Annotated in this window: 38 protein-coding genes, 3 tRNA genes and 1 pseudogene (1 of these 42 running past the window's edge); 27 read left to right on the top strand and 15 right to left on the bottom strand. The window is 64.5% G+C overall.

Annotated features, from left to right (window positions below; genetic code table 11):
• The 5 genes from RSO41_RS16940 to RSO41_RS16920 form a co-directional block, all read left to right on the top strand.
• Positions 1-7,222, top strand: partial view of a DUF5801 repeats-in-toxin domain-containing protein gene (locus RSO41_RS16940; protein ID WP_315620409.1) — the 3' portion only. Its footprint begins 773 nt before the window's first position; the window shows 7,222 of its 7,995 coding nt (coding positions 774-7,995); its start codon lies off the left edge, out of view; the stop codon is at positions 7,220-7,222.
• Positions 7,223-7,323: 101 nt separating this feature from the next.
• Positions 7,324-8,382 carry a nitronate monooxygenase gene (locus RSO41_RS16935; RefSeq protein WP_315620408.1) on the top strand — a complete coding sequence of 353 codons (1,059 nt, stop codon included), beginning with the start codon at positions 7,324-7,326 and terminating at the stop codon, positions 8,380-8,382.
• A 99-nt stretch (positions 8,383-8,481) separates the two neighbouring features.
• Positions 8,482-8,760, top strand: a complete 279-nt coding sequence (locus RSO41_RS16930) for a type II toxin-antitoxin system RelE/ParE family toxin (RefSeq protein ID WP_315620407.1) — start codon at positions 8,482-8,484, stop codon at positions 8,758-8,760.
• Positions 8,761-8,768: 8 nt separating this feature from the next.
• Positions 8,769-9,050 (top strand): HigA family addiction module antitoxin, encoded by a 282-nt coding sequence (locus RSO41_RS16925; RefSeq protein WP_315620406.1) that lies wholly within the window; start codon positions 8,769-8,771, stop codon positions 9,048-9,050.
• 406 nt (positions 9,051-9,456) lie between these two features.
• Complete coding sequence (locus tag RSO41_RS16920) at positions 9,457-9,798, top strand: hypothetical protein (protein ID WP_315620405.1); 342 nt, start codon at positions 9,457-9,459, stop codon at positions 9,796-9,798.
• Between the two features lie 109 nt (positions 9,799-9,907).
• Here RSO41_RS16920 and RSO41_RS16915 read toward each other — a convergent pair.
• From RSO41_RS16915 to RSO41_RS16905, 3 genes are all read right to left on the bottom strand, one after another.
• Positions 9,908-9,983: transfer RNA gene (locus RSO41_RS16915), tRNA-Thr, on the bottom strand.
• Positions 9,984-10,062: 79 nt separating this feature from the next.
• Positions 10,063-11,376 carry a glycine cleavage T C-terminal barrel domain-containing protein gene (locus RSO41_RS16910; RefSeq protein WP_315620404.1) on the bottom strand — a complete coding sequence of 438 codons (1,314 nt, stop codon included), beginning with the start codon at positions 11,374-11,376 and terminating at the stop codon, positions 10,063-10,065.
• A 230-nt stretch (positions 11,377-11,606) separates the two neighbouring features.
• A complete protein-coding gene (locus RSO41_RS16905) occupies positions 11,607-12,443 on the bottom strand; it encodes an acyl-CoA thioesterase II (protein ID WP_315620403.1) in 837 nt (278 codons plus the stop codon).
• Between the two features lie 119 nt (positions 12,444-12,562).
• On the opposite strand from RSO41_RS16905, the gene tadA reads away from it, so the two are divergent.
• Positions 12,563-13,042, top strand: coding sequence for a tRNA adenosine(34) deaminase TadA (gene tadA, locus RSO41_RS16900; RefSeq protein ID WP_315620402.1), 480 nt, complete (start codon positions 12,563-12,565; stop codon positions 13,040-13,042).
• A 6-nt stretch (positions 13,043-13,048) separates the two neighbouring features.
• Here tadA and mltF read toward each other — a convergent pair whose 3' ends face one another.
• Positions 13,049-14,512, bottom strand: a complete 1,464-nt coding sequence (gene mltF / locus RSO41_RS16895; protein WP_315620400.1) for a membrane-bound lytic murein transglycosylase MltF — start codon at positions 14,510-14,512, stop codon at positions 13,049-13,051.
• 165 nt (positions 14,513-14,677) lie between these two features.
• Here mltF and purL point away from each other — a divergent pair, with 165 nt between their 5' ends.
• A complete protein-coding gene (purL, locus tag RSO41_RS16890) occupies positions 14,678-18,598 on the top strand; it encodes a phosphoribosylformylglycinamidine synthase (protein WP_315620399.1) in 3,921 nt (1,306 codons plus the stop codon).
• 129 nt (positions 18,599-18,727) lie between these two features.
• On the opposite strand, the gene RSO41_RS16885 is transcribed toward purL, so the two are convergent.
• Entirely contained in the window at positions 18,728-18,946 is a 219-nt protein-coding gene (locus tag RSO41_RS16885) for a hypothetical protein (RefSeq protein ID WP_315620398.1), read from the bottom strand.
• 104 nt (positions 18,947-19,050) lie between these two features.
• Here RSO41_RS16885 and RSO41_RS16880 point away from each other — a divergent pair.
• Positions 19,051-19,392 (top strand): annotated as a pseudogene (locus RSO41_RS16880) (AmiS/UreI family transporter); the annotation flags it as partial.
• A 66-nt stretch (positions 19,393-19,458) separates the two neighbouring features.
• Here the strand turns inward: RSO41_RS16880 and bcsC are convergent.
• From bcsC to bcsR, 6 genes are read right to left on the bottom strand one after another with little or no spacing between them, the layout of a single operon-like run.
• Positions 19,459-22,959, bottom strand: coding sequence for a cellulose synthase complex outer membrane protein BcsC (bcsC, locus tag RSO41_RS16875; RefSeq protein ID WP_315620397.1), 3,501 nt, complete (start codon positions 22,957-22,959; stop codon positions 19,459-19,461).
• Positions 22,956-24,065, bottom strand: a complete 1,110-nt coding sequence (bcsZ, locus tag RSO41_RS16870) for a cellulose synthase complex periplasmic endoglucanase BcsZ (RefSeq protein WP_315620396.1) — start codon at positions 24,063-24,065, stop codon at positions 22,956-22,958. The genes bcsC and bcsZ overlap by 4 nt, the downstream gene beginning before the upstream one ends.
• Positions 24,066-24,068: 3 nt before the next feature.
• The gene (bcsB, locus tag RSO41_RS16865) at positions 24,069-26,321 is read right to left on the bottom strand and encodes a cellulose biosynthesis cyclic di-GMP-binding regulatory protein BcsB (protein WP_315620394.1); all 2,253 of its coding nucleotides are present in this window, start codon (positions 26,319-26,321) and stop codon (positions 24,069-24,071) included.
• Between the two features lie 26 nt (positions 26,322-26,347).
• Positions 26,348-28,906: a UDP-forming cellulose synthase catalytic subunit gene (gene bcsA / locus RSO41_RS16860; protein WP_315620392.1), complete on the bottom strand. Its 2,559-nt coding sequence runs from the start codon at positions 28,904-28,906 to the stop codon at positions 26,348-26,350.
• Positions 28,903-29,637: a cellulose biosynthesis protein BcsQ gene (bcsQ, locus tag RSO41_RS16855; protein ID WP_315620391.1), complete on the bottom strand. Its 735-nt coding sequence runs from the start codon at positions 29,635-29,637 to the stop codon at positions 28,903-28,905. The genes bcsA and bcsQ overlap by 4 nt, the downstream gene beginning before the upstream one ends.
• Positions 29,634-29,837 carry a cellulose biosynthesis protein BcsR gene (bcsR, locus tag RSO41_RS16850; protein ID WP_315620390.1) on the bottom strand — a complete coding sequence of 68 codons (204 nt, stop codon included), beginning with the start codon at positions 29,835-29,837 and terminating at the stop codon, positions 29,634-29,636. Before bcsR ends, bcsQ begins: the two co-directional genes overlap by 4 nt.
• A 154-nt stretch (positions 29,838-29,991) precedes the next feature.
• Between bcsR and bcsE the strand changes: the two genes are divergently transcribed.
• The 14 genes from bcsE to rsd all read left to right on the top strand — a co-directional run bounded on the left by bcsE (position 29,992) and on the right by rsd (position 45,444).
• Positions 29,992-31,617, top strand: coding sequence for a cellulose biosynthesis protein BcsE (gene bcsE, locus RSO41_RS16845; protein WP_315620388.1), 1,626 nt, complete (start codon positions 29,992-29,994; stop codon positions 31,615-31,617).
• Positions 31,614-31,790 (top strand): hypothetical protein, encoded by a 177-nt coding sequence (locus RSO41_RS16840; protein WP_315620387.1) that lies wholly within the window; start codon positions 31,614-31,616, stop codon positions 31,788-31,790. Before bcsE ends, RSO41_RS16840 begins: the two co-directional genes overlap by 4 nt.
• Complete coding sequence (gene bcsG / locus RSO41_RS16835) at positions 31,777-33,429, top strand: cellulose biosynthesis protein BcsG (RefSeq protein ID WP_315620386.1); 1,653 nt, start codon at positions 31,777-31,779, stop codon at positions 33,427-33,429. Before RSO41_RS16840 ends, bcsG begins: the two co-directional genes overlap by 14 nt.
• 66 nt (positions 33,430-33,495) lie before the next feature.
• Entirely contained in the window at positions 33,496-35,301 is a 1,806-nt protein-coding gene (locus RSO41_RS16830) for a DEAD/DEAH box helicase (RefSeq protein ID WP_315620385.1), read from the top strand.
• 111 nt (positions 35,302-35,412) lie between these two features.
• On the top strand, positions 35,413-36,351 hold the full coding sequence (locus RSO41_RS16825; RefSeq protein WP_410000354.1) for a segregation and condensation protein A: 939 nt from the start codon (positions 35,413-35,415) through the stop codon (positions 36,349-36,351).
• The gene (scpB, locus tag RSO41_RS16820) at positions 36,348-37,253 is read left to right on the top strand and encodes an SMC-Scp complex subunit ScpB (protein WP_315620384.1); all 906 of its coding nucleotides are present in this window, start codon (positions 36,348-36,350) and stop codon (positions 37,251-37,253) included. Before RSO41_RS16825 ends, scpB begins: the two co-directional genes overlap by 4 nt.
• Positions 37,253-38,116, top strand: coding sequence for a 23S rRNA pseudouridine(2605) synthase RluB (gene rluB / locus RSO41_RS16815; RefSeq protein WP_315620383.1), 864 nt, complete (start codon positions 37,253-37,255; stop codon positions 38,114-38,116). The genes scpB and rluB overlap by 1 nt, the downstream gene beginning before the upstream one ends.
• Positions 38,117-38,184: 68 nt before the next feature.
• Positions 38,185-38,260: transfer RNA gene (locus tag RSO41_RS16810), tRNA-Lys, on the top strand.
• A gap of 32 nt (positions 38,261-38,292) precedes the next feature.
• Positions 38,293-38,368, top strand: a tRNA-Lys gene (locus RSO41_RS16805).
• Between the two features lie 298 nt (positions 38,369-38,666).
• Positions 38,667-39,695: a quinolinate synthase NadA gene (gene nadA / locus RSO41_RS16800; protein ID WP_315620382.1), complete on the top strand. Its 1,029-nt coding sequence runs from the start codon at positions 38,667-38,669 to the stop codon at positions 39,693-39,695.
• Between the two features lie 297 nt (positions 39,696-39,992).
• Complete coding sequence (locus RSO41_RS16795) at positions 39,993-42,347, top strand: Tex family protein (protein WP_315620381.1); 2,355 nt, start codon at positions 39,993-39,995, stop codon at positions 42,345-42,347.
• A gap of 345 nt (positions 42,348-42,692) precedes the next feature.
• Entirely contained in the window at positions 42,693-44,321 is a 1,629-nt protein-coding gene (gshA, locus tag RSO41_RS16790; RefSeq protein ID WP_315620380.1) for a glutamate--cysteine ligase, read from the top strand.
• Complete coding sequence (locus RSO41_RS16785) at positions 44,318-44,869, top strand: disulfide bond formation protein B (RefSeq protein WP_315620379.1); 552 nt, start codon at positions 44,318-44,320, stop codon at positions 44,867-44,869. The genes gshA and RSO41_RS16785 overlap by 4 nt, the downstream gene beginning before the upstream one ends.
• Before the next feature lie 62 nt (positions 44,870-44,931).
• Positions 44,932-45,444 carry a sigma D regulator gene (gene rsd / locus RSO41_RS16780; RefSeq protein WP_285918909.1) on the top strand — a complete coding sequence of 171 codons (513 nt, stop codon included), beginning with the start codon at positions 44,932-44,934 and terminating at the stop codon, positions 45,442-45,444.
• Positions 45,445-45,578: 134 nt separating this feature from the next.
• Here rsd and RSO41_RS16775 read toward each other — a convergent pair whose 3' ends face one another.
• On the bottom strand, positions 45,579-48,647 hold the full coding sequence (locus RSO41_RS16775) for an efflux RND transporter permease subunit (RefSeq protein ID WP_315620378.1): 3,069 nt from the start codon (positions 48,645-48,647) through the stop codon (positions 45,579-45,581).
• 2 nt (positions 48,648-48,649) lie between these two features.
• Complete coding sequence (locus RSO41_RS16770; RefSeq protein ID WP_315620377.1) at positions 48,650-49,756, bottom strand: efflux RND transporter periplasmic adaptor subunit; 1,107 nt, start codon at positions 49,754-49,756, stop codon at positions 48,650-48,652.
• 223 nt (positions 49,757-49,979) lie between these two features.
• Between RSO41_RS16770 and RSO41_RS16765 the strand changes: the two genes are divergently transcribed.
• Positions 49,980-50,954, top strand: a complete 975-nt coding sequence (locus RSO41_RS16765) for a malate dehydrogenase (protein ID WP_315620375.1) — start codon at positions 49,980-49,982, stop codon at positions 50,952-50,954.
• A gap of 151 nt (positions 50,955-51,105) precedes the next feature.
• Here the strand turns inward: RSO41_RS16765 and RSO41_RS16760 are convergent, their stop codons facing one another.
• Positions 51,106-51,762: an HAD family hydrolase gene (locus RSO41_RS16760; RefSeq protein ID WP_315620373.1), complete on the bottom strand. Its 657-nt coding sequence runs from the start codon at positions 51,760-51,762 to the stop codon at positions 51,106-51,108.
• Positions 51,763-51,908: 146 nt separating this feature from the next.
• Between RSO41_RS16760 and RSO41_RS16755 the strand changes: the two genes are divergently transcribed.
• Together RSO41_RS16755 and ptsP are read left to right on the top strand one after the other, a co-directional pair.
• Positions 51,909-52,403 carry an RNA pyrophosphohydrolase gene (locus RSO41_RS16755; protein WP_275288585.1) on the top strand — a complete coding sequence of 165 codons (495 nt, stop codon included), beginning with the start codon at positions 51,909-51,911 and terminating at the stop codon, positions 52,401-52,403.
• A gap of 80 nt (positions 52,404-52,483) precedes the next feature.
• Positions 52,484-54,745 (top strand): phosphoenolpyruvate--protein phosphotransferase, encoded by a 2,262-nt coding sequence (gene ptsP, locus RSO41_RS16750; RefSeq protein WP_315620410.1) that lies wholly within the window; start codon positions 52,484-52,486, stop codon positions 54,743-54,745.
• Between the two features lie 14 nt (positions 54,746-54,759).
• On the opposite strand, the gene RSO41_RS16745 is transcribed toward ptsP, so the two are convergent.
• Positions 54,760-55,524 (bottom strand): NRDE family protein, encoded by a 765-nt coding sequence (locus tag RSO41_RS16745; RefSeq protein WP_315620372.1) that lies wholly within the window; start codon positions 55,522-55,524, stop codon positions 54,760-54,762.
• A 107-nt stretch (positions 55,525-55,631) separates the two neighbouring features.
• Here RSO41_RS16745 and RSO41_RS16740 point away from each other — a divergent pair, with 107 nt between their 5' ends.
• Complete coding sequence (locus RSO41_RS16740) at positions 55,632-56,735, top strand: response regulator (RefSeq protein WP_315620371.1); 1,104 nt, start codon at positions 55,632-55,634, stop codon at positions 56,733-56,735.
• Positions 56,732-57,526 (top strand): sulfite exporter TauE/SafE family protein, encoded by a 795-nt coding sequence (locus RSO41_RS16735; RefSeq protein ID WP_315620370.1) that lies wholly within the window; start codon positions 56,732-56,734, stop codon positions 57,524-57,526. Before RSO41_RS16740 ends, RSO41_RS16735 begins: the two co-directional genes overlap by 4 nt.
• Positions 57,527-57,671 lie beyond the last annotated feature (145 nt).

Raw genomic sequence — 57,671 nt, 5'->3', positions numbered from 1 at the left:
GAACATCAAGATCGTCGATGACGTGCCGACCGCGACCGACGACACCAACGCTGTCACCGAAGGTGCGACCCTGAATGTCGATGCAGCATCCGGCGTGCTGGAGAACGATCAGTCCGGCGCCGATGACTGGGAGACGAGTGGTGCCGTTGTCGGCGTCGTGGCAGGGGATAACGGTGGAACCGCCGTCAGTGGAAACGTTGGAACGGTCATTGTCGGCGACTACGGTACGCTGACGCTCAACGCGGACGGCAGTTATACCTATGAAGCCGATCCGGATAGCACGAATGCCGATGTTCAGGACGTTTTCACCTACACCGTGCGCGATGGCGATGGTGATGAAAGCACCGCGACCCTGACCATCGATGTCGCCGATGTCACCGGTACCCCGACCGATACCATGGACAGCGTGGATGAGGCAGGTCTGGCGGAGGGCACCGACGAGTCCGCAGACAGCGAGATCATCAGCGGCGCCAGCCTCGACCTGCAGTCGGGCTGGACGGTTGAAGATCAACAAGACGGCTCGACGACCTGGGGTGACTGGACCGTCAAACCCGACGGCACCTTCGATTACACCCTGAACAATGAAGCGGTTCACTCCGGTACACCGCCGACCGACAGCTTCGAGTACACCGCGGTCGACGACAATGGCAATACGGTGACCAATACCGTGACCATCACTATCGTCGATGATGAGCCGGTGATCAGTGTCGATAATGGCCAGTTGCGCAGCGTCGAGGTGGATGAAACAGACCTGGATGCGGGTCCTGTATCGGCGAACGACCCTGACTTTATCAGTGGTGTCTTCGATATCGATCATGGTGCCGATGGCGAAGATAGCACCACCTACAGCCTGCAGGTCAGCGATGGCGCCGCAGCCGGCGTAACGGATACCGCCACCGGCGAAGCCGTTCATCTCTTTATGGACGGTGACGATATCGTCGGCCGAGTGGGCGATGATCCCGCTGGCGACATCGCCTTCCGTATCGCTATCGACGGTGATACCGGTGCCGTGACACTGACACAGTTGCTTGCACTGCAGCACCCCGAAGGAGGGACGGTCCATGATGACGCCATTACCCTGAACAATGGCGCCTTGCAACTGGTGGCGACCGCCGTCGATGGAGATAACGACAGCGTCGATAGCGATGCCGTCAGCGTCGGCGGTCAGTTCTCTTTCCGGGATGATGGTCCGGAAATCACTAGCACCCCGGCCGCGGCAAGCATCGAGGAATCCGCCCTGCCGAACGGTAGTAATCCTGACACTGAGGCCACCAGCGTCACGACCGATCTCGACGTCGATTTCGGCGAGGACGGTGCCGGTGAGCTGGTCTTTGCCGAGTCGCAGACCGCCTTGCGCACGACGCTGGACAATACCGGCAACGAGGATATCGATCTCGAGGTCGATGGCGACACCCTGACCGGCAGCCGTGATGGAACGGATGTGTTCAGGGTGACGCTGGATACAGCAGGCGAGTATACCTTCGAGCTTCTGGGCGCTCTGACACATCCTGTCGAGGATCAGGACCTGGCGTTCAACTTCGCTTACCAGGTCATCGACGGTGATGGTGATACTGCCGACGGCAATTTCGATGTCAATGTGGTGGACGATGCGCCCGAGAACATCGCGATCACCACGCCTGAAGACACCCCGGCCGATTCGTTCACGACCTCGGCGGATGCCACCCTGGACAACGTCACCATCAAGGACAGTGACGGCAATGATGTGCCCTTCACGGATAATGGTGATGGTACCCGCAGCTTCGATGTGGGCTTCGGCACCGCTACCGTCGACGAGCAGGGGCGAGTGACTTTCGATCCCGATCCCGACTACAGCAACGAGGGTCACGAGGACGTCTTCCTCGTCGAGGTGCAAGAGGAGTCCGGTGTCACGAATACCACCCAGGTGACGGTCGATGTCACCCCGGTTGCCGATGCACCGGATCTGCAAGGTGGTAACGTCCAGACCGATGAAGATACCTCGGTCGCGCTGAATCTGACGGCGCCGAGCCCGGTCGATACTACGGATCAGAATGGTTCCGGCACCGCCGGCGATAACCCGGAACTGCTGGGGCCGATTACCCTGGGTGGTATCCCCGAAGGTACCGAGTTGCTGGATGGTAGCGACAACGTGCTGTGGACGAGTGATGGCAGCAATGGCGGATCGCTGACCATTGTCTTGACCGATGGCCCCTATACCACCAGCGCCTTGAGCGATGCCGACCTGACCATGACGACGGCGGAGTACCAGGCGCTGCAAGTCAATCCGATCGCCCAGGGCCACGAGAACTTCACCATCGATGTCAGTGTGACCAGCTACGAGGTTGATGACAGCGGTGAGCCGCTGGATGGCGTGGACGGCGCGGAAAGTACCGCCCAGGTGGATGTCGGCGTGCAGGCGGTGACGGATCCGGTGACACTCGAGTACGACGATGGCTCGACGGATCGTACCGTCACGGTTGATGAAGGTGGCTTTTTCAATCTTAGTGATCAGTTGCAGGCGAGCTTTGAAGACCTCGATGGTAGCGAAGAAAGAGAACTCGTGCTGAATGGCTTGCCGGAAGGCACTGTCTTGACGGTCGACGGTGAGGATCAAAGTGTTGGTTCCGATGGCATTATCACCATTCCGGCACCCGGACTGAGTGAATCGGAGAGTGGCTTCCCGGATATAACAGTGACCATGCCGGAGGACTTCAGCGGGTATCGCCCTGGTATCCTCGTCGATCTGGTAGCCCAGGACCGGGATAGTGACCCGAGTGATCTGGATGGTGGTGAAGAACACGCTGCGGTCACGTTGAATATCGAGGCCACGCCAGTTGCCGACCGGCCGGCCGATATCAGCGCCGAGGGGCCGGAGGATACCGAGATCGCTTTCCTCGCGAATCTCGAAGTGGCAGATAAAGATAATACTTCCGGCCAGCAGGAAGATATCACCGCAATCGGCATCGATACCGTACCGGACGGCTGGGTGATCAAGGATGGAGACGGCAATGTGGTGCATACCGGTAACGGCACCGATGGCTTCACGATTCCCGCGGGCGATGTGGACGATGGCAGCTATACCGGCTACACCATCACGCCCCCGGCCCATAGCAGTGTCGATGAAAGCCTGTCGCTGCAGGTGGAAGTGACGGATACCGCCTCGACCGGTTCGGATATCCAGACTCATAACGTTACGGCGGACGTCACCGTCACCCCCGATGCCGAAGAGGTCGGCGGGGATAGCGACGGCGACACCACCGACGATCTGACCATGAATCCCGACCATACCTATGGCACGGGGGTGGAAGGTACCGAGGACGAGTGGTTCGCGCTCAACGCCGATGGTTTCAATCCGGCGGATGGCTGGGCCAATCAGGACGCCGATGGTTCCGAAGAGACCTTCGCGCTGCTGACGCCGGAGCTGGTGTTCAGCGAAGATGGCGGTGACGCCATCGGTTCCAGCTTCAAGTACATTGATGGGGACGGCAACGAGGTCGTATTGACCTACAACGGCTCGCCCATCGAGGTGCCGGTGGAGTATCTGGACACCCTGGAGTTCCGCGCGGCGCCGAACCAGAAAGGTGAATTCCAGATTCGCGTCGAGGCCAAGACGGTGGATACCGACCCGGATGATGGCAGCGAGAATACGGCCACCTCGGGTGAATCCATCCTTGATGGCATCCATATCGACGAGCCGGTGGCTGACCTTGCCTCGTTGAACGTCACCTCGCCGGCCGAGGGCAACGAGGATGAGGCGATCCCGCTGGATATCCGTCCCCAGAGCGGCGATCCCAATGAAAGCTTCCGGGTCACTATCAGCGATGTGCCGGATGGCGCAGTGCTGACCTACGATGGAGCGGAGCTCGATCCCGAGGTTGATGGCAACTATGTGATCGAGGACTTCGATAGTAGCGTGCCGCTGAAAGTGACGCCGCCGCAGGACAGCAACGATGACTTTACGCTGACCGCAGGCGTGGTCACCGTCGATGAGTACGGTGGCGTGACCGATACACTGGATACGCCGGTGACCAAGCCCATCGAGGTGCCTGTCAATGGTGTCGCCGATGAGCCTGATGTCACCATCGATACGCCGGTCTATGCCGAAGAGGACCTGGATGATGACAACAGCGATGCGAATAGTGGCGTCACGCTGAGCGAGATCATCACCGCCGAGTCGGGCGAGACGGGTGACGATGGCTCGGAGACGCTGACCTATCGTATTACCGGGCTCGACGATCAGTTCGATGTCGAGGGTGCGACCCTGATTCGCGGCGAGGGAGGCAGCCGCGAGTGGGTGGCTACCGATCCGAGCACGGTCACCATCACCACGCCGGAGAACTTCAGCGGCCAGGTGGACTTCTCGGTCACGCCCATCGTCACCGAGAACGACGGCGATACCCGGGAAGCTGCCGAGCAGAATGTGTCCTTCCAGGTCACGCCCTCGCCGGAGGCGGAATTCAGCATCCAGTCCAGCCTTTCCGAGGACCAGGTGGGGCAGCTCAACCTGAGCCTCGAGCCGCAGAATGGCGACAACAACGAGTCCCTGGCCTCGGTCTGGATTGATGTCACCAGCGTCACGGGTAATCAGTTCGAGCTCTACTACGGTAGCGATGGCAGTACGACGCTAGCCGAGGCCGCAGCAGATGGCGGTATCACCGGCGTGGTGGAAGAGGGTGGCTACTATAAGCTGACCGACGACGCCTGGACCAACATCTACGCCAAGGGTGATGAGCACGTCTCCGGTAATGCCGGCACCCTGGAGGTGCAATACGAGGTCACCGATACGCCCAACGACGGCTATAAGGGGAGTGTTGACGACACCACGGTGGTCAAGAACAAGACCCATGAGGTCGTCATCGATGCGGTGACCGATGTGCCCACGGTGACCATCACTGGTATCGAAAATGTCGGTGGTAGCGACGCCGATATCGATGACCCCGCGAAGGACGTGACCGCCGACGGTAACGATCATGTCGAAGTGACCGTCGATATCACGCAGGATGATACCGACGGCAGCGAATCCCTCAAGTACCTGCTGATCGACAATGTTCCCGCCGGGGTCAGCGTCGTGGATGGCGAGTTCGTCGGGCAGGTCGCCGGCGGCACGGGCAGCCAGTGGCGTGTCGATATCGATCCCGATGTCACCTTCAATAGCAATACCCTGACCGAGACCGTCGAATTCACCATGGGCGATGGTACCCAGGTGGATGCCATCGAGAATCATGAGATCACCATCACCGGGGTCACCCAGGACGAAGCGCCTGGCGTGGAGGAGAGCGGCAGCGATAGCTGGACGCTGACCGGCGAGGGCGACTTCGGCGATGGCGAGGACCCCAACGAGATCAACACGTGGGAAGATGCCGGTTTCACCATGACCGAGGATGCTGGCACGAAGCTGTCCGATCTGGTGACGGCCGATATCGAGGACGATGGCTCGGATAGCGGTCGCAGCGCGGTGACCATTTCCAACCTGCCGCCGGGGGCCGTGGTCGACGGTATGCAACAGACCACCATCGACGGCGAGGTGGTGTGGTATGCCAGCACCGAAGACGGCAGTGATGCTGGCCTGCAGGCACTGCTGGGCGGTATCACGGTGACGCCGCCGGCCAATTGGAACGATAACGATGGGCCGTTCTCCTTCGACACCACCCTGACGACCCAGGCGCCGAGCGGCGAGGAGAACTCGGAGACGATCAGTCTCGAACCGCCGGTAACGCCGGTGACCGATACGCCGACCGTCGAGGTGTCCGGAGGCGATGCCGCCGACGGCGAGGATGTCGACTTCACCATCGATGTCTCCAGCCCGGCGGATAACCCCGATGTCAGCCTGGTGGATGGCCAACTGGTGATCACGCTGGACGAAAATGGCATGACCGGTGGTGACGGTGAGTCGGGCACCCTGTGGTACAACGGCGAAGAGGTCACGCCGGAAGGTGATGGAAGCTATGTGATCGACGGCGTCGCCGTGGGCGATTCGGTCAACGTGAGCTACCGCCCGGGGGCCAACACCTGGGGCAGCGTCTCGCTGACCGCCGAGGCGGCGACCCAGGAGAATGGCGCCGCTAATGAAGAGACCTCGAGCGGGTCGAGTTCCTCCGAAGTGGCGCCGCCGCCGCCGGAGGTCACTGCCAGTGATGCCGTCGGTACCGAGGACGAACTGGTCGAGCTTCAGGATCTGGGCGTCTCGCTACCGGATGACTCCCAGAGCCTCGATGCCTTGCTGCTCGAGAATGTGCCGGATGGCTGGCTGGTCAAGACCGGCAGCGGCGCCGGCTCGGCGACCCTGGCCAGCAATGTCGGCAGCGGCAGTTGGTCGATCCTCAATGACGACGGCAGCGTGCCCGATTACATCGGACTGGTGCCGCCGCGCAACTGGAGCGGCACCCTGGATGGCGATGATGCCCTGACCCTGACGGCGCGGACGACCCAGGACGGCGAAAGCACCAATACCTCCACCGACTTTGAGGTGGATGTTCAGGCCGTGGCCGACGGCATCACGATGTCGCCTGAACTGAGCTTCGGCGAGGAAGGCGACAAGATTCCGCTCAACCTCAGCGCGGGCATGTCCGACATGGACGGTTCGGAAACCGCCACCATCGAGCTGACGGGGCTCGGCGAGCATGCCGGCTTCTTCACCGAGGGCGGTGATACGCTGCTGGATAGTCTGCCGGACGCCAGCGTGAGCTACGACAGTGGCAGCGACACCTACACCCTGAGCGGTATCGGCCCGGATCAGATCAATGATCTGTATCTGGTGCAGGGTGCCACCGATGGCGACCACAGTGTCAGCTACGAGGCATTTACCACGGATGGCAGCGATACGTCGGACCCGGTATCGGGCGACTTCAATGTCAATATCGAGGCCGTGGAGCCGACCTCCGGCGACGATACCCTGCTGTATACCGGCGAGCCGCTGGATGGCCTGGATGGTGTCGACGTGGTCGAGATGCGCTTCGGCGAAGACCCGAACCCCGACGATCTCGACAATGTCGAGACGCTGGACTTCATGGGTGAAGACCAGGATCACAGCGTTGCCCTGGAGGCACAGGAGGTGCTGGATATGACCGACGACGGCAACGAGCTGAGTATCCTCGGCGACGACGGGGATAGCGTCAGCCTGACATCGGGTGAATGGAGCGGCCCGACGACAGAGAGCGCTGACGGAGTGGATTATCAGGTCTACCAAGCTCAGGACAGCGACGCCACGCTCAAGGTCCAGGACGGGGTGCAAGTGGAGATCTGACGATTTTTCTCTTGCGTTAATGCCTTTCGGGGTATCCTCGAGGTCGGCGGCTCCTGGGCTGTCGGCCTCGTGTCGTATCAGCGTTTCCCAAGGAGTCCGCCATGTCTTCCACCGGTACCTTCTGCCAACGACTGGGGATCCGCTATCCGCTCATTCAGGCGCCGATGGCGGGTGTCTCGACGCCGGCGCTGGCGGCGGCGGTCAGCGAGGCGGGTGGCCTCGGTTCGCTGGGCCTGGGGGCCAGTGGTGTGGAGAAGGCGCGGGAACAGATTCGCGCTACCCGCGAACTGACCTCCGGCCCCATCAACGTCAATCTGTTCTGCCATCGCCCCGCTCGGCGTGATGCCGGGCGGGAAGCCGCCTGGCTCGAGCATCTGGCGCCGTGGTTTGCCGAGTTCGAGGCTCGTCCGCCGACTGAGCTGCGGGAAATCTACCAGAGCCTTGTCGGCCACGACGCAATGCTCGAGATGCTGCTCGAAGAGCGGCCGGCGGTGGTCAGCTTTCACTTCGGGCTGCCGGGCAGGCAGGCGGTGCAGCAGTTGCGTGAGGCGGGGTGCCTGACACTCGCCTGCGTGACCACGATCGGTGAGGCTGCCCAGGCCGAGCGTCAGGGCGTCGATGCGCTGGTCGCTCAGGGCGTCGAGGCGGGCGGGCATCGCGGTGTGTTCGAGCCCGAGCAGGATGACGGCATTGGGACCCTGGCGCTGGTGCGCATGCTGGTCGCGCGTAACCGGCTCCCGGTGATCGCCGCCGGTGGCATCATGGATGGGGCGGGTATGGCGGCTGCCTTGCAGTTGGGCGCCTCGGCGGCCCAGCTTGGCACGGCCTTTATTCTATGCCCGGAATCCGCCGCCGATGATGCCTATCGCCAACGGCTCAAGAGCGAGGCGGCACAGCGAACCAATATCACCGCCGCCATTTCCGGCCGTCCGGCACGCGGGCTGGTCAACCGCCTGCACGAGGTGCCGGACGGCCTAGCGCCGGCGGATTATCCGCTGGCCTATGACGCCGCCAAGGCATTGCATGCGGCGGCCAGTGCCGTCGGCAACCATGACTTCGCACCGCATTGGGCGGGGCAGGGCGCGCCTCTGGCCAGGGACATGCCTGCTGCCGCCCTGGTGCGGATACTGGTCGAGGAATGGCAGGCCGCGAGGCAGTGAGCCGGCACTTGACTTGTCGCCAACGTAGCGGGCCGGAAGCCGGCGGGCTGGCGGCATTTGTCCTTTGCGTTACGTATAGCGAAGCTATACACTGCTCATATGATCAAGAGCTTCCGACACAAAGGCCTGCGCAAGTTCTTCGAGACCGGCTCAACCGCTGGTATCCAGGCCAAGCACGCGACCAAGCTACAAATCCAGCTCACCGCGCTGGATAGCGCGAAATGCCCCGAAGACATGAATGTGCCAGGCTGGAAGCTGCATCCGCTCAAGGGCAACTTGCGCGGACACTGGACTATCACCGTCAACGGGAACTGGCGACTCACCTTCACCTTTGATGGCGAGGATGCCATCTTGGTGGACTATCAGGATTACCACTAGGAGGTCGCATGAACCGCATGCATAACCCCGCGCACCCTGGCGCCGTGCTACGCGAGTACATCGGCGACATCTCAGTGACCGAGGCTGCCAAGCGCCTGGGCGTAACCCGTGCGGCGCTTTCTCGCATCCTCAACGGCAACGCCGGCATCTCGGCGGATATGGCGCTGCGCCTTGAGAAGGCCCTTGGCACCAGTGCCGAGATGTGGCTGGAGATGCAGCTCAAGTACGAGCTGTGGCAAGCGTCACAACGCCCCCGCGCTCACGTAGAGCCTTTGCACGCAGCAAGCTGACAATGGCGGCTGATGCGGTTAATTCTTGTCTAGGCCCTTGAATGATAAACAATTTTCAGCCGCTTTTTTGATATATGGTGCAATATCCGGGGTAGCACTTAACAAAAGTTCATCAGATAAATCGCCACACCAGTAGGCGTCATTCGGCCACCTTGGTTATAGTTGTCGGTGCGGTATCCACAACAGTGCGAGATCGTGCTTTGCCAGGGACGGCATCCAATAATAATCGTGTTCTCCTTGATACATGATGACAAATAACCCGCTGTCGGCGGGTTATTTGTTGCCTTGTGCTTATCACCTCGTAGTTGCCTTGCCTTCCACCTGACGTGGCACTGCCGTTGGAGAGCCGGCAGCAAGGTTTCATCTCGATATAAATGAGCGGAATCCTTCCTAAGGGGATGACGAAATGCAGGATGATGATGCCATGAGTGATGTCGCGGATGTGGAACAACGCGACTATGACGCTGCCATGACCATGCAGGATGTCGAAGAGGTCGAGAGACAATACACGGACCCGACTGCCGGCATGAGTCGTCGCGTCACGATGATGAGCTTGACCAGGAGCCGGGAAGAACATATCCAGGCATTTGCCGAGAATCCGGATGTCATTCAGACCATGCTCGATCAGGTAGAGGCGTACCGGAACGAACTCGACATGTTCACGGAATTCGCTGCGGCGGCGCACGAAAGATTGCGGATTGCCGCCGCCGAGTATGCGAGAAGAGTGGATGAGGACGACGCTCGGTAAGTGACCTTTCATGACCATCGACAAGGTTATCGTCAAGGCCATCGCCAGGGCCGGCGGGATGGCCGCCTCCTGGGATAGTCACTTTTTCAAGAGATGTTCAAGAAATGGTTGGTGCCGGTGAGTGGACTCGAACCACCGACCTACGCATTACGAATGCGTTGCTCTACCAACTGAGCTACACCGGCGCGCGGATCATGATACTGACCTGCGCGCCGGTATGCCAATTCCTGAAACGGAAACTCAGCGGGCCCGCGGGCCCGGCGTTCAATAGGCGTAATCGCGGCCGGCGGCCTTGGCGCGTTCCCGCGAGCTCGGGTTGACCGATTCGCGGAAGGGCATCTCGCAGACCGTCGCGGCCACCGGCTGTCCCGGAATGTCGAGGAATTCGTCGGGGAGCCAGGCCACCAGTTCCGTTCCCAGCTCCGCCGAGGCTACCGGCACATAGGCCATGGCGATATTGGTACCGAGTTCCGGGGAGTACCAGGGAGAGGTGATCCAGCCGCAGGGCTCGCTGCCGGCGTCGGGCCCGACCAGCCAGAAATCCGGTGCATAGTCCTCGACGGGCTTGCCATCGAGTTTCAGTCCCACCAACTGGTGGCTGAAGGGAGGGCGGCCGGCCTTGACGAGCTCCCGGGTGCGCTCCAGTGCGTCCTTGCCGATGTAATTCGCTTCCTTGGCCTTGGGCACCATGTGGCCGAGGTTGCACTGAAAGGGATTGGTCTCGTGATCCAGGTCCTGGCCGTAGGACAGGATGCCGGCGGCGATACGGCGATGGTGAGCCGGGGCGATGACCATCAGGTTGTATTTTTCGCCGACGTCGCGGATGGCATTCCAGACGGTTTCGGCGTTCAGGGTGGAGTCGTGGGCGTAGACCTCGTAGCCCTTTTCGCCGGAGAAGCCGGTCTGGGAAATCAGTACCTCGGCTCCCTCGATCCTGGCAGCCATCAGGCCATAATAGGGCACGTCGCGGATGGCGTCGCCGACCAGGTCGGCCAGCAGGTCCTCGGACTTGGGGCCCTGTACCTGAAGCGGGCTGACATCGATCTCGTCGATCTCGACGTCGAAATGCATGCCGTGATTGACGCCCCTGAACCAGTAGGCCAGGTCCGAGTCGCTGATGGTGAACCAGAACTCGTCATCGGCGACGCGCAGCATCACTGGGTCGTTGAGCACGCGGCCCTGTTCGTCGCAGAGCACCACATAGCGCCCCATCATCGTCGGAACCCGGGTCACGTCACGGGTACAGACATAGTTGCAGAAGGCCTCCGCTTCGGGGCCCCTGACGCGGATCGGCCGTTCGACGGCGACGTTCCACAGGGTCACATCGTTGACCAACGCGCGGTACTCTTCCATGGCGCCGCCGTCCTCGGGGCGCACATAGGCGCGGGGATGATACATTCGGTTGTAGACGGTGGCCTTCCAGCAGCCGGCTTCCACCGAGAGATGCCAGTACGGTGACTTGCGCACCCGGTTGGATAGCAGCAGCTGGATGCCGGGGTCACCGCTCTGGCGGAGGTTGACCGGCACCAAGCGCTCGCTCTGATCGATGGACTGCTGGAAATTGACATTATGTGGCATGGCGCGGCACTCCTCGTCCTTGGCTGATGGCCCGAGAAAGCGGCGTTTCTCGGGCCCTCGCTGTCGGAGGCCCGGGCGGGCTCCGCTCGACGACGTCATTCAACATTCAACGCATGTCGGTCGTTGCGGAGACGGGCCGCCGATACTTTCAAGGTAGGCGTGCGGGCGGAGGGCACCGTTCCTGGGGCGACGCCGAAATTCCCGGGGGCGACACCCCGGGTGTCGGGGGCTCACTTTTCCGTGTCGTGTTGGTCGATGTCGCGCAGCCGTGTCAGTCCTTCCTGGGCGCTGGAGGCCACCAGCCGGCCGGCGCGGTCGTAGATACTGCCTCGGCTGAAGCCGCGCGCGCCGCCGGCCCAGGGGCTGTCCATGTCGTAGAGCAGCCAGTCGTTGACCTTGACGTCGTGGTGGAACCACAGGGCGTGGTCGAGGCTGGCGATCTGCAGGCCGGGATCGCCGAAGGCGATGCCGTGGGGCACCAGGGCGGTGGTCAGCAGGTTGAAGTCGGAGCTGTAGGCCAGCAGGTAGCGGTGCAGTGCCGGATCGTCGGGCAGTTCGCCGGCCAGGCGGAACCACAGGCGCTTGCGAGCCGGCTGGCCGGGCTCGGCCTTGTCGTCGAGGTGGCGAAACTCGATCGGATGGCCGGGGAAGCGGGTCACCCGGGTGTCATCGTCTTCGGGGGCTTCGGGAGGTGCGACGTCGGGCATGTGTGGCTGGTGGGCGATGCTCGTTTCGTCGCCGTGGAAGGAGGCACTGCAGAAGAAGATCGGCCGACCCTTCTGGATGGCGGTGATGCGACGAGTGGTGAAGCTGGCGCCGTCGCGCACGGCGTCGACCTGATAGACCACCGGCATCTGGGCGTCGCCCGGCCGCAGGAAATAGCCGTGCAAGGAGTGCACTCGGCGTTCGGGGACCACGGTGTGAGTGGCGGCCGAGAGCGCCTGGCCGAGCACCTGGCCACCGAACAGTTGCGGCAGGCCCAGGTCCTGGCTGTGGCCACGGAAGAGGTTTTCTTCCAGGGGTTCCAGGGCGAGCAGGTCGACCAGAGCGTTTAGCGCGTCGGACATTCGGGGGTATCCTCCTGAGAAGGGGGCTGGCCCGCTCTTGTGCATCTTTGTACACCCTCCGAGGCGAGCGGTACCGAGCCATCATCTACATGTCGAGCAGTCTACTGGAGTCAACGTCGATGCGCAGCGATGAGTACTACATGCACCGGGCCATGGATCAGGCGCGTCGGGCGGAGGCGGCGGGCGAGGTGCCGGTCGGGGCCGTGGTCGTGGACCCGGCCGGCGAGATCGTGGGGCGTGGCTTCAATACGCCGGTCGCCGAGCATGACCCCAGTGCTCATGCCGAGATTCGCGCGCTGCGCGATGCCGGTGCCAGGCTCGGCAACTATCGCCTCGATGGCTGTACGCTCTTCGTGACGCTGGAGCCTTGCCTGATGTGTACCGGTGCCATCATTCACGCGCGATTGGCACGAGTGGTGTATGGTGCCGCCGAGCCACGCAGTGGCATGGTGGAATCACGTGCCAACCTGTTCGCCCAGCCCTGGTACAACCATCGGGTCGAAGTGGTCGGCGGGGTGCTGGCGTCCCGTGTCTCGAAGCATCTCAAGGCATTTTTTGCCGAACGACGGGATAGTGCCGAGACAAGTGTCGAGAAATGAGCCCTCTCAGGTGCTGGGCGGGATCACATCAAACATCTCGCGACTCGCCTCTTCGGGCAACCGGGCGTTGAGAGGTTGAAACTGCTCCTGGCTGCGGTCCACGTAGGCCAGGATCTCGTGATAGCGGCGAATGTTGCGGACATAGATCACCGGTTCTCCCCCTCGGGCATAACCGTGACGGGTCTGTTCGTGCCAACGACTTTCCTGAAGGAGCGGCAATGAGCGTCGCACGTCCACCCAGGCATCGGGGTCGCCGCCGCGCTGGCGAGTGATGTCACGGGCGTCATAGAGGTGGCCGAGTCCCACGTTGTAGGCTGCAAGCGCCATGTAGAGGCGATCATCGCCGGTGATCGACTCGGGGAGTCGTTGCTCGAGGCTTCTCAGATAACGCGCGCCGCCCTCGATGCTTTGTGCCGGGTCGAGGCGATTCTCGACGCCCAGGTCGCTGGCGGTGGGCAGCGTCAGCATCATCAGGCCGCGAACGCCGGTGGGGGAGGTGGCCTCGGGGTCCCAGTGGGATTCCTGATAGCCCACCGCGGCCAGCAGTTTCCAGTCGAAGCCGGTGTCGCGGGCGGACTGGCGAAACAGCTGGGCATAGTCCGGTAGCCGTTCCTGGGCATGCGCGATGAAGGTGCGTGCGCCGACGTATTCGAGATAGTTGTCGCGCCCGAAATAGCGTGTCTCGAGCCGCTGGAGCAGGCCGTTGTCCTGCATGTCGGCGAGGAAACGGTTGGCCTCGCGTACCAGCCCCAGCCCCTGGCCGGCGGGGAAGGCCCAGGCCAGGGAAAGCGGTTTGCCCAGCCGGAATCCGTCTTCGACGTCAGGGAAGAACAGACGGTTGAGCCGGAACTGGTGCTCGAAGACCACGGCGGCGTCCAGCTTGCCGCTCGCCACACGGCTCAGCAACGAGGTGACTTCCAGTTCGTCGGATTCCTTCCAGCTCAGGGTCGGGTGCTCCGCCTGGAGCTCTCGCATGACGGTATCGGTACCGCTGCCGCTCAGGGTGCCGATCTCCAGGCCCTGAAGGTCGTCGAGGCTGTCGGGGGGAGGCAGGCCGCGACGATAGACCAGCAAGGGCTGCAGCGGCATGATCGGACGGCTGAAGATCACACCCTCTCGTCCCGGCTCGAGCGGCAGGGCGGCGGCGCCCATATCGCCTTCCCGACGCACCGCGCCGAGCACCTCGGAGGTGTTGTGGTCATCGTTCAGTGACAGGCTGACGCCGAGGTAGTCGGCGAAGCGCCGCATCAGTTCGTACTCGAACCCGGTGGGCCCCTGGCGCCCCTCGTAATAGGTGGTCGGGGTGTTGCGGGTATGCACGTTGATGAAGTCACGTTGCTGCACGTCCTGCAAGTGCGCCCCCGGTTCACTGCTTGGCTGCACCGGTAACAGGGCGAGCAGCAGGGCGGCGCACAGTATCAGGTAACCGCGCCAGCGGCGGCGGACATGGTCGAGCCAGAATGCGAGCATAGTGGTGATGAGCGGCGACGAGACCCTTCACCTTACCCAGCCGCCCTCCGGCTGTCATCATTCCCGATTTCTCGCGACCGGCGCTTTCCAGTATCATGTGCGCTCATTGCCGCCGGCTGCGGCCCCGTCTTTACTGCATTCTGCTTGTTTCAGAGGCCCGAGGATATGCTCGAACTGCGCGGTGCGCCCGCTTTATCCGCTTTTCGTCACGCCAGGCTGCTGGATGTCCTGCGTAGCGTGGCGCCCGATGTCGAGGCGCTCGAAGCCGACCATGTGCACTTCGTCGATCACGACGGGGAGCTGGCCGACGATGACCGGCAACTGCTCGAGCGCCTGCTGGATGACGGAACGGCGCGCAAGGCGTCGCCCGGTGGTCGGGGGTGCCTGTTCCTGGTGGTGCCGCGGATCGGCACTCAGTCGCCCTGGTCCTCCAAGGCGACCGATATCGCGCACAACTGCGGGTTGACGCAGATTCGTCGGCTGGAGCGGGGTATCGCCTATCGGGTGCATTTCGCCGGAGAACTCTCCGAGGCGGACTTCGAGGCGGTCACGGCGGCCTTGCATGATCGCATGACGGAGACGGTGCTGTTCGATGCCTCCGATGCCGCTCGGTTGTTCGAGCATCACCAGCCGGCGCCGCTCGGTCAGGTGGATCTCCTGGGGGGCGGCCGCGAGGCGCTGGAGACGGCCAACACCGAGCTCGGACTGGCGCTCGCCGAGGACGAGATCGATTATCTGTGCGAGGCCTTCCAGGGGCTCGAACGCAATCCCACCGACGTCGAGCTGATGATGTTCGCCCAGGCGAACTCCGAGCATTGTCGCCACAAGATCTTCAATGCCGACTGGGTGGTGGATGGCGAGGCCCAGCCGCGCTCGCTGTTCAAGATGATCAAGAACACCTTCGAGGCGTCGCCGGACGATATCCTCTCCGCCTACAGCGACAACGCGGCGGTGATCCGGGGCAGCGAGGCCGGGCGTTTCTTCGCGGCGCCGCTGACCGGCAAGACGGCCGACAGGGCGGTCTATGGCACGCATCAGGAGCCGGTGAACATCCTGATGAAGGTCGAGACGCACAACCACCCGACGGCCATCGCGCCACACCCCGGTGCGGCCACCGGTGCCGGTGGCGAGATCCGCGACGAGGGTGCCACCGGCACCGGTGGCAAGCCCAAGGCGGGATTGACCGGCTTTACCGTCTCCAACCTGCGCATTCCCGACTTCGTGCAGCCCTGGGAAGCCTTCGACTACGGCAAGCCGGAGCGCATCACCAGCGCGCTGTCGATCATGCTCGAGGGGCCCATCGGCGGCGCGGCCTTCAACAATGAGTTCGGTCGCCCCAACCTGACCGGCTATTTCCGCAGCTACGAACAGGATGCCCTGGGGACCGACGGCATCGAGCGCCGGGGCTACCACAAGCCGATCATGATCGCCGGCGGCTATGGCAATATCCGCGAGGATCATGTCCAGAAAGGCGAGATTCCGGTCGGCGGCAAGCTGATCGTGATGGGTGGTCCGGCCATGCTGATCGGCCTGGGCGGCGGCGCCGCTTCCTCGATGGCTTCCGGTGCCTCCAGTGCCGATCTGGATTTCGCCTCGGTGCAGCGCGATAACCCCGAGATCGAGCGTCGTGCCCAGGAAGTCATCGACCGCTGCTGGTCGCTGGGTGACGACAATCCGATCCGTTTCATCCATGACGTGGGCGCCGGCGGGCTCTCCAATGCCCTTCCGGAGCTGGTCAAGGATGGCGAGCGCGGCGGTCGCTTCGCGCTGCGCGAGGTGCCCAATGCCGAACCCGGCATGAGCCCGCTGGAGATCTGGTGCAATGAGGCCCAGGAACGCTATGTGCTGGCCGTGGCGCCGGATGACCTCGAGACCTTCGAGGCGCTGTGCCGCCGCGAGCGTTGCCCTTATGCGGTAGTCGGCGAGGCCACCGAGGCCCACCATCTCGAGGTCCGTGACGGCCACTTCGAGAGCAGACCGGTCGATCTGCCGATGAGCGTGCTGTTCGGCAAGCCGCCGAAGATGCAGCGTGAGTTCGTGCGTCAGGAACGTGAGCTGCCAGGCATCATGCTCGACAACCTGGACCTTCGCGAGGCCATGGACCGGGTGCTGCGACTGCCCACGGTGGCCTCCAAGAGCTTTCTGATCACCATCGGCGACCGCTCCATCACCGGCCAGGTGGCTCGCGACCAGATGGTCGGTCCCTGGCAGGTGCCGGTGGCCGATGTCGCCGTGACCACCGCGACCTTCGATACCCACGCCGGCGAAGCCATGGCCATGGGCGAGCGGCCGCCGGTGGCGCTGATCGACCCGGCGGCCAGTGCCCGTCTGGCGGTGGCCGAGACCATCACCAACCTGGCCGCCGCGCCCATCGCCAAGCTCGGCGACATCAAGCTCTCCGCCAACTGGATGAGTGCGGCCAGCCACCCTGGCGAGAACCAGGCACTGTATGACGCCGTTCACGCCGTGGGCATGGAGCTCTGCCCGGCGCTGGGCATCGCCGTGCCGGTAGGCAAGGACTCCATGTCGATGCGTACCGCCTGGGAGGAGGGTGACGAGGAGAAGAGCATCACCTCGCCGCTGTCGCTGATCACCACCGGCTTTGCGCCCGTCACCGATGCCCTGCGTACCCTGACCCCCGAGATCAACCTGGAACAGGACGAGTCCGATCTCATCCTGGTCGATCTCGGGGAGGGGCGGAATCGTCTCGGTGGCTCGGCCCTGGCACAGGTCTATGGTCAGATCGGCGACGAATGCCCCGACCTGGACGATCCGGAGGACCTCAAGGCGTTCTTCTCGGTGATCCAGGGGCTCAATGCCGACGGCAAGTTGCTGGCCTATCATGACCGCAGCGACGGCGGCCTGCTGGTGACGCTGCTGGAGATGGCCTTCGCCGCTCATGCCGGCCTGGAGATCAAGCTCGACTGGCTGATCGACGAACCGACCGATGCCTTCAATGCGCTGTTCGCCGAAGAACTCGGCGCGGTGATCCAGGTATCCCGCGAGCATACCGAGGAGGTGCTGGCGCAGTTCGCCGGTGCGGGCATCGAGACCTGCGGTGTCATCGCCCGCCCGCGTTACGACGACCAGGTGCGGGTGACGTTGTTCGAGGAGCCCTTGCTCGAGACCACGCGTCTGCTGACGCAGCGTACCTGGAGCGAGACCAGCTATCGCATGCAGGCGTTGCGCGACAATGCCGAGTGCGCCAAGAGCGAGTTCGATGGCCTGCTCGACGGCCGCGATCCAGGCCTCTCGGCGGCGCCCACCTTCGATGTCGACGAAGACATCACCGCGCCTTTCGTCAACACCGCGCGTCCGGCCATGGCCGTGCTGCGCGAGCAAGGCGTCAACGGCCACCTGGAGATGGCCTGGGCCTTCGATCGGGCCGGCTTCGAGGCCGTCGACGTGCACATGAGCGATATCCTCGAGGGGCGGGTGAGCCTCGAGGATTTCAAGGGGCTGGTGGCCTGTGGCGGCTTCTCCTATGGCGATGTGCTCGGTGCCGGCGGCGGCTGGGCCAAGTCGGTGCTGTTCAACGAGCGGGCGCGCGACCAGTTCGCCGGTTTCTTCGGTCGTGACGACAGCTTCGCGCTGGGCGTCTGCAACGGCTGCCAGATGCTGTCCCAGCTCAAGGAACTGATCCCCGGCGCCGAAGATTGGCCGCGTTTCGTGCGCAACGAGTCCGAGCAGTTCGAGGCCCGGGTCTCCATGGTTCGCGTGGAACAGAGCGCTTCGATCCTGCTCGCCGGCATGGAGGGGTCACGCCTGCCGATCGCCGTGGCTCATGGCGAGGGGCGCGCCGAGTTCCGCGACAGTGCGCATCTGCGCCGCATGCAGGGCAGCGCTCAGGTGGCGCTGCGCTATCTCGATAACCAGGGGCAGGCGACCACACGCTATCCCGCCAATCCCAACGGGTCACCGGGCGGCATTACCGGTCTGACCACGCCGGACGGTCGTGTGACTGTCATGATGCCGCATCCGGAGCGGGTGGCCAGGGCGGTGACCAACTCCTGGCGGCCGGCCGAGTGGACCCGGGATGGCGCCTGGATGCGCCTGTTCCGCAATGCGCGGACCTGGCTGGGCTGAGTGACGCTGAGCCTGAGTTGACCCCGTAACGCAAGACGCCGGCGTCCGAAGAGACAGGCGCCGGCGTCTTGGTGTCAGCACCGATGGCAATGATGCCACCGGATAACGCTTACTCGGTGGCGATAGCGGTCAGGAAGCGTTATCACCCCGGGGATTGTCATCCTTGTGCTTCAGGTGCGATTCCACATCATCGAGCAAGTGGCGGAACTGGGCCTGGAGGTGGTCGTAGCGACCGAAGTCGTGGCCGCAGTCGTCGCAGTAGACGTGATACTGGTCCTCGCGTCCGGGCGGGAGCCGTTTCACGCGGCCACCGCATTTGGGGCACTGGGGGCTGGTTTTCACTTTCATGGGTGCCTCTCCTGTATCGGCGATGGGTGATCCGATCACCCTGACTCACCTCTAGGTATCATGGCTGTGCGCCCACAGGTCAAGTCGCAGCCGCACAGCCGCACAGCCGCACAGCCGCCATGACGTTGCTGTTCGCCTTCACCTACCTGTGGGTGGCGATCAACCGCCGCAACGGCAGCTCCGGCCATGGCCTCGGCTATTTCTGCCTGTTCGTGGCGCTCACCGCCCTGCCCACCGGCCTGTTGCGACTCGCCGTGGCCGAGGGCGTATGGGGCTGGTGGTCCGGCGTCAACTGGTTGGCCTGGTCGGCGCTGTGGCTCGGCTTCTACCTGATGCTGTGCCATCGTCCGCGACTGCAGCCGTGGATGGCCCGGGCCTCGCTGGCCCAGGGGCTGGTGACCGCCTGGGTGCCGGGCTATCTGCTGCTGCAGGGGCTGCTCGGCTGAGCCGGCGCCTCTGTATGTACGCTCGGTCATCGTCTGCCTTGGCGTGCCTTGAGCGCAGGTCAAGCATCATCCCCCCTCCGCATAGGGAGTCAAGGGCGTTGGCGGCAGGTCGAGATCGCCTTGCCAAGGGGCAGGGGAAAAGCGCATATAGAACTGTAGCGCATTCGGAGAATAGCCCTCCGACTCCTGGGCATCGAGGGCCAGGCCGACACGCCAGTGGTCGGAGAGGCGGCGCTCGACGGTGGCGGCCGCGGAAAACCCGGTTCCTCCCCCCAGGCTGCTTGCGTCCCGAACTGCGGCATCAGGCAGTGAGGCCGAGTAAGCACCGTCGAGCGGATAGCGGTCGCGGGGGCCACTTTCTGTCCAGGAGTGGGAAACGGCGGCCTCCAGGGACCAACTCCAGTTGGCGGTACGCTGGCGATAGCCGATCGGCAGGCTGAGCGACAGGTAGCGGCGCGGGCTGTAGTAGCCGCCCTGGCCGAGCGAGTAACCGCCGAGATTCTCGCTGTAGTGCATGGCCATGGCATTGAGCCCGATGCTCAGGCGCTCGTGGTACGTGTTGATCAGCTTGCGGTAGATGCCGCCCATCAGTCGGACACGTTGGTTGTCGGGCACGTTCTCGCCGTCCAGATGGTGAAGGCCGACGTTCGACCAGGCGCCGTTGGGCCCGCCCTGATCGTAGCCGAGGCCGACATCGACGCCGGTGGTGCGGACGCCACCCCAGGTGACACCCGTATTGGGATCCTCGGTACCGGCGTAGCTGAGCAGCGAGTCGGTGAGCGGGCGTCGTGAAATGCCGGCTGTCGTCCAGAGTGGACCGATCTCGCCGCTGTATTCGATGCCACCGACCCAGTCGGTCACGGCGAAGCCCAGCGGGGTGGTGCCGACGTCGATGCGCCAGGTGTCGTCATACCAGCCCATGCCGATGCTGACGCCGCGGTCCTGCTGGTCGAGGCCGCCTCGACAACCCACGGCGGCGCAGGTGCCGAACTCGTCGCGATTGAGGCCGTCGGCGTCACGTCCCAGGCGGCCGGCATCCAGCGTGACGCGATCGACGCGTACGAAACCGCGTCCTTCGCCGAGCGGGGTATCGACGTCGAGCATGTCGGTCGTGGTGGTCAATGAAGAGACGCCGTCGGTGCCGTTCTCGTTCTGGACCAGGCGGTCGGCGCGCACCCGCGTATGGCGTGAGCGGTACAGCGCCGCGGCGTCCGCGCGCAGGCTTGAGGCCAGCCAGTCATCGTCTTCCCGAGTACGCAGTGCCCGGGTGAACCCCGCATCGCTGGACAGCGTGCTCGGCTCGGCCAGCTCGGCGGCGGCCAGCGCCTGGCGATAGCGCGCCAACGCCGTCGTGTGGTCGTCCGCCATGGCCGCGATGCGCGCTGTATCGCGTAACAGCAGCGCATCACCGCTGGCCCCGGACGTCGCGGCGAGGGCGTCGGCCTGGCGTTGTGCGTGGCCCAGCTCGCCCAGTGCCGCCCAGGCATTAGCGGTATGGCGCCGGGCATCGAGATCATCGGCGGGAGGATCGATGGCAGCCAGGAGGGTTCTGGCGGCAGTGTCATCTTCCTGGGCCAACGCTGCGTCCACCAGACCCAGCCGGGCAGTGACGCTATCGGGAGCCAGCGTCAGTGCCTGCCGGTAATGACGCTCGGCAACCTTGGGCTGGTCGTCGGCCAGTGCCCAGTCACCCAATCGCCGCTCGATATCGGCGTCGTCGGGCTGGGCGGCGAGCAGGCGTCGTGCCTGCTCGGTCTGACCGGCCTCGCGCAGGCGGTCGGCGCGGGCCAGGACCTGGGCCAGAACGAGACGATGCTGCAGGGCGCGCATGTCGGCGTCGCGCTGGGCTGCCGGAATCCGTCCCAGGCTGGCCAGGGCTGCCTGGTCGCGTTCATCGCTGGCCAGGTAGAGCGCCTGGGCATAGTGGCCCTGGGCCATCGCTTCCGGTGTTTCGAGGCGCGTCAGCAGGTCCGAGAAGGCGTCGTCGGCACGCGCTGTCTGTGCCTGTTGTCGCAGTGCCTGGGCCAGGCTGTAGGTCAACCAGACGTCGTCGGGTACCAGGGCTCGGGCCTCGGTGAAGCGTTGTGCCGCCGCTTCCCAGCGCTGGTCGGCGGCCAGCCGATCGCCCTCGGCGCGCAGGGCGGCGACGCGTAGCCGGGTGCGCACGTCGGCCAGCAGGCGTTGCTGGGCGGTGGGCAGGGCATCGATGAACTCAACCCCGCGCTGTGGCGACTGTGAGGCATACAGCTCGGCCAGCCTCGTCAGTACGTTGGCCGAGCCGGGGGCCCGACTCAGGGCTTGGCGGTAGGCGCGCTCGGCGGCTCCTGTCTTGCCTCGCCGTTGCGCCACGTCGCCCAGCCCCAGCCAGGCCTGGGGATCGTCCACGAGTACTTGGCTGGCGCGTCGATAGGCCTGTTCGGCTTGCTCGAGCGCCTCGTCCGCCAGCGCGGCATCGCCCTGTCGAATCTGCTGCCAGTAGCGGGCGGTGTCGATCAGCGCGGACCATTTGTCGCCGCTCAGGCTGTTGGTATCCAGGGCCTGGGCGCGCTCGAACTGCGCCAGGGCTGCCTCGTGACGGCCCTGGCGCAGGCGAATGATACCCAGCGCGCCGATCAGTTCGATGTCGTCGGGATAGGCCGCCAGGGCACGCTGGATATCGGCTTCGCCGGCGCTGCCCTGCTGTTGGGCAAGGCGCGCCAGGCCGCGCTGTCGCGCCCGGTAGGCGGGATTGGCCAGGAGGCGTCGCTGCTCGTCCAGGGTTTGCCGTGCCTCGTCGGCATATTCGGTATTGCCGAATTGGCTCAGAAAGCGCTCCCAGGCGGCCACATTGGCGTCGCTGGCCGGGGCGTCGCGTAGTGCATCGCGCCACAGGCGGGCCGCGGCGAGACGCGAGCCCGAATCTTCGGACAGGCGGGACAGATAGCGCTCGGCCTCGGCGTTGCGTCCTTCGGCGAGCAGCAGGCGTGCCAGGGCGAATTCCAGTTCGGTGCTTTGCGGATAGCGTGCATCCAGCGACTGCAGTTCACGGATGGCGCGGGTGGCGCCGCCCGGCAGGCGCGCCACCAGCTGCCAGTACTCCAGCGCAAGCGCCAGGGTGGGAAGCCCTTCGTCGAACAGCGCATCGTAGGCCTCCTTGGCTTCCGCGAGCCGGCCCGCCGTGGCAAGCAGGCGTGCCTGCCCCAGGGCGTTACTGGCCTCGGGGCGCGTCAACGTCAGATTGAGGCGCGCCAGTCGGTACGCTTCGCTGTCCGGCGCCACTCGGCCTAGACGCTCTACCAGCCGCGAGGCCGCGTCGACATCCTGGCGGCGCAAGGCCTGTCTGGTTCGGGCCTCCAGTACACGGGGATCATCCGGGGCGATGGCGCTCAACCGCTCCAGGGCCTGGTCGGTGATCGCCTCACTGTGTCGTGCCTCGCCCAGACGTACTTGCTCGAGCAGCCAGGCGGTGGGCGCGACACGGGTCTCACTAGGCGCGTCGTCGGGCAGCGGTTGTGCTGACAGGGGCGATGCCATGCCTCCCAACAGGAGAAACAGCACGGCGGAGGGCAGCAGGTCGGTATCTCTCATGGTGCCTCCCAGGCCGGGTGCAACGAGCCGTCCGGGCCGAAGCGGTAGCGTCCCTGGTCCCAGCCGACGCCGAACAGCATCAGGACCTGGCTGTAGTAGGCGTCGTCGTCGGGAGGGTCGCCCGCGATGCGTTGTCGCTGTGCCGCCGCCAGCGGCGCGTCGTGATCATTGGCGGTGGCCACCAGGAACGGCAACAGGGCGGCGGAAAAGCTTACGTTGGCGGTGCCTTTGGACTCGCCGCTGCGGGCATCGATGTGTTCCGGCGGGACGCCTAGATCGGCGGTCAGGTCGCGCATGGGCTGGAAGTGCGCGAGCAGCGTCTCGCGGTAGGGAGCATCGTGGGCGAGCATGCCCAGCCACAGGTAGACGCGAATGGCATCGTAGTCGCCGGCGGCGCCATGCTTGGGGTCCGGCTGCCAGCCACGATCCGGCCGCCAGGCCACCCAATCCGGTGCCAGGCCCCGCGGGGCGCTGCCCAGGAGCAGCTCCGGAACCCGGTTTGCTACCTCGGGCCAGGGGGCGCCCAGTGTGCTCAGGCGGGTCAGCAGCTGAGGCGGTAGATAACTGGGATTGACGCGCCAGCTGGTGTCGCCCACGAATCCCGTTCGCCCCGGCAGCAACATCTTGCCGAAACCGGGCAGCTCGGCGACTTCCTGCTCGGCAATGCGCCCGGCCAGGCGCTGGCCGAGCACGCGGTAATCGCGACGCTGCCAGAGTCGGCCGGCTTCCAGCAAGGTGTAGGCGAGCCACAGGTCGGAGTCGGCGGCGCTGTTGGCGTCGATCACGCCCCAGCGATCATCGTCGCGTCGGCCCCAGAGCCAGGCGGGCAGCGTTGCCCCCAGATCGCCCTTGGCCAGGTTGTCCTGTGTCCAGTCGAGTACGCGCTGAAAGGTATCGCGATCGTCGGCGACCAGGGCGAAGAACAGCGCGTAGCTCTGGCCTTCCGAGGTCGTGATCCGGCGGGCGTCGGACGGGTCGATGACGCGCCCGTCTTCACTGATCAGGGTCGCCTCGAAGCGGCTCCAGGCGGGCCAGTCGCTCTCGGCAGCCTGGAGCGGAAGCGCCATGATCTGCAGGGTCATTGCCAGTAATAAGGTTCGAAGCATGGCCTATTCTCTGTCGGCAGCCAGACGACGGGCGCCAAGGCGGCGCAGGGTTCGCCACAGGAGGAAGGCGACCAGCAACACGGCGAACACGGCCACGCCGGCGATCAGCCAGGGATGTGCGGACAAGTGGTACCACAGCCAGGTGGTCCATGGCAGGTGACCGACGTAGTAGCGTTCGCCCACCATCTGACTGTTTACGCCCGAGTCGCGGATCAGGCTGACCGAGCCGTGGATCCGGGCAATGCGCGACGGGTCGTTCAGGGTCGCATTGAGGAGGCGTTGGTCGGCGGGCTGCGGTGCCAGCATGGCGACAATGCTGCGCTCATCGAAGTACGGCGAGGGCATCTCGAGAATGGCGGCCAAGGCGCCGTGGGCGCGTACGCTGACGTCGCTGTCGGCCTGGACTCCCTTGGTGCCGAGGCCGTCGCGAGTCATCGCGTCATCGGCGATGCGCAGGCGACTCCGGGCGTCGGCCCCCAGGGCCACGATCGGCTGGGGATCTTCCAAGGTGTCGGGCAGGCTGCCGATGGCCAGGATGTCGGCGTCGATGTCACTAGCGGCGTGCCAGTCGTCGGTCAGCCTTACCGCGACGCCGGGGTAGCCGGTCTGGGCGCCAATCCGGCCCAGGTTGTCGAACAGCGTCGACAACTCACCGGCCGAGGGCGCCACAGGCATCACGACCAACGTCTGCGACAGGTCGGCGAGGCGACTGAACGGGAAGCCGGCATTGGCAAAAGTACGGAGTGCCGGCATCGCCAGATAGTGGGAGAAGCCCGAGAGGTCGATGGTCGACTGCTCATCGATGCTGACCTGGTGCGCCACTGGCAAGACGGTGCTGCACTCGTCGTGAGACGTGCCTCCCGCGCGATTGGCATAGGCGAAATCGAAGCGCAGCTGGTTGAGGGCGCCCAGGGTGAGAGAGGGAATGTCAATGCGACGCTGCCCGCCTAGCCAGTCCTGCAGCAGCGGTACCTGGAAGCGATCGGTTTCGGCGTTGCCGCCATCGGTCTCGAGCGGAAACGACTGCAGATACTCGCCGTTGATGCTCACGTCGAGACGCGAGCCGGCATCCACTGACGGCGGGCTGTAGCGGTAGCCGAGTTCGAGGTCGACCTGCTCGTCGTTCCAGACGAACAGGTCCGGGGGAATGCGCAACGCAAGGGTCAGCGGTGTGGGCTCCATGCCATCGGCATGGAGCTGGGTGGGATAGTCGATCAGCTCGTCGAAGCGCACGGGGCGGTCGGTGGGAATCCAGGCTGGCGCATCATAGGGCTGACGGGGGGCCAGAGTATCCAGGGCCTCGATGCTGGCGCTTTGCCCACGCAGCAACACGTCGCCCAGGGCAAGGGCGCGGGCGGCCTCGACAAGGTCGTCATCATCGCGGCCCAGTACCAGCAACAGCTTGGCATAGGGTGATTCGGGATGGCTGATCAGTTCGAGGGTCGGGCCGTCGACCGCTGGATAATCAGCGAGGAAGTCGGGGCGTCGATCATTGGTGGCCAACACCACCGAGTGCTGCCGTGGAGCGGTATCGAAGGTCACCGGGAAATGCTGCCCGCGCCAGTCTGCATGGGTGCCGAACCAGGAGGCGATGATGCCGCTGGCGCGTTGCATCTCGAGAGTCGGCTCGGTGGGCACTACGAAGGGAACTTCCAGCGGTGCGTCGTCGCGCGGGTAGAAGAACGGGCGAGGAAGGCGTGCCAGATCGTTGGCCAGAGGCAGTGACTGCTCGTCCAGCGTCAGCGTGCTATCGCTGCCCACGGCGAGCCAGATACTGGAATGGGAAGGATCTTCGCAGATATCCGTATAGTGACCGACGAGTTCCAGCCGCAGGCGGTTGAAATCGCCGATGAGGCGAGGATCGAGGTCGAGTCGTGCACGCTGGGCATTGCCGGGCGCTGCCGTGGATGACAGGGGCACTGAGCCCATCAAGTCGTCATTGAGATAGACCTTGAGATGCGAGACATCCTCGAGCAGGGACGGGGATGGCGTGTAGTGCAGATCCAGGGTGGCCCGGGTGACTAGCCGGTCGCCGCGGACGCCGAACTCGAGCTGACGAGCCGGGCTCAGCCCGCTCAGCTCGAGTGCCCCGGGGGCAAGGTCCTCGAGGCGAAGGTTTCGCTTGGTTACCGGTGCGGCATCGTCGGCGAGCAAGGAAGGTGCCTGCAGTGCCTGAGGCTCCGTGACCGGCGTCGTCTGGGCCTGAGAGGGCAGGGCAATGGCGAGCAGCAGGGAATAAAACCAGCGATAGCGCATCGAGACACGATCCTTGTCTAACGGTATTAGCGTCCTCCGACAGGGGTAATAGTCACCCGTCGGGGGAGGAAGGAGCCCAGCCAGTCCAGGGGGCGGCGAACCGACGTCGGGGCGTGCAGGAACAGGCGGTGATACCCCTCGAGCCCCAGCCCCAGTATGTCGCGAAAACTCTGCATCGGACGGTCCTCGGCGATATCGTCTCGCCACAGCGTCCAGGTGTCGGCGCGGGCGAAGGTGCACTGGATATAGGCGATGTGCTGCGGTAGTGACATCGGCGCCAGTGCCAGGCCGGCGCGAGTGTCATTCAGGTTGACCACGCGGGCCTTGAAGGCATGCTCCTGGCGGCCGCGGCGGAGGAGAAGCGTGATGGTCTCGTCCGCTTCGAGCAAGCCCGGCTGGGGCAGGCTAAGGCCTACCCCGGCTTCGGCGTAGTCGTTGAGAATGCAGGGAAAGGTATGGCCGTCTTCGCGCGCCACGGCGGCATCCTGGGCCACCTGCACGCGATGGTGGCGACGCACCTGGCGAGCTTCGGCGGCGATGGCGACGGCTCCCCCCAGAATCATCAGGTTATAGAGCGTCCAGCCCAGGCTCACCAGCACGGTGGGGATCTCGTCCGTCGGCCCGGCGTAGAGTCGCCAGCCTCCGGCCACCACGCCGGCGATGTTGAGCAGGATCAGCAGCAGATAGGGACGCGAGATCGTCCAGTCAAAGTATCGGCTGCCGACCAGGCCGCCCTTGGCGGTGACATTGAACTTGCCCTTGCGCGGATTGATCAGTGCCATCGTGGTCGGGCGAGCAATGTACCAGGCGAGCACGGCGTCGTAGATCTCGCTCCAGAAGCTGTGCCGATAGCGCCCTTGGATGCGTGAGTTGGTCATGCCCGAGTGAAACATGTGCGGTGCGACGTAGAGCAGGATGGCGAGCGCCGGCGCATAGATGATGTAGGCATGCAGCAGCAGGAAGGCCAGCGGGGCAGTGAGAAAGATCAGCCGTGGGATGCCGGCCAGAAAGTGCAGTATGGCGTTGACGTAACACAGGCGTTGGCTCAGCGACAGGCCGCGCCCCAACAAGGGGTTGTCGAGGCGGAAGATCTGCACCATGCCGCGCGCCCAGCGAATTCTCTGGCCGATATGTGCCGACAGGCTCTCGGTGGCGAGTCCGGCCGCCTGAGGCAGACGCAGATAGGCCGAGGTATAGCCGTGACGATGCAGGCGCAGCGAGGTATGGGCGTCTTCGGTGACCGTCTCCACGGCGAAGCCGCCGATGGCCTCCAGGGCACTGCGCCTGAGAACGGCACAGGAGCCACAGAAGAACGAGGCATTCCACAGGTCGTTGCCGTCCTGCACCAGTCCATAGAAGAGCGTGCCCTCGTTGGGCATCTCGCGAAAACGTCCGAGGTTGCGCTCGAACGGGTCCGGGGAAAAGAAGTGGTGCGGCGTCTGTAGCATGCCCAGGCGTGGTTCCTTGAGGAACCAGCCCAGCGTCATTTGCAGAAAGGAACGCTGTGGCACGTGGTCGCAGTCGAAGACGGCCAGAAATTCGCTATCGGTGACGGTCAGCGCGTGGTTGAGGTTGCCGGCCTTGGCATGGCGATTGTCGCTGCGGGTGATGTAGTTGATGCCCACCGATCGGGCGAATTCGTGCAGGGCGTCACGCCGGCCGTCATCGAGCAGATGGATACGCAGCTTGTCGCTCGGCCAGTCGATGCCCAGTGCGGCCAGCACCGTGGGGCGCACCACGTCGAGAGGTTCGTGGTAGGTAGGAATCATCAGGTCGATCGTGGGCCAGCGCGACGTGTCCTCGGGGAGTGGAACAGGGCGGCGATTGAGCGGCCAGATGGTCTGGAAGTAGCCGAGAATCAGGATCAGCCAGGTATAGGTCTCGGCGCCCAGGAGCAGGAGGCCGCAGCCCATGTCCAGCGGGTCGTTCCAGTTCAGCGTCGAGGTATATCGCCACCAGAGGTAGCGGCACGACACGGTGATCGACAGCACGATCAGTACCAGGGTCGCCAGTCGCCCGGGAATGCGCCTCACGATCAGAGCGATCCCCCAGAGCAACACGACGAACACGGCCTGCGCCGCAAGCGAGAAGGGCTGGGTGATCACCAGCAGCATCAGCATGGCGGCCAGGGCGCCCATGGCCAGTAGCGGCCATGACGAGGTGTCGGAGGGTGCCTCGATGCGGCGTGACGCGGCGGGTATCAGACGCCGGGGTAACGTACGTAGCGTTTCGCGATACGTCTCCCACGCCTGCTTCGCCCATGAGGGGGTGCGCGGTCTGGCGGCCGATGCCTGGTGGGGTCGGGGACGACGCGGTCGCAGCACGGCCAGCCAGACGATCTGGATCAGATAGCGTAAGGGGTCGGCCAGTCCTGGCCGACGCCGATGTAAATGGCGAAAGGCGTGCCCATGGCTGGCGAACAGCCCTTGCCAGGCCGGTGACTCGAGGCGCAACAGTCCCCAGCCGAGCAGCCAGAGCAGCGTCAGCAGCGAAGCGGTCAGCGGACCGGCGCCGCGCTTGTGACGTAATGCCCGGTAATGATGCGACAAGGGCCTCATCAAGTTACGACGCAGCAGCGGGCTCATGATGGCGAGACCTCGTGCTGTGCCAGCAGCCAGGCCGCCAGTCGGTGGATGTCCTGGCTGGCTAGGCTGTCGGGGCGATAACTAACTACGCCGCGCTTGTGGGCCAAGGCCTCGAACATGGCTTCGTCGCGATGAATGCTGAGCGGCACCAGCCAGTCGCCATGCTGCCTTTGCCACAGGGCATGCAGGTCGCTTTGCAGGGCGCTGCGGGCCGCGAGCCGATTGATCAGCAGGTACTCGCCGACGCGGACGGTATGTGCCTCGAGCAGGGCATGGCAGGCGGGATCCGCCTGGGCGACCAGCAGCCAGGTGTCCGCCGCACGGCGAGCCTGGCGTTGTGCGTCAAGGGCGTGGGCGGGCACGTCGATCAGTACCCAGCGATAGGCATCAGCCTCCAGGGCCGCCAGTCGTTGCTGCCATATCTCGAGATCGTCGTCGCGCGTGCCACACCCTTGGTGATCGGTATCGTCGAGCAGGCCATGGGGGAGAAAATGTAACTGTGAACCCAGCACGAAGGCGGATTCGTGCCAGGTGCCTCCCTCTTGCCGGGCCCTTGCCCATCCACGAGTATCGTTCCAGGCATGATTGAAATGCAGGCGCAACAGGTTGCGCGGATCCAGATCGATGCACAGAACCGCTTCCCCTGCCTGGGACAAGGCTTCGGCCAGGCCGGCTACCACCGAGCTGGCGCCGGTACCACCCCGGAGGCCTTGCATGGCGACGACGTTCAAGTGTCGTGCTCCGAGCGGGCCAATGTGGTTTCGGCCAGCAGCGGCCAACGGGCTAGATCGGCGGCCAGTTGCTCCTGCTCGGCAATGTTGCGGTAGGGAAATCCGGTCAGCCCAGCCTTTAGGAGTAGCGCTTGGATGTCATCGTCGTAGCGCAGTGCGACGGGGGCATGATGCGGAATGATCAGATCATGGGTCGACATGCATTACCTTGGTGGCTGGCGGTGTGATATGGCAGGTCGCAGAGAATCAATACCTTAATATGCTAAGCTTATTATAATATGTGTATGGGGTGTAATAGGTTATTTCTTGAATGCAGGTTAGGGAATTGATCCGTCATATCCAAGGACGTTTTTAATGTCATTCTCGTCGGTTCCGTCGTCCATGCGTCCGGAGCGTCCCCATTACGTGCTGGGCATTGAGGGGCTGTGGCCGGAGTTCGCCGCATTGCGCTGTCCCGGCGTTTACTGGCTGCTGTCCGATCGACCGGGGCATGCCGATGCGTTGATTCTCGGCATGCTGGCAAGCGCCACGCCCGAGATGCGAGTCGACTGGATCGCCGCCGTGGACCATGCCCGGCAGACCGCTGCGCGCCTGCCTCCCGAACAGGGGCCGGGGCGGCTGAGCTTCTTCGCACTTCCCGAGATCATGAACGCCGAGGCGTGGCTTCGCCTGCCCGGGGAACTCGCGCGCGGGCGCCGCTGGAGGCGCCAGTCATCCCGTATGCTCATTCTGGAGATCGAAACGCCTGATCTCGACGGTGCCCTGAGTGATGACGAAGAACTCGCCCAGTGGTGTCGGCAATGGCGTGATTGGGCCGTGGCGCATCGGGTCTGCGTGATGATCGTCAGCCATGGATCCCGTGGTCTGGCACTGCGGGGTCGCCTGCACCCGTTCAACGATGCGCTGGATGGCCTGGTGCATCTGCAGCCAGTCGGCGAGGAGGGGCGTTTTCTCGTTCTCCACTGGCGAAGCGATCTGCTGGTCTGCGGGGGGCGAGACCTGACCCTGGCAGCCAAGGGGCTCGGCTGGCAGCTGTTGTCCTCGATGACGCAGGACGAGATCGTGGGCAGCGATGACCATGAATACTTGGTGCAGCGCTGTGTGCTGGAGGGAGCGCCGGCGCTGTCCGAGCACTGGCATGTGTATGACTCGGCGCGTGCGGTGGTGGCCCAGGCGGTCAACGCCCAGGCCGCTACGGTTGTCCTGGGGCTGGAACATGCCGACGAGATCGAGGCAGTGGCACGCTGGATGCACGGCTTGCGGGCCCAGCGCGGCAATGCCATCAAGCTGGTCGTTCGTGAGCTGGTTCCCTGCCTGCGCTATCGGGACGAACGCCTGTTATCACTGTGCGGTGTGACGCTGGTGATCGGAGCGTCGGTACCGCTATCGCGGTTCTTGAGTCGCCTCGACGGGATTCAGGGACAACGCTTCACGCGCCAGATCAGTCTCGATTTCGAAGGGGTCGTTGCTTCCCTGCATCCGGTCACGCCTGGAGGCGCAGTGTCGTCGGCGACCTTTCTCGACCGTATCGAGCAGTGGTTGGACAGCTCGGCGGCCGAGGCCGTCAGCAGCCTGATGGTGGCCTTGCAGCCGGCCGGCGGGCTGTCGCCCGAGCAGGCGCTGCACCAGTGTCGCCTGAGCCGGTACGGTGACATGGCCACGCTCATGGAGGGGCGGCTCTATCTTTTCCTGTTCGGGTGTCGATCGACCGATCTTGAGCCCGCACTGAAGCGCTTGTTCGGATTGCCCGACGCGGCGCTGTTCGAGTCGCATGACGTTTTCGATGCCCCCGAGACGGTGGCGCTCGAAGTGCACCGCTTGATCGGGCGGGGTTGGGATGGCGTGAGTCAGACGTTTGCCACTACGGCGCCGATGGCCGTGGCAGAGCAGGAGCCAACCCGCGATCATGAGGCCGCTTCTCCGCGTCCCCTCGCGCTTCGCCTGCGTGCTGATGCCGCACAGGAGGGGGCCCGTTCATGACTTGGACCATCGCCCTGGCCGGCCTGGCGGGTATCGTCATCGGATTGGCCGCGAGACCCTGCCTGCGGCTCATCTTTGCGTTTTATTCACGCCGTCCACGTCTCCTGGTGCGTCAGGGAGTGAGGCGGCGTCCTTCGGTCGTCAAGGATGCGTCCCGGCATGAGTCACTCTGAATCGATCGCCGCTACATCGCCATTCCCGGTCAGTCGCTACTGGCGCGGTTTCGGGCTCTGGAACCTGTATTTCATCTTCAAGCTGGCGCTTTACTGGCGAGGTGCGATCGATTTTGATGCCTTGGCCAACCTGGTGTTCGCCGCCTTCCTGCTGCTGCCTCTGCCGCCACGCTGGCTACACCGCTTGCGTCATCTGATAGCGATTCCGGTCGGGGCGGCACTCTTCTACCATGATACCTGGTTGCCGCCATTCGAGCGTCTGATCGCCCAGTCGTCCCAGGTCGGTGCCATGAGTCCGGGCTACCTGCTCGAGCTTGCCAGCCGCGTTGTCGACTGGCAGTGGTTGGGGGTGTTCTTCGTGCTCACGGTGGGGTATGGCTTCGTCGCCCCCTGGCTGCGGGTGACCGTTCCCGTGGTGCTGGCGCTCGTCTGGTTGGGGGTGGCACCGTTGCTTCCGCAAGGCGCGTCGGAGCCGGTTCACCCGGGCCAAGCGGTATCGTCAGGTGTGCCAGCCCGGACAGAGCGTACCGCGACGCGTGAGGAAACGGTCATTCCCGCCCCGGCCGGGGAGGCCAGCGACAGCGCCCTCGATGACCGCCTGCAATCCTTCTATGCCAGTGAGCGTGAGCGCCACACGACGTTCTCGGCGCGGCCTGCCGGGGCGGTGCCCTTCGACATCCTGTTTCTCAATATCTGTTCGCTGTCCTGGGATGATATCGCCGTGGCCGGGCTGGAGGATCATCCGCTGCTCGACTATCTGGACGTTGTCTTCGACGACTTCAATTCGGCGACTTCCTACAGTGGTCCGGCTGGGCTGCGCCTGCTCCAGGCCAGCTGCGGACAGCGATCTCATGAAGCACTCTATGACGACGTACCCGCGCGGTGCCATCTGTTCGAGAACCTGGCCGAACTGGGATTCGAGCCGTCACTGGTGCTGAACCACGATGGGCATTTCGACGATTACCTGGCCTTGCTGCAGCGTGAGGGTGGGTTGGACGTGCCCATGCTGCCCTTGTCTGGATTGCAAGCGCCGATGGTGGCTTTCGACGATTCTCCGGTATACCGCGACCTCACCATGCTGCAGCGATGGGACGAGCAGGATTCCCAGGGGGCCAATGCGGTGTTCTATAACACGGTCACGCTCCACGACGGCAACCGCTTCGTCAGTCAGCGCGGCTTCGCTGATTATGACGTTCGTCTGCGCCAGCTGTTCGATGACCTGCTGACATTCCTGCAGCAACTCGAGGCAGAGGGGAAGCGGGTTGCCGTATTCGTGGTGCCGGAGCATGGCGCTGCTCTGCGGGGAGATCGCATGCAGTTCCCGGGCATGCGCGAGATTCCCAACCCGCTGATCACTCACGTGCCGGTGGGGGTCAAGCTGATCGGCCTGGACTCGCCACGCCATGGCGAACCGCTTCACGTCACTGCCCCGAGCAGCTACCTGGCACTGTCGGAGCTGACCTCACGACTGGTCGCCAACGACGTGTTCGGCCAGCCGCAGCTGGATTGGTCGACGCTGGTGGCCGATCTGCCCGTGACGCAGCCGATTTCGGAAAACGAGGGAGTGGTGATGATGCCGTTCGGAGAGGAACCATACATCCGTCTCAAGGGGCAGGGGTGGATGCCTTATCCACAGTAACCGAGGCGGCTTGGGTGAGACGCTTGGCCTGGGTATCATGCATCAGCACTTCGATGGCGAACTCCCATGCAGGCAGGATCCCCGACCGTCTCCCCTCCCGAGCTTCGCCCCTACCAGCAGCAGGCGGTGGCTCGGGTGGTCGAGCACTTCCGCGCTACCGACGACCCCGCCGTGGTGGTGTTGCCTACCGGCAGCGGCAAGTCGCTGGTGATCGCCGAGCTGGCGCGCCTGGCTCGTGGCCGAGTGCTGGTGCTGGCGCATGTGCGCGAGCTAGTGGAGCAGAATCACGCCAAATACGAGGCCTATGGGCTCAAGGCGGATATCTTCAGCGCCGGCCTCGGTAGCAAGCGGGCGAGACGACAGGTGGTGTTCGGCTCGGTGCAGTCGGTGGTGCGCAACCTCGACGCCTTTGGCGAGCGACTCGATGAAGGTGACGGCGGTGCCTTTTCACTGCTGGTGATCGATGAATGTCACCGGGTCTCGCTGGACGCGGACTCGAGTTATCGGCGGGTGATCGAGGCCCTGCGTCGCCACAACCCACGTCTCAAGATTCTCGGCCTGACTGCCACGCCGTACCGGCTGGGTCAGGGCTTCGTCTATCATCGCCACCATCATGGCATGGTGCGTGGCGACGATGACTGCTTCTTCCGCGATTGCGTCTTCGAACAGCCGCTGCGCCTGATGGTCAAGCAGGGCTATCTCGCCGAACCGCGTCGCATCGATGCGGCGGTGGCCCGCTATGATTTCTCGCGACTGGCGCCGGGCATAGGCGGCCGTTTTCAGGACGCTGAGCTCGATCAGGTGGTGGCGGGGCATCGGGCCACACCTTCCATCGTCGCCGAGGTGGTGGCGTATGCCGCCGATCGCCGCGGCGTGATGCTGTTCGCCGCCACCGTGGCGCATGCCGAGGAAGTGCTCGGCCATCTGCCGGCCGGGCAGGCGGCATTGATTACCGGTGCCACGCCATCCGATGAGCGCCAGGCGAGCATCGAGGCGTTCAAGGCCCAGCGTCTCAAGTATCTGGTCAATGTGTCGGTGTTGACCACCGGATTCGATGCGCCCCATGTCGATCTGATCGCCATCCTGCGGCCCACCGAATCGGTGGGGCTCTACCAGCAGATCGTCGGGCGGGGCCTGCGGCTGGCCGAGGGCAAGCGCGACTGCCTGATCCTCGACTATGCCGGCAATCCCTGGGATCTCTATGCCCCCGAGGTGGGCAGCCCGCGACCGGCGTCGGACACGGAGCCCGTCCAGGTCGAATGTCCTGCCTGCGGGCATGCCAATCTGTTCTGGGGCCGCCGCGACGGCGAGCTGGTTATCGAGCATTTCGGGCGTCGTTGCCAGGGGCTTGTCGAGGACGAGGCGGGCGGGCAGCGTCAGTGCGATTTCCGCTACCGCTTCAAGGCGTGCGAACGTTGTGGTGCCGAGAACGACATTGCCGCGCGGCGTTGCCATGGCTGCCAGGCGATGCTGGTGGATGCCGACGACAAGCTGCGCGAGGCCCTGCGGCTGCGTGATGCCCAGGTGCTGCGGGTGGCCGGCATGCAGCTTGAAGCGACGCGTAATGGTCGCGGCCTGCCGCGTCTCAAGGTCACCTATCATGACGAGGACGGTGCGACCCTGAGCGAGTGGTTTGCGCTGGAAACGCCGGCCCAGCGCAGAGCCTTCCACGCAGTGTTCCTGCGTGACCACCTGCGTGCGCCGGGCAGCGACTGGCGTCCGGCCAGCCCGGAAGAGGTGCTCGGCGAACGGCGCCGCATGCGAGCACCTGACTTCGTCGTCGGTCGCAAGATCGGCCGCTACTGGCAGGTACGCGAGAAGCTCTTCGACTACGCCGGGCGATATCGGACCGCCGATGCCGCCGAGGCGTGAGCCGCGCCTGGCGAGTGAATGGCTTACCTTGGTGGGGTGGCTCTTGGTAGACTTCACGATCAACCAACGGGCGCGTTTTCGCCAGCAACGTCGCAGGAGGCCAGGCCACGCGTGAGCGATACGCCAACGACTGCCGAGGGTGAGGCGAGTGTCGGGCATGATGTCGAGGCCAGTGCGACGGTGCTCGGCCGACTGTTCGACGAGCCGATTACCCAACTGCCGGAGGATCTCTACATCCCGCCGGAGGCGTTGCGTGTCTTTCTCGAGACCTTCGAGGGGCCGCTCGATCTACTGCTCTATCTGATTCGTCGTCAGAATCTGGATATCTTGGCCATCAACGTGGCGACCATCACCCATCAGTACATCGAGTATGTGGAGTTGATGAAGGCCATGGAGATCGAGCTGGCCGGTGAGTACCTGCTGATGGCGGCGATGCTGGCCGAGATCAAGTCGCGAACCCTGCTGCCGCGCCCTCCCAGAGAGGGTGATGAGGAGGACGAGGAAGACCCTCGTGCCGAGCTGATTCGTCGCTTGCAGGAGTACGAGCGGCTCAAGAATGCCGCCGAGTCGCTGGCCGATCTGCCCCGTCTCGGCCGAGATTGGTTTCCGGCGCGGGCGGCGCTGCCGCCGATCGAGTCCCGGGTGATTCACCCCGATGTGGAGCTCGATGAATTGCTGGGTGCCCTGGCCGGGATATTGCGCCGGGCAGAACTCAATCAGTCCCACCAGATCAGCCGCGAGGTGCTCTCCACTCGTGAGCGCATGCTGGCGATCATGGGGCGATTGAGTCATGAACACCACACGCCCTTCGAGTCGTTGTTCCAGCTCGAGGAGGGACGTGCCGGCGTTGTTGTCACTTTCATGGCAATTCTCGAGCTGGCCAAGGAATCCTTGATCGAGATCGTGCAGAATGCGCCGCTGTCGCCGATCCATGTGCGCGCACGCGCCGAGACCGAGGCGGAAGAAGGCGAAGAGGACTTCGAGGAGGAAGGCGACGTGGGCGAGAGCCCCTTCGCGACGCAGGACGAGGATGGGAGCGAGCCGGCATGACCGCCATGGAGTATCCCGAGGCCCTGGACGATATTCTCGAGGCCGCCTTGCTGGCGGCCGGTGAGCCCCTGTCGCTGGAGCGCCTCGAGGCACTGTTCGACGATCACGAGCGACCGCCTCGCCGTGCCCTGCGCGAGTCGCTGGAGCGCGTCGAGGGTCGCCATGAACGCGGTGCCATGGAGTTGCTCGAGACTGCCACGGGCTATCAGCTGCGCATTCGGCCGAGGCTGTCGTCATGGGTGTCGCGGTTGTGGGATGAGCGCCCGCAGCGCTATTCGCGGGCGCTGCTGGAGACCCTGGCGATGATTGCCTACCGGCAGCCGGTGACCCGGGCTGATATCGAGGAGGTGCGGGGCGTCTCGGTGAGTGGCTCCATCATGCGCACTCTGGTCGATCGGGGCTGGGTGAGGGTCGTGGGGCACCGCGATGTTCCCGGGCGTCCGGCGGTCTATGCCACTACCCGGTCCTTTCTCGATGACTTCGGCCTCAAGACCCTCGACGAACTGCCGCCGATGCACGAACTCAAGCATTTCGGCGAGGAGACGCCGCATCAGGACGATGCGCCACCACCGCCGCCGCAGGATGTACTGGCCCAGGCGGATGAGCCGCTCGATGATGCCGAGGAAGAGAGCGAGCCCGAGGGGACGGTCGAGGACGGCATCGACCCCGAAGAAGCGACGCCGGAGGCGAGCGACGCCGGGCAGGAAGAAGCGCCGGCCCAGGCCGGCGAGCCGTTGGCCGGGACGGCCAACGAGGATGAGACACACGCCGGGACGGCGTCCGAGCGGACGCGTCCGAGCTTCGCCGATATCGAGGCTCGGCTGTCCGAACGTGCCCGTGGCCGCGTCGACGATGACGCTGCTCCGGGGACGGAATCCACGACAAGTGAGACAGACGACTGATGAGTGACACCAGCGAAAAACTGCAGAAGGTCCTGGCCCGGGCGGGACTGGGATCGCGCCGTGAAATGGAAGCCGCCATCGCCGATGGGCGGGTCAAGGTCAACGGCCAGGTGGCGACCCTCGGCGACCGGATCGAGCTGCGCGACAAGGTGGCTTTCGATGACCGTCCGGTGGCCCTGCGTAGTGCCGATGAAGTGCCCCGCCGAGTGATCATGTACAACAAGCCGGAGGGCGAACTGTGCACGCGCAAGGACCCGGAAGGACGGCGCACGGTCTTCGACCGCCTGCCGCGCCTCAAGGGCGAGCGCTGGATTGCCATCGGGCGGCTGGATATCAATACCAGTGGGCTGCTGTTGTTCACCACCGATGGCGAGCTGGCCAACCGGCTGATGCATCCTGCCACCCAGATCGAGCGCGAATACGCGGTGCGCGTGATGGGCGAGGTGGCCATGAACCAGATCAAGGCGATGGTCGAGGGTGTGATGCTCGATGATGGCCCGGCGCGTTTCACCGATGTGCAGGAGTTCGGTGGCGAAGGCATCAATACCTGGTTCCATGTGGTCATCATGGAAGGTCGTAACCGTGAGGTGCGCCGGCTGTGGGAGTCCCAGAACCTTACCGTCAGCCGCCTCAAGCGCGTGCGCTATGGCAATATCTTCCTCGACAAGCGGGCCAAGGCGGGAGAGTGGGTCGAGCTCGGTCAGGACGAGATCGACGACCTGGCCGGCCAGGCGGGGCTCCCGTCGCGCAAGGTGCCGGAACTGACGCCCGACGAGAAGAACCGCTGGAGTCGCGACAAGAACAAGCGACGCCCGGTGCAGGGCATGCGCAAGCCCCGGTCGCCCAAGGGCAAGGGGCGCTGAGAAGCCGGCGATAAAAAAGAGCTTGCCAGCCACCGGTCCTATCCGTATTATGTGCACCCGTTCGGCAGGGGTCGTTAGCTCAGTTGGTAGAGCAGTTGGCTTTTAACCAATTGGTCGTAGGTTCGAATCCTACACGACCCACCATCCGGACCTGTGTTGGCCATTATGGCCATGCTGGGTCGTTAGCTCAGTTGGTAGAGCAGTTGGCTTTTAACCAATTGGTCGTAGGTTCGAATCCTACACGACCCACCAGATATCGCGCCCCCGTCTCGTTTCGAGCCGGGGGCGCTTTCGTTGGCGGCCATCGAACCGCAATGCATGCCGGTGACCGTCAAGCTTGCAACCCGGGCGTGTCGGCGTCATTATCGAAAGACGTCATTTTTCTTGCACCGATGGTCGCGGAGAGCGAGTCGGCCGCAAGCGGCGCGGGTCGACCACAGCGGTAGACGCAATGGTTGACCCTCTGGTGTGTCGAGCCGTGCGGAGCGCGCGAGTCCCGGCACCTGGTGTAACGCAGGGGGAGCCCCTGCCGGTCACAGTGGTAGACACGATGACGATCATGACTTCCCGTGCCGAGCTGCGCGAACAGCTGGCACGCCGCTATTGCCCCACCCGTATTCCCGCCGAGGACGAAGCGCGCGTCGAGGAGATCAAGCGACTGCTCGAGGCCAACAATGCCGTGCTGGTGGCCCACTACTACACCGACGATGCCATTCAGCAACTGGCCGAAGAGTCGGGCGGCTGTGTCGCCGATTCCCTGGAGATGGCACGCTTTGGCGCCCGCCACGAGGCCGATACCCTGGTGGTGGCCGGTGTGCGCTTCATGGGCGAGACGGCCAAGATTCTTTCGCCGGAGAAGCGCGTGCTGATGCCGACCCTAGAGGCGACCTGTTCGCTGGATATCGGCTGCCCGGCCGATGAGTTCTCGGCCTTCTGCGATGCGCATCCGGACCGTACCGTGGTGGTGTACGCCAATACCTCGGCGGCGGTGAAGGCGCGTGCCGACTGGGTGGTGACCTCGTCCATCGCCGTGGACGTGATCGAGCATCTGCAGGCGCGCGGCGAGAAGATCCTGTGGGCGCCGGACAAGCACCTTGGCCATTACATTCAGCGCAAGACCGGTGCCGACATGCTGCTCTGGGATGGTGCCTGCATCGTCCATGAGGAGTTCAAGGCCAAGGGCGTGGAGGATCTCAAGGGGTTGTATCCCGACGCCGCGGTCCTGGTGCATCCGGAGTCACCGTCCTCGGTGGTCGAGCTGGCCGATGTCGCGGGCTCTACTTCCCAGTTGATCAAGGCCGCCAAGGAACTGCCCCAGCAGGAACTGATCGTGGCCACCGACCGGGGCATCTTCTTCAAGATGCAGCAGGCGGTGCCGGACAAGACGCTCTTCGAGGCTCCCACGGCCGGCGATGGCGCGACCTGCAAGAGCTGCGCCCACTGTCCGTGGATGGCCATGAACGCCCTGGACAACCTGGCTGGCGCCTTGCGCAATGCCAGCGGCGAAATTTTCGTCGACGAGGCGTTGCGACAGCGCGCGCTCAAGCCGTTGGAGCGCATGCTCAACTTCAATGCTTGAGCCACGAGCCACGAGCTGCGAGCTGCGAGCTGCGAGCGAAGAGCGAAGAGCTGGGTTTTCGGGTTTCGTATCTCGCATCTCGCTGCTCGTATGCTTTGTGTTTCGAGCTACGAGCTGGGTTTTCGGGTTTCGCATCTCGCATCTCGCCGCTCGTATGCGTTGGGTTTCGAGCCACGAACCGTGAATAATGGCTCGAGAATTCAGGGGCGGGGAGCAGGTTGGCCTGCATGTCTGCCGTCAGCGTCGGGCTTGTGATACCTTGTCGCGATCATCTGGACCTGGATTGCCAAGGACTACATGGACGCACAAGCCAAGATCATTGATCGCCTCGCCGAGGAACTCGGCGTTCGCGCGCCCCAGGTGGCGGCTACTGTCGAACTGCTCGATGGCGGTGCCACCGTTCCCTTCATCGCTCGTTATCGCAAGGAAGCGACCGGAGGGCTGGACGATACCCAGCTGCGACAGCTCGAGGAGCGCCTGGGCTACCTGCGCGAACTGGAAGAGCGCCGCGAGACGGTACTGGCCAGCATCGACGAGCAAGGCAAGCTGACCGAGGCGCTGGCCGCGAGCATTCGTGCCGCCGATACCAAGCAGCGTCTGGAAGACCTCTACCTGCCGTATCGCAAGAAGCGTCGCACCAAGGCACAGATCGCCCGCGAGGCCGGTCTGGAACCCCTTGCGGAAGCGCTGCTTGCCGATCCGACCCTGTCCCCCGAAGAACAGGCCGCCGGCTATCTGCGTGCAGCGGACGGCGATATCCCGGCCATCGAGGATGCCAAGTCGGCACTGGACGGTGCCAAGCAGATCCTCATGGAGCGTTTCGCCGAAGATCCCGAGCTGGTGGGCCAACTGCGCGAGCGGCTGTGGAGCGAAGGCATGCTCAGTGCTCGGCTGATCGAGGGCAAGGAGCGCGAAGGCGCCAAGTTCTCCGATTACTTCGAACATGACGAGGCCATCGCCAAGGTGCCCTCGCACCGTGCCCTGGCCATGTTCCGTGGTCGCAACGAGGGCGTGTTGTCGCTGGTCATCCGCCTGCCGGGCGAGGAAGAGGCCGCCGTGCATCCGGCTCAGGTGGCCATCGCCAGGCACTTCGAGATTCGTGATCAAGGGCGTGCCGCCGACCGCTGGCTCGCCGAAGTGGTGCGCTGGACCTGGCGGGTCAAGCTCTATACCCACCTCGAGACCGAGTTGATGGGACGCCTGCGCGAGCGCGCCGAGGCTGAGGCCATCGGTGTCTTTGCCGCCAACCTCAAGGATCTGCTGCTGGCGGCGCCGGCGGGCGCCAAGGCGACACTGGCCATCGACCCCGGCCTGCGGACCGGCTGCAAGGTGGCCGTGGTCAGTGCGACCGGCCAGTTCCTGGGTCAGTCGACCATCTTCCCTCATGCGCCACGCCACCAGTGGAACGAGTCACTGGCCGAACTGGCTCGGCTGGTGGACGCCCACGATGTGGCCCTGATCGCCGTGGGCAATGGCACCGCCAGCCGCGAGACCGACAAGCTGGCGGGCGAGCTGGTCAAGGCCATGACCGGAACGCGCCGGCTCTCCAAGGTGATGGTCAGCGAGGCTGGTGCCTCGGTCTATTCAGCGTCGGAGTACGCGTCCCGCGAGCTGCCGGACCTCGATGTGACCGTTCGCGGCGCCGTGTCGATCGCCCGCCGCCTGCAGGACCCGCTGGCCGAGCTGGTCAAGATCGAGCCCAAGTCCATCGGCGTCGGCCAGTATCAGCATGACGTTTCCCAGGTGCAGCTTTCGCGCAGCCTGGAGACCGTGATCGAGGATTGCGTCAACGCCGTGGGGGTGGATCTCAATACCGCATCCTCGGCTCTTCTGTCGCGGGTGGCCGGCCTCAACGCCGGGCTGGCCGAGAACATCGTGTCCCGCCGCGACGCCGAAGGCGCCTTCCGCTCGCGTCGCCAGTTGCTGGACGTCAGCCGCCTCGGTCCCAAGACCTTCGAACAGTGTGCCGGCTTTCTGCGGATCATGGATGGCGACAACCCGCTGGATGCCAGTGCGGTTCACCCCGAGGCCTATCCACTGGTGGAACGTATCGCCAGTCGCAGTGGCCGCGAACTGGCCGGCTTGATCGGCGACAGTTCGACCCTCAAGTCGCTCAAGGCTTCCGACTTTGCCGACGAGCGCTTCGGTGTGCCCACTGTCAACGATATCTTCAAGGAACTGGACAAGCCCGGTCGTGACCCACGTCCTGAATTCCGTGCCGCCGAGTTCCGCGAAGGGGTGGAGACCCTCAAGGACCTGGAGCCCGGCATGGTGCTGGAAGGTAGCGTGACCAACGTCACTCACTTTGGCGCCTTCGTCGATATCGGTGTTCACCAGGACGGCCTGGTGCATATCTCGGCGTTGTCCAACACCTTCGTCGAGGACCCCCGCTCGGTCGTCAAGGCCGGTGATATCGTCAAGGTCAAGGTCATGAGCGTGGACCTCGAACGCTCGCGTATCGGTCTGACCATGCGTCTCGACGACCAGCCGGGCGAGGCCGAGGGCGACAGGCCGCGCAAGGGCGGCGAGTCCCGTGGTCGTGGCAAGCCTCCTCGCAAGGGAGGCGGCAAGTCGAAAGGGCAGGACGCTCAGGGCGAGGGCCAGGTGGGGGCGCTGGGGGCGGCATTGCTCAAGGCCAAGCGCGATAGCTAAGGTCTGTACGAAAAGTGTCTGCACTCGGTGATACGGTGTTGAAATCGGTCTCAAAATGCTCATTTACTCCTTGTAAACTGCGCTTTCTCGACCGATTTCGCCTTGTCTCACCTTCGCTCGCCGACTTTTCGTACAAGACCTTGATGCCGCGCCTTGGTCCACGAGCTACGATATGCAGCTCGAAGCTCGAAGCTCGAAGCTCGAAGCTCGAAGCTCGAAGCTCGCGACGTCGAAACCTTGAATCGCCGTTTTTCGGCGCCATAATCTGAAATTCCAGGGGTGCCGCGGTGCCCTACCGATAACCGGGAAGCCGGCCAACCGGCCGCTACGACATGGGGTGTCATCTTGTCCGAATCGCTCTCCACCCTCATCGAACGACTCAGCGGGCCGGCCAGCCAGGGGCGTTTCGGCCGTCTGCGCCGCGGTATCGAGAAGGAGGGGTTGCGCGTCGATGCCGAGGCCCGCATCGCCCAGACGCCGCACCCCGCCGACTTCGGTTCGAAGTTGACCCATCCGCATATCACCACGGACTATTCCGAGGCGCTGCTCGAGTACATCACGCCGGTCTACTGTCGGCCGGAGGATGCCCTGGCGTTTCTCGCCGACCTGCACCGGTTCAGTTATCGTCGTCTGGACGGTGAACTGATCTGGCCGGCCAGCATGCCGGCCCGGCTCGACGGCAACGAGAGCGTTCCCATCGCCGACTACGGCCGTTCCAACGTGGGCATGATGAAGCATGTCTATCGCAAGGGGCTGGATGTGCGTTATGGGCGCATCATGCAGGCCATCGCCGGGGTTCATTACAATGTCTCTCTGCCCGACGATTTCTGGGCATTGCTCAAGACACTGGATGGCGATGAGCAGACGTCCATGCAGGACTATCGTTCGTCGCGTTACTTCGACCTGATTCGTAATTTCCGTCGCCACAGCTGGCTGCTGCTCTATCTGTTCGGCGCCTCGCCGGCGGTGGATCGCAGCTTCCTGCCCGACGGACGCGTACCCGAGGGGCTCGTGCCCCACGGTGAGCACACCCTGGTGTCACCCTACGCGACCAGCCTGCGGATGTCCGACCTGGGCTACCAGAACAAGGTACAGTCGCAGCTCAAGATCTGTTTCAACTCGCTGTCCAACTACGTCAACACCCTGCGTCATGCTATCTCGACCCCCTGGCCCGACTATGGCGCCATGGGCGTGAAAGGCGATGGCGACGGTTGGCGACAGCTCAATGCCAATATCTTGCAGATCGAGAACGAGTATTACAGCGACATTCGTCCCAAGCGGGTCGCGCGGCACGACGAAACGCCGAGCCAGGCGCTGGAAGCGCGGGGCGTCGAGTATATCGAGGTGCGCTGTCTCGACCTCGATCCCTTCGATCCCTTGGGCTTCGATGCGACCCGGAGCCGCTTCGTCGATACCTTCCTGATGTGGTGCCTGCTCTCGGAAAGCCCCTGGATCAGCGACGAGGAATGCGAGCACCTGGATGACAACCGCCGGCTGGTGGTATCGCGCGGGCGCGATCCCGAACTGCGCCTGGACCATCATGGCCGCAAGCGCACCATCGCCGACTGGGGGCACGACATCTTCGCCGAGCTGCGCGAGGTGGCCACGCTGCTCGACCGGCTGGAAGACGGTGCGCCGCACGCCGAGGCGCTGGCCGAGCTGACACCCTGGCTCGATGATCCGTCCCTGACCCCCTCCGGCCGCCTGCTGGGGTGCCTGGAGAGCGACGGCGAGGAATTCGTCGATGTCATCATGAGCCTGGCACGGGAGCAGTCCGAGCAATTGGGAGGCGAGCCCATCGGGCCGGCTCGTTCGGCGCTTTTTGACCAGTTGGTGGAGACTTCCCATCAACAGCAGGGAGACATCGAGTCGGCGGAGCATGAAAGCTTCGATGATTTCCTGGCCGACTATTTCGATCGTGCCCGCGAGTCCCGGGCCTTGACGCCATTGCGAGCCGCAGGAGGCCAATCATGATCATGGAGCTCGAGGAGTGGAGCGTGCGTCGGTGGGGCCTGGCGGGGCTGGCATTCTGCGTACTGATGATGGCGGTAGCCCTGGGGCTGGAGCATGGGGCGGGGTTGGAGCCCTGTCCGCTGTGTATCTTCCAGCGGGTGGCCGTGGTCGCTGCCGGGGTCATCTTCGCGCTGGCCGCCTGGCATGACCCCAGGGGACGTGCCGGTGCGGCGATCTATGGGCTTCTGGGGCTGGTGGCGGTCGGTACCGGTATCGGTCTGGCCGGTCGCCACCTGTGGCTGCAGTCATTGCCGGCGGATCAGGTGCCGAGCTGTGGCCCGGGGCTGGATTACATGATGGAGATCCTGCCGCTGCGCGAGGTGCTGGCCACGGTGCTGACCGGCTCCGGCGAGTGCGCCGAGGTTGGCGCGAGCCTGTTGGGCCTGTCGCTGCCCGGTTGGACGCTGATCGGATTCGTGGTGCTGATGCTGGTCCCTCTGGGGCTGTTGGCGAAGTCCTTGCGTCGCGATCACGGCTATCGTTGGCAAGGGGTGCCAGGTCGGGATTGACAGTGTCTCCGGCAAAGGTGAGTCTGTTTCCAGGGTCGGCGGTTCATTCGAGGGAGACACCCATGCTGGAAGACTGCAAGAACGCGCAGGAACGCTGGGGGGGCGTTCATCAGTTGATCGATCGCTGGCTCGCCGAGCGGCGAGCATTGCTGACGAATTTCCGCGAACTCCACGAGACCTGCGACGCCGACCTCGAGACCTTGAGCAAGGCGCGCATCGATGCCTTCAGCGAGTTGCTGATGGATTACATTAGCGCCGGTCACTTCGAGGTCTACCCCCAGTTGCGGGCCGAAGCCGAGGCGTTCGAGGACAATGCCGCCCTGGCCTTGGCGGATAGCCTGCTGGAACGCCTCGACATGTCCACCGAACTGGTGCTGTCCTTCGACGAGGACTATGCCAGCGCCACGCGCTGCGAATACCACATGGCCCGTCTGCCTGCCTGGCTCGACCGCCTGCAGAAAGGCCTCACCGAACGCTTCTCCCTGGAAGACCGGTTGATCGGCCGTCTGCACGCTGCCCACGCCCCCGACGCCGCCAGTGCCGAACTTCATGCCGGAAGTTCGCCCGGGGCCTGAAGGCCCGCCCGGAGCTGTAACCGGGCTTCGCCCGGAGCTGTAAGCCTTAAGCTGTAAGCTTTAAGAAAAACCCTTTCACTGGCCTGCTGGGTAGCAACATCCTGGCTTACGGCTTACGGCTTACGGCTTACGGCTTACAGCTTACGGCTCTTCCTCCCTCCTGGCCCGAGCACCAGCATGCAGGGTGTCAGCAGCAGCGTCAGTCCCGTGGCGAAGGTCAGGCCGCCGGCGATGGCGCTGGATAGCTGTCCCCACCATTGGGTCGAGGGGGCGCCCAGGCCGAGCCTGGGGGTGAAGAGGTCGACATTGATCTCGAGCACCATCGGCATCAGGCCGAGCACCGTGGTCACGGCGGTAAGCAGTACCGGCCGCAGGCGCAATCCACCTGCCTGGAGGGCGGCGTCGACCGGCGACAGGCCTTCGGTTCGCAGTTGGTTGAAGGTGTCGATCAGCACGATGTTGTTGTTCACCACGATGCCGGCCAGGGCGATGATGCCCATGCCCACCATGACGATACCGAAAGGCTGCCCGTTGACCAGCAGGCCGATCAGCACGCCGGCGGTGGAGAAGACGATGGCCGACAGCACCAGCAGTGTCTGGTAGAGGCTGTTGAACTGGGTGACCAGGATCAGCGCCATCAGGCAGATCGCCACCAGGAAAGCCGTGACCAGGAAGTTCATGGCTTCCTGTTGATCTTCCTGCTCCCCGGCGACCTGGACGCTGACCCCGTCGGGCAGTTCTTCCATGGCCTCGGTCAAGGCACGAAGGCGTTCGTCGGGCCGTTCACCTGCCGCGACATCCGCCTCCAGAGTGATCGCGCGGCGACCATCGATGCGATGCAGTGTGCTGACCTTGGGGGCCGGCTCGATGCTGACGAAGTTCGAGATTGGCACCTGGCCGCGGGACGTGTTCAGCGTCAAGCGGTCGAGTTGATCCAGGGAACGTGAATTTTCCGGCAGGCGCACCCGGATATCGACTTCGTCATCGACGCCGGCGGGGCGGTAGCTGGCCACCTGCAGGCCGGTGGTGAGCAGTTGCACGGCGCTACCGATGGTAGCCACATCGGTGCCGAAGCGAGCGGCGGCCTCGCGGTCCACCCTGACGCGCCATTCCACGCCGGGCAGGCTGCGGTCGTCCTCGATGTCACGGAAGCCGCCGAGCTCGTTCATGGCCTGGCGCAGCGTTGCCACGGCCGATGCGGCCTGTTCGGTGGTGGCCGCACCGACTTCCAGCACGATGGGCTTGCCGGCGGCCGGCCCTTGCTCCTGCTCGCGGAATTCCAGTCTCACGCCGGGGATGTCGTCGGTACGTTCGGCCATGTCGGCGAGGATATCGCTGGCCGGTCGCCGTTCGTGCCAGTCGATCAGCTGGAATTGCAGGACCCCGATGACATCGGCACCGAGCTGCTGGTCGGGATTGGAGAAGGAGCGGGCATAGAGGGCCTGGATCTCGCTCATGCCGGCGAGGCGCGCTTCGACCCGCTGGACGATGGCGTCGTTCTCCCGGGCGGAGAAGTCGCCTCTGGAGTGCACCAGGATCTGGGCGCTGTCGGGTTCCACGCTGGGGAAGAATTCCACGCCGTGATTGAAGCGAGCATAAGCGGTGTAGGTCAGCGCCATCAGCAGCAGGGCGACCAGCAGGGTAAGACCCGGTCGGGTCAGCAGTCGAGCCAGCAGGGCGCGATACAGACGACCACCGGAGGTGATCAGTTCGATATCGCTCAGCGCCTGACCGCTGCGGGCGCCGAATACGCCGCCCAGGGTGGGTAGAAAGACCAGGGCCATGGCCAGGGAAGCCAGCAGGCAGAGGATAACCGTGGCCGGCAGGTATTTCATGAACTCGCCCACTACGCCGGGCCAGAACAGCAGGGGGATGAAGACCGCCAGGGTGGTGGCCGTGGAGGCGATGACCGGCCAGCTCATCCGGCTGGCGGCATTGATCCAGGCGTCGTGTGGTGCCTGCCCCTGGCGCAGGTGGCGGTCGGCCAGCTCGCTGACGACGATGGCGCCGTCGACCAGCATGCCGGCGACCAGGATCAGGGCGAACAACACGACCATGTTGAGCGTGAAGCCGATCGCCCAGATCAGCAGGATGCCGGTGAGAAAGGCCCCGGGAATGGTCAGCCCGACCATCAGGGCGGGGCGCAGCCCCATGGCGGCGAGGATCACGATCAGCACCAGGACCACTGCGGTGAGGACGTTGTTGAGCAGTTCCGAGAGCATCGACTCGACCATCTCGGACTGGTCCATGATGGTGGTGACGTCGAGGTCCTCGGGCAGCATGCCACCGGCCTCGTCGAGCAGGTCGCTCACTGACTCGATGGTGGCGATGATGTTGGCACCGGCACGCTTGGAGATTTCCAGCACCAGGGCCGGCTGGCCATCGATGCGGGCGAACCCCTGCGGGTCCTTGAAGGTGGGGTGGATCCAGCCGACATCACCGAAGGTCACGACCCGGTCGCCGTCCACCTTGACCGGCATTTTCATCACGTCCTCGAGCTGCTCGATCACCCCGGGCACCTTGAGTGCCAGGCGCCCGGCGCCGGTGTCCAGGCTGCCGGCCGCCACCAGTCGATTGTTGCGACTCACTCGGTTGAACAGCGTCTCGAAGTCGACGCCGTAGCTGTCCAGCACCAGGGGGTCGACGACGATTTCCAGCAGGTTTTCCCGGTCGCCGCCGATGTCCACTTCCAGCACCTCGGGGATGCCTTCGATCTCCTCCTTGAGCCGGCGGGCCACGGCGACGCGCCGGCTTTCCTCGATGGGCCCGGAAAGGCCGATGGAGAGTACCGGGAAGAGTCCGACATTGACCTCGATGACGCGAGGCTCCTCAGCCTCGTCGGGCAGGTCGGTCTTGGCAATGTCGACCTGCTCGCGGACATCGGTCAGGGCCTGGTCGGGGTCGAAGCCTGGATCGAATTCCAGGTTCAGGGAGGCATGGCCCTCGCCGGCCTGGGCGGTCAACTTGCGCAGCCCCTCGATGCTGCGCAGCTCCTGCTCCATGGGGCGAACCAGCAGTCGTTCGGCGTCTTCCGGGCTGACCCCTTCCAGTGTCATCGACACGTAGATGACGGGAATGGGGATGTCCGGGTTGGCTTCCTTGGGCACGGCCTGCCAGGCCGCGAGCCCCGCCAGTAACAGGGCCAACAGCAACAGCAGGGTGGTGCGCGAGCGGTCCAGTGCCGCCGAGATCAGCGTGCGCATGATCAGGGCTGCTCCGCGTCGGCCGAGGCGCCGGTCTCGTCGACAGGTACCGGCGTGACGGCATCGCCGGGATCGACGAAGCCGCCGCCCAGGGTGATCAGGCGAATCCGTTCGGGAAGGCCGGCGACCCTGGCTTCCTCGTCGTCACTGCTGATCAGTTCGACGTTGTCGCGAACCACTCGGTCCTGGTCGTCCAGGTGCTTGATGGCCAACTGTCCTTGTTCGTCGAGCACCAGCAGGGCTGGCGAAAGGCGGTGCACGCGGCGTGACGGCAGGGTCAACTCGATGGTAGCGCTGGCGCCGGCCAGGCGACGCTGCTCGGGATTGGTCAGTTCGACCTCGATGGCGAAGCTGCGCGTGGCATCGTCGGCTCGGCTGGCGACATGGGTGAGCTCGCCCTCGAGGGTCGAACCGTCGAGCAGGCGTATCCGGGCCGGCAAGCCCGGCTCCAGTGACGGGGCCTTGCGCTGTGGTACCCAGGCCTTGGCGACCAGTCGTGACGCGTCGACCAGGCGCCCCCAGCTTTCGCCCGCCTGGAGCAGTTCGCCCGGGTCCACGTCGACCCGGTCCAGCACGCCGGCGAAGGGCGCCTGAAGGCGCGTGTCGTCTCGTTGCTGGCGCAGGTCGGCGAGCTCGGCGGCCGCCGCGCTCACGGCGCTCTGGCGGCGCAGAAACTCGGGATTGGAGATGAGCTCGCGATCGCGTAGCCCACGGGCACCGGACAGCTCGGCGCGGGCCAGGGCCAGCTCCGCCTCGGCCTGTTCCAGGCGCTCGGGCAGGGCATCCTGCTCGAGTCGCAGCACCTCGTCGCCGCGCTCGACGCTTTCTCCCTGGGAGACAGGAAGGGCGTCCACGCGCCCGGCACGGCGAGCGCGCAGCTCGAGTTCGCGGTAAGCCTCGAGATGCCCCTGGACCACCAGTGACGGGGCATAAGGTTCGGCATGGCGCGTATCGACTTCGACCCGGGGCGGTGGCGGTGTCTCGGCCTCTGTCGACGGCGGCGGGTCATCGCGAAAGCTCGACAGGTCGCCGAAGACGAGCCACAGCAGCAAGGCGAGGCCAAGCGCAATGGCCAGAAGAACGGAAGAGGCGGGGCGTCGGCGCGGCATTCGGACCTTCCCTGGTGGGTCACGAAACATCATGAGCGAAGAACGAAATCATCTCAGCATAGCGGCGTCGAGGAAAGCATGCCGTTGCGTGGTGCTGTACCCATCTCAGGTCGAATTGAGTTTTGTGCACTGCAGGCATACCATTTCCTCGGTTCGAATCCTGGTCGAGGTGGGTGTCTGGCCCGCCTGGCTGATCCTCACGGCGACAACCGAAGGAGCCACGATGAAAGACCCCGTCCGTATAGCCATTACCGGTGCAGCAGGCCAGATCAGTTATTCCCTGGCGTTCCGCATCGCCTCCGGTGACATGCTGGGCAAGGACCAGCCGGTCATCCTGCAGCTGCTCGAGATCCCGCCGGCCATGGACGCCCTCAACGGCGTGGTGATGGAGCTCAATGATTGCGCCTTCCCGCTGGTGCAGGACATCGTCGCCTCCGACGACCCGAATGTCGCCTTCAAGGATGCCGACTTTGCCCTGCTGGTCGGTGCGCGTCCGCGCGGTCCGGGCATGGAGCGCAAGGATCTGCTCGAGGCCAATGCAGCCATCTTCTCCGTGCAGGGCAAGGCGTTGAACGATCATGCCAGCCGCGATGTGCGTGTGCTGGTGGTGGGCAACCCGGCCAACACCAACGCCCTGATCGCCTCCTGCAATGCGCCCGACCTGGATACCGGCCAGTTCACGGCGATGATGCGCCTCGACCATAACCGCGCCAAGACCCAACTGGCTCAGAAGGCCGGCAAGCACATCAATGACGTCGACTCCATGATCGTCTGGGGTAACCACAGCGCAACCCAGTACCCGGATCTGGCCCATTGCAAGGTGGATGGCAAGCCGGCGCTCGAGCTGGTCGACCAGGACTGGTACGAGAACGACTTCATCCCCACCGTTCAGCAGCGTGGTGCCGCCATCATCAAGGCACGTGGCGCTTCTTCTGCTGCGTCTGCTGCCTCCGCGGCGATCGACCACATGCGCGACTGGGCACTGGGCAGCGACGGCATCGTCAGCATGGGGATTCCCGCCGATGGTAGCTATGGCATCGAGCCGGGCATCATGTATTCCTACCCGGTGGTCTGCCAGAACGGCAAGTACGAGATCGTCCAGGACCTGGACGTCAGCGACTTCAGCCGTGACCGGATGAACGCCACCGAGCAGGAGCTGAGGGAAGAGCGGGCCGCCGTCGAGCATCTGCTCGGCTGACCCCAGCGGTAAGCCATAAGCTGTAAGCTTTAAGAAAAACCAGCCCCGCCAGTGATCCACTGAGCGGGGCTTTTGATGTTTTCCAAGGCGCGAAGCGCCTTTCTTACAGCTTACGGCTTAAAGCTTACAGCTGTGAGCCGGCGAAGCCGGTTCAGTCGCGCAGGCTGATGATTCGCCAGCCGCGCGCTTCGGCGGTGTCGCGCAGGGTCGTGTCCGGGTCGACGGCCACGGGGTGGTCGACCTTCTCCAGCAGCGGGAGGTCGTTGTGGGAGTCGCTGTAGAACCAGGCGTCGTCCAGGGTTTCCTCGCGATCCGCCAGCCATGCCGTGAGGCGTTCGACCTTGCCTTCCCGATAGCTCGGAATGCCGCTGACCCGGCCGGTGTAGCGGCCGTCGATCATTTCGGGTTCCACGGCGATCAGGTCGTCGATACCGAGGCGCCTGGCAATGGGGGCGGTGATGAAACGATTGGTGGCGGTGATGATCAACAGGGTATCGCCACGCGTTCGATGGCGGGCCACCAGCTCTTCGCCGCGGGGCAGGATGCTGGGCTCGATCTTGCTGGCCATGAACTGCTGGTGCCAGGCCGCCAGTTGTTCCGGCGTGTTGTCCGCCAGCGGCTTCAGGGCGACTTCCAGGAAGGCGTGCATATCGAGGGTGCCGGCTTCATAGTCCGCCATGAAGCGGTCATTGGCCTGTCGGTAGGCGACCGGGTCCACGGCGCCCTGTTCGAGCAGGAACTCGCCCCAGGCATGGTCGCTGTCGATCGATAGCAGGGTATTGTCCAGGTCGAAGATGGCGAGGCTCACGGCATTCCTCTTGGGTTGAGGGGGAGGCGGAGCCGCGATTATGTCAGACGTCGGAAGCGGATTCGAGCGTGGCCATTCGCCGTATTGAACCCTTTCATACGCTTGTGGAAGAATGACTTCAATACTGGATTCATAAGGTGAAGCCCGTGATCGACGCAGACGGCTTTCGCCCCAACGTTGGTATCATCATCACCAACGATCGAGGGCAGCTGCTATGGGCGCGTCGGGTTGGGCAGAATGCGTGGCAGTTTCCCCAGGGAGGCATCAAGTCGAACGAGACACCGCAACAGGCACTGTTTCGCGAGTTGTACGAGGAAATCGGCCTGACGGCCGACGATGTCGAAGTGCTTGGCTGCACCAGGGGATGGCTGCGTTATCGCTTGCCGCGACGCATGGTGCGAACACACTGCCGGCCGGTGTGTATCGGCCAGAAACAGAAGTGGTTCCTGCTTCGGATCCGCTGTCGGGAGAACCGGATCTGCATGGACAGCGGTCCGGCGAAGCCAGAGTTCGATGGCTGGCGCTGGGTCAGCTACTGGTATCCCCTGGGACAGGTCGTGCCTTTCAAGCGCGAAGTCTATCGTCGTGCATTGCGTGAGCTGTCTCCCAGAGCGCAGCGCCTGGCTCTCGAACGGAGCTGACGACCCGAGACGAGCCGGGGAAGCCCCCGGCGCCATACTCCGCGAGGCGAGAGACAACAACAATGGATAGAAGGACGCCGATGCTCGAGGTGTTGCGGCGCATCATCCTCGAGGTTAATGGGGCGCGCAACCTGGACGCCGCCCTGTCGACCATGGTGCGCCGTATTCGCAAGGCCATGCGCACCGACGTGTGTTCCTTCTACCTCTTTGATGCCGATCTCGATCGGTTGGTGCTGATGGAGACCATTGGCCTGCGTACTCAGGCGGTGGGGCATGTGACCCTGCCGGTCGGGGAAGGGCTGGTGGGGCTCGTGGCCCAGCGCGAAGAGCCGTTGAACCTCGAGGATGCCCAATCCCACGCGCATTTCCGTTACTTCGAAGCAACCGGCGAGGAACGCTATTCCAGCTTCCTCGGGGTGCCGATCATTCACCAGCGTCGCATGCTGGGTGTACTGGTCGTTCAGCAATCCGAGAAACGCCGCTACGACGAAGCCGATGAAGCCTTCCTGGTCACCATGGCCGCCCAGCTCGCCGGGGTGCTGGCCCACGCCCTGGCCACCGGCAGCCTGAATCGACCGACCCTGCCGGGGGGGCAGGCGACCTTTACCGGGGTGGCGGCCTCGCCAGGCATGGCCATCGGTGAGGCCGTGGTGATAGCACCGCCGGCGGATCTCAACAGCGTACCGGACCTGATTCCCACCGATGAAGAATACGAGATCGAGCGCCTGAGCGAGGCTATCGACAAGGTGCGCAACGAGATTCGCTCAGCCGGCGAGCGTCTGGCCAACCGCATTTCCACCCAGGAGCTGGCCCTGTTCGATGTCTATCAACAGATGCTGGGAGAAGCGGCGTTGTCCCAGGAGGTGGTCAAGCGCATTCGCGAGGGGCAATGGGCGCCGGGGGCGCTGGCCGACGTGGTGCGGCGCCATGTCCAGTACCTGGAACGTGTCGATGACGATTATCTGCGCGAGCGGGCCGCCGATATCCGTGATCTCGGGCGTCGCGTGCTTGCCCATCTGCAGGAGGGCACCAGTGCGACACCGGACGTCTATCCAGAAAGCACCATCCTGATCGGCGACGAGATCAGTGTCGCCATGCTCGGTGAGGTTCCAAGGGATCGGTTGGCCGGGCTGGTGTCGGTACGCGGGTCGAGTACCTCCCACGTGGCCATCGTGGCGCGTGCCATGGGCATTCCCACGGTGCTGGGCATGGTCGATCTGCCCCTGCCACGACTCAACGGGAACCGCGTAGTACTGGACGGGCACCGCGGCCGGCTGTTCGTGCGCCCCAGCGAGGAACTGGAGGGGCGCTACCAGAGCATGATCGATGAGGAGCAGGCGCTGACCGAGGTGCTCGAACACGAGCAGGATCAGCCGAGCCGCACCCCGGATGGCCATGACATGCCGCTGATGGTCAACACGGGCCTGGCGGTGGATGCGGTGTCCTCGTTGAAGTCTCGTATCGGTGGCGTTGGACTGTACCGCACCGAAGTGCCCTTCATGATCACCGAGCGTTTTCCGGGGGAGCAGGAACAGACGCGGCTTTATCGCGAGCAGCTCGAGGGGTTTGCGCCCTTGCCGGTGGTGATGCGGACCCTGGATATCGGCGGCGACAAGGACCTGCCCTATTTTCCCATCGATGAGGCCAATCCCTTCCTGGGCTGGCGTGGCATCCGGGTGACCCTGGACCACCCCGAGGTCCTGATGGTGCAGTTGAGGGCGATGCTGCGGGCCTCACAGGGGCTCGACAATCTCCAGATACTCTTGCCGATGGTGACCAATGTCGGCGAGGTCGATGATGCTCTGCGGTTGCTGGAGCGTGCCATCAGCGAGCTCGGCGAGGAAGGCGTGGCGGTGGCCAGGCCCCGGGTGGGCGTGATGATCGAGGTGCCGGCCACGCTCTACCAGCTTGGCGCCCTGGCGAAACGCGTCGATTTCTTCTCGGTCGGCAGCAACGACCTGACGCAGTACCTGCTGGCGGTCGATCGCAACAACCCCCGGGTGGCGGAGCTGTATGACGCCTGCCACCCGGCGGTGTTGTCTGCCTTGGCGAGGCTGGCGGCGGAATCCCGGGAGCTTGGTGTGCCAGCCTCGGTGTGCGGTGAGCTTGCCGGCGATCCGGCGGGGGCGCTGCTGCTGATGGGCATGGGCTTCGAGGCGCTCTCCATGAATGCTCCAAGCCTGCCCAAGGTGAGGGCTGCCGTCAGACGAGTGACCTTGGCGGCGGCAAAGCAACTGGTCGAGGACACCTTGCGCCTCGATTGCCCGCTGGCGGTGCGGCGTCACCTGGACAGCCGCATGGGAGAATGGCAACTGGGGCACCTGTTGCCGCCGAAGGACTGACTCGGCCGCATGACTCAAGGCCTGCGTGTGACCTGGTTCTCGCCCAGCAGCACGCCTTGCGGGCCGAAACGACGTTCGCCGATGTCGAAGCGGCCATCCGCATGCCACGCTAGCCAGGTGGTGGCCCGGGTGCCATAGTCGGCGCCGAGGATGAAGGGTGCCGAAAGACGCCGCTCCAGCTCGCGTTCCACGCCGGTATCGGGAAGCCGGTCATCACTGGCCTGGCGGGTGTCGGCGAAGGCCATCAAGGCATCCTGCGGCCATCGAGCGTCCAGGCTTGCGGCGAGCCCCTGGCGTGCACCGAGCAGCTTGGGCCAGGGCGTGTCGAGTGTCGCGTTGGAAAGCCCGTGCAATCCCGGGGCGACGTCTGTCAGGGTGAGGGTGTCCAGGCCGCGATGCAGGTGCCAGAGACGTTGCCCGTCGCTCGCCAGCAGGTTGAAGCCGGCGTAGCTTAGGGCCTCTCCCTCGACAAGGTTGGCCAGCCAGGCCGGCAGGTCGTCGCACTCCAGGGCGGTGCGCACCAGAGCGCCGCGACTGGGGGCGTTCGACGCGACGTCGAGGCGAGGGTCGCGGACATTGGTCACGGCGGCGAAGCGGCCTCGCTCGTGCATCGCCAGCCAGCCTCCACCCGCGGTCAGGTCGCGTCCGCCGATGATCGAGGGTGCCCCTTCCCAGGCGCCCAGTGGCGCCGTCGGACGGGCATGGAATTCGTCGCGGTTTGCCACCAGTCGCAGCGGCACCGCGCCCGAGGGGCGGAAGTCCAGGGCGATCAGACACATGGTCGTGAGCCTAACCGGTTCACGGCGTGCTGGGAAGCGAAGCCATGACAGGGGCGTCTTCCCGGCGTAAACTCCTCCAACATCATCGACCCGTTACAGGGATGATCATGCGAGTCGAGGCACGCAAGGAACGCTTCTGGTCACGGCTGGTGGCCCCCATTCTCTGGCCGGTACTGTGCGCCCAGGCGCTGCTCGTGGCATTGGGGCTGGCGGTGGGCCTGACCTGCTGGTGGCTGATGCCGAGCGAGGCATCCTGGAGTATCACTTTCTGGCTGCTGCTGGCACTGCTGTCGGGGGGCGGCTTGAATGTGGCCGTCTTCCTGATGCTGCTGAAGCAGCGCCTGCGTCGGTGCGAGCATGACATCGAGGCGCGCCTCGCCGACCTGTCCGATTGTCTGACCCGCCATGCCGACGCTACGGTCGTTCCCCGCGATACGTCCCGCTCGCCGATGGCGCGACTCGATGACATGGTGTCGGCCATCGACGGACTGATCGAGCAGTGGCAGGGGGAAATGACCCGGACACGCCAGTCGGAACGTCGCCTGGCCGAGGAGCTGCAGTCGCAACGTGGCAGGGTGGAGCGCCTCGACGCCGAGCGCGAGCGGGCGCGGGAAGCCTCGAGCCTCAAGTCCGATTATCTCGGGCACCTTCAACAGGCGCTGATCCCCTCGCTGACAGCACTGGAAGAGGCTCTCGGTGACGAGCACCGTCACCCGGAAGCCGTCGAGACGTTGCGCGCAAAGCTGGCCGATGCCTTGGCACTGCTGGAGACACTGGATGAGTCGTCCTCCCCGCAGGGGGAGCCGAGTGCCAGAGTACTGATCGTCGATGACGGGCCGGTCAATCTGATGCTGGCGCGTCAGGTGCTGGAGCGCCAGGGGCTCCAGGTCATCACCGCTGCCAGCGGTGCGGAGGCCCTGCAGCGGCTCGGCGAAATGCCGATCGACCTGATCTTCATGGATATTTTCATGGCCGATATGGATGGCGTGGATACCTGTCGTGCCTGGCGTGAACGCGAGGCGTCGATGCCCGAGCGACCACGCAGCGTGGTGGTAGCGTTGACCGCCAATGCCAGCGAGGCCGATCGTCGGCGCTTCGAACAGGTCGGCATGGACGACTATCTGGCCAAACCCTATCGTCCCCAGGACCTGCTGCAGACCGTACGCCATTGGTTACCCGGCGCGCTGGAGACAGGTGGAGACCCATCGTGAGCGCCCTGGCGCTCTGGCTGGGATATCTGGCCCTGGGAGGTATTGCAGGAACCCTGGCCGGGTTGTTCGGTATCGGCGGCGGCTTGATCATCGTGCCGGCCCTGGTGTTCGCCTTCGACCTCCAGCAGGTAGTGCCCGAGGTCAGCATGCACCTTGCGGTGGGGACGTCACTGGCGACCATCGTGGTGACCGGGGCATCGTCGGCGTGGGGGCACTTTCGGCGGGGGAGCGTGTGTCGAGAATGGTTTCTGGCGCTGCTGCCCGGCCTGATGCTGGGGGCCATTGCCGGTGTGTTCGTGGCCGGCAACCTGTCGGGTGGCCGGCTCGGGACGCTGTTCGGCGTTTTCGTGCTGCTGGTGGCGCTTCGCATGCTGCTTGGTTTGCGGCCACGTCCCGGAGGCCTGGCGCCGGGACGTGGCATCATGATGCTGGCCGGGGGCGTGATCGGTGGGGTGTCGGCGCTCTTTGGCATCGGCGGGGGAACCTTGAGCGTGCCCTGGCTGTCTCGGTGCGGGGCGACGATGACCCAGGCGGTGGGAACGTCCTCGGCCTGCGGGCTGCCCATTGCGCTGTTCGGGGCCCTGACCTTCATCATCGTGGGGTGGCAAGCCCCGGGACTGCCGCCAGGGGCGCTCGGCTATGTCATGGGGCCGGCCTTCCTCGGCATCGTGCTGGCGAGCGTGCCCTGTGCACGAATCGGTGTCTGGCTGGCACATCGTCTACCGGGGCGGCTGTTGCGACTGGCGTTCGCCGCCTTGCTGATGGTGGTCGGGTTCAAATTCCTGTTGTAGCTGTAACCGGGCTTTGCCCGGAGCTGTAAGCCTTAAGCTGTAAGCTTTAAGAAAAACCGGCCGGGCTGCGCCCGGCCCGGCTGCGCCGGGAGCTGTAAGCTATAAGCTTTAAGCTGTAAGAAAAAACAAAAAAACCTTGTTCCCG

It is taken from the genome of Halomonas sp. I1 (assembly GCF_032334135.1).
Taxonomy (GTDB): Bacteria; Pseudomonadota; Gammaproteobacteria; order Pseudomonadales; family Halomonadaceae; genus Halomonas.
Note: the sequence above shows the minus strand (reverse complement) of the source record. Positions and strands in the feature narration are given on the sequence as shown.

Excerpts from the sequence above, each read along its gene's own strand:
- RSO41_RS16935 (WP_315620408.1), top strand. The coding sequence starts at position 7,324 with ATGTCTTCCACCGGTACCTTCTGCCAACGACTGGGGATCCGCTATCCG.
- RSO41_RS16930 (WP_315620407.1), top strand. The coding sequence starts at position 8,482 with ATGATCAAGAGCTTCCGACACAAAGGCCTGCGCAAGTTCTTCGAGACC.
- RSO41_RS16925 (WP_315620406.1), top strand. The coding sequence starts at position 8,769 with ATGAACCGCATGCATAACCCCGCGCACCCTGGCGCCGTGCTACGCGAG.
- RSO41_RS16920 (WP_315620405.1), top strand. The coding sequence starts at position 9,457 with ATGCAGGATGATGATGCCATGAGTGATGTCGCGGATGTGGAACAACGC.
- RSO41_RS16910 (WP_315620404.1), bottom strand. The coding sequence starts at position 11,376 with ATGCCACATAATGTCAATTTCCAGCAGTCCATCGATCAGAGCGAGCGC.
- RSO41_RS16905 (WP_315620403.1), bottom strand. The coding sequence starts at position 12,443 with ATGTCCGACGCGCTAAACGCTCTGGTCGACCTGCTCGCCCTGGAACCC.
- tadA (WP_315620402.1), top strand. The coding sequence starts at position 12,563 with ATGCGCAGCGATGAGTACTACATGCACCGGGCCATGGATCAGGCGCGT.
- mltF (WP_315620400.1), bottom strand. The coding sequence starts at position 14,512 with ATGCTCGCATTCTGGCTCGACCATGTCCGCCGCCGCTGGCGCGGTTAC.
- purL (WP_315620399.1), top strand. The coding sequence starts at position 14,678 with ATGCTCGAACTGCGCGGTGCGCCCGCTTTATCCGCTTTTCGTCACGCC.
- RSO41_RS16885 (WP_315620398.1), bottom strand. The coding sequence starts at position 18,946 with ATGAAAGTGAAAACCAGCCCCCAGTGCCCCAAATGCGGTGGCCGCGTG.
- bcsC (WP_315620397.1), bottom strand. The coding sequence starts at position 22,959 with ATGAGAGATACCGACCTGCTGCCCTCCGCCGTGCTGTTTCTCCTGTTG.
- bcsZ (WP_315620396.1), bottom strand. The coding sequence starts at position 24,065 with ATGCTTCGAACCTTATTACTGGCAATGACCCTGCAGATCATGGCGCTT.
- bcsB (WP_315620394.1), bottom strand. The coding sequence starts at position 26,321 with ATGCGCTATCGCTGGTTTTATTCCCTGCTGCTCGCCATTGCCCTGCCC.
- bcsA (WP_315620392.1), bottom strand. The coding sequence starts at position 28,906 with ATGAGCCCGCTGCTGCGTCGTAACTTGATGAGGCCCTTGTCGCATCAT.
- bcsR (WP_315620390.1), bottom strand. The coding sequence starts at position 29,837 with ATGTCGACCCATGATCTGATCATTCCGCATCATGCCCCCGTCGCACTG.
- bcsE (WP_315620388.1), top strand. The coding sequence starts at position 29,992 with ATGTCATTCTCGTCGGTTCCGTCGTCCATGCGTCCGGAGCGTCCCCAT.
- RSO41_RS16840 (WP_315620387.1), top strand. The coding sequence starts at position 31,614 with ATGACTTGGACCATCGCCCTGGCCGGCCTGGCGGGTATCGTCATCGGA.
- bcsG (WP_315620386.1), top strand. The coding sequence starts at position 31,777 with ATGAGTCACTCTGAATCGATCGCCGCTACATCGCCATTCCCGGTCAGT.
- RSO41_RS16830 (WP_315620385.1), top strand. The coding sequence starts at position 33,496 with ATGCAGGCAGGATCCCCGACCGTCTCCCCTCCCGAGCTTCGCCCCTAC.
- scpB (WP_315620384.1), top strand. The coding sequence starts at position 36,348 with ATGACCGCCATGGAGTATCCCGAGGCCCTGGACGATATTCTCGAGGCC.
- rluB (WP_315620383.1), top strand. The coding sequence starts at position 37,253 with ATGAGTGACACCAGCGAAAAACTGCAGAAGGTCCTGGCCCGGGCGGGA.
- nadA (WP_315620382.1), top strand. The coding sequence starts at position 38,667 with ATGACGATCATGACTTCCCGTGCCGAGCTGCGCGAACAGCTGGCACGC.
- RSO41_RS16795 (WP_315620381.1), top strand. The coding sequence starts at position 39,993 with ATGGACGCACAAGCCAAGATCATTGATCGCCTCGCCGAGGAACTCGGC.
- RSO41_RS16785 (WP_315620379.1), top strand. The coding sequence starts at position 44,318 with ATGATCATGGAGCTCGAGGAGTGGAGCGTGCGTCGGTGGGGCCTGGCG.
- rsd (WP_285918909.1), top strand. The coding sequence starts at position 44,932 with ATGCTGGAAGACTGCAAGAACGCGCAGGAACGCTGGGGGGGCGTTCAT.
- RSO41_RS16775 (WP_315620378.1), bottom strand. The coding sequence starts at position 48,647 with ATGCGCACGCTGATCTCGGCGGCACTGGACCGCTCGCGCACCACCCTG.
- RSO41_RS16770 (WP_315620377.1), bottom strand. The coding sequence starts at position 49,756 with ATGCCGCGCCGACGCCCCGCCTCTTCCGTTCTTCTGGCCATTGCGCTT.
- RSO41_RS16765 (WP_315620375.1), top strand. The coding sequence starts at position 49,980 with ATGAAAGACCCCGTCCGTATAGCCATTACCGGTGCAGCAGGCCAGATC.
- ptsP (WP_315620410.1), top strand. The coding sequence starts at position 52,484 with ATGCTCGAGGTGTTGCGGCGCATCATCCTCGAGGTTAATGGGGCGCGC.
- RSO41_RS16745 (WP_315620372.1), bottom strand. The coding sequence starts at position 55,524 with ATGTGTCTGATCGCCCTGGACTTCCGCCCCTCGGGCGCGGTGCCGCTG.
- RSO41_RS16740 (WP_315620371.1), top strand. The coding sequence starts at position 55,632 with ATGCGAGTCGAGGCACGCAAGGAACGCTTCTGGTCACGGCTGGTGGCC.